At 70.8% G+C, this 56,812-nt stretch carries 50 protein-coding genes and 1 pseudogene (2 of these 51 running past the window's edge); 26 read left to right on the top strand and 25 right to left on the bottom strand.

The features are described 5' to 3' along the window. The 3 genes from EV379_RS01215 to EV379_RS01205 form a co-directional block, all read right to left on the bottom strand. Positions 1-179, bottom strand: the beginning of a protein-coding gene (locus EV379_RS01215) for a VOC family protein (RefSeq protein ID WP_130504548.1). Its footprint begins 256 nt before the window's first position; the window shows 179 of its 435 coding nt (coding positions 1-179); it begins with the start codon at positions 177-179; its stop codon lies off the left edge, out of view. Between the two features lie 100 nt (positions 180-279). Next, positions 280-765 carry an SRPBCC family protein gene (locus tag EV379_RS01210; RefSeq protein ID WP_130504547.1) on the bottom strand — a complete coding sequence of 162 codons (486 nt, stop codon included), beginning with the start codon at positions 763-765 and terminating at the stop codon, positions 280-282. Next, complete coding sequence (locus tag EV379_RS01205; protein ID WP_130504546.1) at positions 762-1,154, bottom strand: ArsR/SmtB family transcription factor; 393 nt, start codon at positions 1,152-1,154, stop codon at positions 762-764. Before EV379_RS01205 ends, EV379_RS01210 begins: the two co-directional genes overlap by 4 nt. 190 nt (positions 1,155-1,344) lie before the next feature. On the opposite strand from EV379_RS01205, the gene EV379_RS01200 reads away from it, so the two are divergent. Next, entirely contained in the window at positions 1,345-2,079 is a 735-nt protein-coding gene (locus EV379_RS01200) for an SDR family oxidoreductase (protein ID WP_130504545.1), read from the top strand. A gap of 78 nt (positions 2,080-2,157) precedes the next feature. On the opposite strand, the gene EV379_RS01195 is transcribed toward EV379_RS01200, so the two are convergent. Then, positions 2,158-3,087 carry an AEC family transporter gene (locus EV379_RS01195; protein WP_130504544.1) on the bottom strand — a complete coding sequence of 310 codons (930 nt, stop codon included), beginning with the start codon at positions 3,085-3,087 and terminating at the stop codon, positions 2,158-2,160. A gap of 164 nt (positions 3,088-3,251) precedes the next feature. After that, the gene (locus tag EV379_RS01190; protein ID WP_130504543.1) at positions 3,252-3,956 is read right to left on the bottom strand and encodes a VOC family protein; all 705 of its coding nucleotides are present in this window, start codon (positions 3,954-3,956) and stop codon (positions 3,252-3,254) included. A gap of 150 nt (positions 3,957-4,106) precedes the next feature. Between EV379_RS01190 and EV379_RS01185 the strand changes: the two genes are divergently transcribed. Next, complete coding sequence (locus EV379_RS01185) at positions 4,107-4,568, top strand: aromatic ring-opening dioxygenase LigA (protein ID WP_130504542.1); 462 nt, start codon at positions 4,107-4,109, stop codon at positions 4,566-4,568. A 190-nt stretch (positions 4,569-4,758) separates the two neighbouring features. On the opposite strand, the gene EV379_RS01180 is transcribed toward EV379_RS01185, so the two are convergent. Next, positions 4,759-5,361: a hypothetical protein gene (locus tag EV379_RS01180; protein ID WP_130504541.1), complete on the bottom strand. Its 603-nt coding sequence runs from the start codon at positions 5,359-5,361 to the stop codon at positions 4,759-4,761. Positions 5,362-5,456: 95 nt separating this feature from the next. Here EV379_RS01180 and EV379_RS01175 point away from each other — a divergent pair, with 95 nt between their 5' ends. Next, on the top strand, positions 5,457-5,735 hold the full coding sequence (locus EV379_RS01175; RefSeq protein WP_130504540.1) for a glutaredoxin family protein: 279 nt from the start codon (positions 5,457-5,459) through the stop codon (positions 5,733-5,735). A gap of 171 nt (positions 5,736-5,906) precedes the next feature. Here the strand turns inward: EV379_RS01175 and EV379_RS01170 are convergent, their stop codons facing one another. Beyond that, positions 5,907-6,866 carry an FKBP-type peptidyl-prolyl cis-trans isomerase gene (locus tag EV379_RS01170; protein WP_165397251.1) on the bottom strand — a complete coding sequence of 320 codons (960 nt, stop codon included), beginning with the start codon at positions 6,864-6,866 and terminating at the stop codon, positions 5,907-5,909. 158 nt (positions 6,867-7,024) lie between these two features. Between EV379_RS01170 and EV379_RS01165 the strand changes: the two genes are divergently transcribed. Beyond that, a complete protein-coding gene (locus EV379_RS01165) occupies positions 7,025-8,110 on the top strand; it encodes an LLM class flavin-dependent oxidoreductase (protein ID WP_130504538.1) in 1,086 nt (361 codons plus the stop codon). Between the two features lie 101 nt (positions 8,111-8,211). Here EV379_RS01165 and EV379_RS01160 read toward each other — a convergent pair whose 3' ends face one another. Beyond that, entirely contained in the window at positions 8,212-8,997 is a 786-nt protein-coding gene (locus EV379_RS01160) for an SDR family oxidoreductase (RefSeq protein WP_130504537.1), read from the bottom strand. 120 nt (positions 8,998-9,117) lie between these two features. On the opposite strand from EV379_RS01160, the gene EV379_RS01155 reads away from it, so the two are divergent. Both EV379_RS01155 and EV379_RS01150 read left to right on the top strand, forming a co-directional pair. Then, positions 9,118-10,359, top strand: coding sequence for an exonuclease SbcCD subunit D (locus tag EV379_RS01155; protein WP_130504536.1), 1,242 nt, complete (start codon positions 9,118-9,120; stop codon positions 10,357-10,359). Further along, positions 10,356-13,580: an AAA family ATPase gene (locus EV379_RS01150; RefSeq protein WP_130504535.1), complete on the top strand. Its 3,225-nt coding sequence runs from the start codon at positions 10,356-10,358 to the stop codon at positions 13,578-13,580. Before EV379_RS01155 ends, EV379_RS01150 begins: the two co-directional genes overlap by 4 nt. 272 nt (positions 13,581-13,852) lie before the next feature. Here EV379_RS01150 and EV379_RS01145 read toward each other — a convergent pair whose 3' ends face one another. The 3 genes from EV379_RS01145 to EV379_RS01135 form a co-directional block, all read right to left on the bottom strand. Next, complete coding sequence (locus EV379_RS01145) at positions 13,853-14,305, bottom strand: transferase (protein ID WP_165397250.1); 453 nt, start codon at positions 14,303-14,305, stop codon at positions 13,853-13,855. A 261-nt stretch (positions 14,306-14,566) separates the two neighbouring features. Beyond that, positions 14,567-15,256, bottom strand: a complete 690-nt coding sequence (locus EV379_RS01140; protein ID WP_130504533.1) for a collagen-like triple helix repeat-containing protein — start codon at positions 15,254-15,256, stop codon at positions 14,567-14,569. A gap of 141 nt (positions 15,257-15,397) precedes the next feature. Further along, positions 15,398-17,653 (bottom strand): DEAD/DEAH box helicase, encoded by a 2,256-nt coding sequence (locus EV379_RS01135; RefSeq protein WP_130504532.1) that lies wholly within the window; start codon positions 17,651-17,653, stop codon positions 15,398-15,400. A 331-nt stretch (positions 17,654-17,984) separates the two neighbouring features. Here EV379_RS01135 and EV379_RS01130 point away from each other — a divergent pair, with 331 nt between their 5' ends. Both EV379_RS01130 and EV379_RS01125 read left to right on the top strand, forming a co-directional pair. Then, positions 17,985-18,509 (top strand): GNAT family N-acetyltransferase, encoded by a 525-nt coding sequence (locus tag EV379_RS01130; RefSeq protein ID WP_130504531.1) that lies wholly within the window; start codon positions 17,985-17,987, stop codon positions 18,507-18,509. 95 nt (positions 18,510-18,604) lie between these two features. Continuing rightward, positions 18,605-19,762, top strand: coding sequence for an alpha/beta hydrolase (locus EV379_RS01125; protein WP_130504530.1), 1,158 nt, complete (start codon positions 18,605-18,607; stop codon positions 19,760-19,762). A gap of 133 nt (positions 19,763-19,895) precedes the next feature. Here the strand turns inward: EV379_RS01125 and EV379_RS01120 are convergent, their stop codons facing one another. Together EV379_RS01120 and EV379_RS01115 are read right to left on the bottom strand one after the other, a co-directional pair. Beyond that, positions 19,896-20,783, bottom strand: a complete 888-nt coding sequence (locus EV379_RS01120) for an aldo/keto reductase (protein ID WP_130504529.1) — start codon at positions 20,781-20,783, stop codon at positions 19,896-19,898. Between the two features lie 29 nt (positions 20,784-20,812). After that, entirely contained in the window at positions 20,813-22,048 is a 1,236-nt protein-coding gene (locus EV379_RS01115; protein ID WP_130504528.1) for an MFS transporter, read from the bottom strand. Between the two features lie 198 nt (positions 22,049-22,246). Between EV379_RS01115 and EV379_RS01110 the strand changes: the two genes are divergently transcribed. The 8 genes from EV379_RS01110 to EV379_RS17280 all read left to right on the top strand — a co-directional run bounded on the left by EV379_RS01110 (position 22,247) and on the right by EV379_RS17280 (position 31,196). Next, positions 22,247-22,723 (top strand): MarR family winged helix-turn-helix transcriptional regulator, encoded by a 477-nt coding sequence (locus EV379_RS01110; RefSeq protein WP_130504527.1) that lies wholly within the window; start codon positions 22,247-22,249, stop codon positions 22,721-22,723. A 73-nt stretch (positions 22,724-22,796) separates the two neighbouring features. Next, complete coding sequence (locus tag EV379_RS01105) at positions 22,797-23,369, top strand: antibiotic biosynthesis monooxygenase (RefSeq protein WP_130504526.1); 573 nt, start codon at positions 22,797-22,799, stop codon at positions 23,367-23,369. Positions 23,370-23,522: 153 nt separating this feature from the next. Continuing rightward, entirely contained in the window at positions 23,523-24,767 is a 1,245-nt protein-coding gene (locus EV379_RS01100) for a sensor histidine kinase (RefSeq protein WP_165397249.1), read from the top strand. After that, positions 24,764-25,459 carry a response regulator gene (locus EV379_RS01095; protein WP_130504524.1) on the top strand — a complete coding sequence of 232 codons (696 nt, stop codon included), beginning with the start codon at positions 24,764-24,766 and terminating at the stop codon, positions 25,457-25,459. The genes EV379_RS01100 and EV379_RS01095 overlap by 4 nt, the downstream gene beginning before the upstream one ends. A 120-nt stretch (positions 25,460-25,579) precedes the next feature. Continuing rightward, entirely contained in the window at positions 25,580-27,025 is a 1,446-nt protein-coding gene (locus tag EV379_RS01090) for an acyltransferase family protein (protein WP_165397248.1), read from the top strand. 53 nt (positions 27,026-27,078) lie between these two features. Next, positions 27,079-27,723, top strand: a complete 645-nt coding sequence (locus tag EV379_RS01085) for a DedA family protein (RefSeq protein ID WP_130504522.1) — start codon at positions 27,079-27,081, stop codon at positions 27,721-27,723. Positions 27,724-27,815: 92 nt separating this feature from the next. Beyond that, complete coding sequence (gene hutH, locus EV379_RS01080) at positions 27,816-29,390, top strand: histidine ammonia-lyase (RefSeq protein ID WP_130504521.1); 1,575 nt, start codon at positions 27,816-27,818, stop codon at positions 29,388-29,390. A gap of 138 nt (positions 29,391-29,528) precedes the next feature. Next, the gene (locus EV379_RS17280; RefSeq protein WP_207226174.1) at positions 29,529-31,196 is read left to right on the top strand and encodes a M23 family metallopeptidase; all 1,668 of its coding nucleotides are present in this window, start codon (positions 29,529-29,531) and stop codon (positions 31,194-31,196) included. A 131-nt stretch (positions 31,197-31,327) separates the two neighbouring features. On the opposite strand, the gene EV379_RS01065 is transcribed toward EV379_RS17280, so the two are convergent. Further along, a complete protein-coding gene (locus EV379_RS01065) occupies positions 31,328-32,134 on the bottom strand; it encodes an IclR family transcriptional regulator (RefSeq protein ID WP_242616179.1) in 807 nt (268 codons plus the stop codon). A 187-nt stretch (positions 32,135-32,321) separates the two neighbouring features. Here EV379_RS01065 and hutU point away from each other — a divergent pair, with 187 nt between their 5' ends. Then, complete coding sequence (hutU, locus tag EV379_RS01060) at positions 32,322-34,055, top strand: urocanate hydratase (protein ID WP_130504520.1); 1,734 nt, start codon at positions 32,322-32,324, stop codon at positions 34,053-34,055. A 109-nt stretch (positions 34,056-34,164) separates the two neighbouring features. Next, positions 34,165-35,379 carry an imidazolonepropionase gene (gene hutI / locus EV379_RS01055; protein WP_130504519.1) on the top strand — a complete coding sequence of 405 codons (1,215 nt, stop codon included), beginning with the start codon at positions 34,165-34,167 and terminating at the stop codon, positions 35,377-35,379. 88 nt (positions 35,380-35,467) lie between these two features. Here hutI and EV379_RS01050 read toward each other — a convergent pair whose 3' ends face one another. Continuing rightward, on the bottom strand, positions 35,468-36,010 hold the full coding sequence (locus EV379_RS01050) for a SixA phosphatase family protein (protein ID WP_207226173.1): 543 nt from the start codon (positions 36,008-36,010) through the stop codon (positions 35,468-35,470). A gap of 140 nt (positions 36,011-36,150) precedes the next feature. On the opposite strand from EV379_RS01050, the gene EV379_RS01045 reads away from it, so the two are divergent. Beyond that, positions 36,151-36,960, top strand: coding sequence for a dienelactone hydrolase family protein (locus tag EV379_RS01045; RefSeq protein ID WP_130504518.1), 810 nt, complete (start codon positions 36,151-36,153; stop codon positions 36,958-36,960). A gap of 48 nt (positions 36,961-37,008) precedes the next feature. Here the strand turns inward: EV379_RS01045 and EV379_RS01040 are convergent, their stop codons facing one another. The 7 genes from EV379_RS01040 to yczR form a co-directional block, all read right to left on the bottom strand. Then, positions 37,009-37,869 carry an arginase family protein gene (locus EV379_RS01040; protein ID WP_130507219.1) on the bottom strand — a complete coding sequence of 287 codons (861 nt, stop codon included), beginning with the start codon at positions 37,867-37,869 and terminating at the stop codon, positions 37,009-37,011. Between the two features lie 275 nt (positions 37,870-38,144). Further along, the gene (locus EV379_RS01035; RefSeq protein WP_130504517.1) at positions 38,145-39,140 is read right to left on the bottom strand and encodes an NAD-dependent epimerase/dehydratase family protein; all 996 of its coding nucleotides are present in this window, start codon (positions 39,138-39,140) and stop codon (positions 38,145-38,147) included. A gap of 227 nt (positions 39,141-39,367) precedes the next feature. Beyond that, a complete protein-coding gene (locus EV379_RS01030; RefSeq protein WP_130504516.1) occupies positions 39,368-39,886 on the bottom strand; it encodes an NUDIX hydrolase in 519 nt (172 codons plus the stop codon). 8 nt (positions 39,887-39,894) lie between these two features. Next, positions 39,895-40,845 (bottom strand): L-lactate dehydrogenase, encoded by a 951-nt coding sequence (locus tag EV379_RS01025; protein ID WP_130504515.1) that lies wholly within the window; start codon positions 40,843-40,845, stop codon positions 39,895-39,897. A 236-nt stretch (positions 40,846-41,081) separates the two neighbouring features. Then, complete coding sequence (locus EV379_RS01020; protein WP_130504514.1) at positions 41,082-44,330, bottom strand: efflux RND transporter permease subunit; 3,249 nt, start codon at positions 44,328-44,330, stop codon at positions 41,082-41,084. A 128-nt stretch (positions 44,331-44,458) separates the two neighbouring features. Beyond that, positions 44,459-47,344, bottom strand: coding sequence for an esterase-like activity of phytase family protein (locus tag EV379_RS01015; protein WP_130504513.1), 2,886 nt, complete (start codon positions 47,342-47,344; stop codon positions 44,459-44,461). Positions 47,345-47,478: 134 nt separating this feature from the next. Continuing rightward, positions 47,479-48,921 carry a MocR-like transcription factor YczR gene (gene yczR / locus EV379_RS01010; RefSeq protein WP_130504512.1) on the bottom strand — a complete coding sequence of 481 codons (1,443 nt, stop codon included), beginning with the start codon at positions 48,919-48,921 and terminating at the stop codon, positions 47,479-47,481. A 91-nt stretch (positions 48,922-49,012) separates the two neighbouring features. Between yczR and yczE the strand changes: the two genes are divergently transcribed. Beyond that, positions 49,013-49,777, top strand: coding sequence for a membrane protein YczE (gene yczE / locus EV379_RS01005; protein WP_207226172.1), 765 nt, complete (start codon positions 49,013-49,015; stop codon positions 49,775-49,777). Positions 49,778-49,836: 59 nt separating this feature from the next. After that, positions 49,837-49,959, top strand: a complete 123-nt coding sequence (locus tag EV379_RS17465; protein ID WP_278044013.1) for a hypothetical protein — start codon at positions 49,837-49,839, stop codon at positions 49,957-49,959. Between the two features lie 34 nt (positions 49,960-49,993). On the opposite strand, the gene EV379_RS01000 is transcribed toward EV379_RS17465, so the two are convergent. Continuing rightward, a complete protein-coding gene (locus tag EV379_RS01000) occupies positions 49,994-50,761 on the bottom strand; it encodes a DUF4097 family beta strand repeat-containing protein (protein WP_130504511.1) in 768 nt (255 codons plus the stop codon). A gap of 193 nt (positions 50,762-50,954) precedes the next feature. After that, positions 50,955-51,688: pseudogene (locus EV379_RS00995) on the bottom strand (MerR family transcriptional regulator). 227 nt (positions 51,689-51,915) lie between these two features. Between EV379_RS00995 and EV379_RS00990 the strand changes: the two are divergent. Together EV379_RS00990 and EV379_RS00985 are read left to right on the top strand one after the other, a co-directional pair. Beyond that, entirely contained in the window at positions 51,916-52,770 is an 855-nt protein-coding gene (locus EV379_RS00990; protein ID WP_130504510.1) for a DUF4097 family beta strand repeat-containing protein, read from the top strand. Then, entirely contained in the window at positions 52,767-53,402 is a 636-nt protein-coding gene (locus EV379_RS00985; RefSeq protein WP_130504509.1) for a PadR family transcriptional regulator, read from the top strand. The genes EV379_RS00990 and EV379_RS00985 overlap by 4 nt, the downstream gene beginning before the upstream one ends. A gap of 149 nt (positions 53,403-53,551) precedes the next feature. Here EV379_RS00985 and EV379_RS00980 read toward each other — a convergent pair whose 3' ends face one another. Then, positions 53,552-53,782 (bottom strand): hypothetical protein, encoded by a 231-nt coding sequence (locus tag EV379_RS00980; RefSeq protein WP_130504508.1) that lies wholly within the window; start codon positions 53,780-53,782, stop codon positions 53,552-53,554. 68 nt (positions 53,783-53,850) lie between these two features. Here EV379_RS00980 and EV379_RS00975 point away from each other — a divergent pair, with 68 nt between their 5' ends. The 3 genes from EV379_RS00975 to EV379_RS00965 all read left to right on the top strand — a co-directional run. Then, positions 53,851-54,435 (top strand): MarR family winged helix-turn-helix transcriptional regulator, encoded by a 585-nt coding sequence (locus EV379_RS00975; protein ID WP_341273519.1) that lies wholly within the window; start codon positions 53,851-53,853, stop codon positions 54,433-54,435. 234 nt (positions 54,436-54,669) lie between these two features. Further along, positions 54,670-56,172, top strand: coding sequence for a GH1 family beta-glucosidase (locus tag EV379_RS00970; protein WP_130504507.1), 1,503 nt, complete (start codon positions 54,670-54,672; stop codon positions 56,170-56,172). Between the two features lie 69 nt (positions 56,173-56,241). Next, a protein-coding gene (locus EV379_RS00965) for an APC family permease (protein ID WP_130504506.1) crosses the window boundary here: on the top strand, positions 56,242-56,812 show its start. The gene runs 1,571 nt beyond the window's last position; only the first 571 of its 2,142 coding nucleotides appear in the window; its start codon is at positions 56,242-56,244; the stop codon falls past the right edge of the window.

Below are 56,812 nucleotides of genomic sequence, written 5' to 3'. Positions count from 1 at the left end.
GCAGGGAGGTCGCCGATCACGATCGAGCAGCCAGAGCCCCGCGGGGTCAACTGCACGACGTGCATCTGCTCGGTCTGGGTGTCGTGGTCGAGGTGGAATCCGACCTGGTCGCGGTAGAACGCCACCGCGCGGCCGATGTCGCTGACCGGCAGAACGATGACTTCGAGTGTCCAATCCATGGTGCTTCTCCTGACTGCTGGTGGGTGTGGTTGTGAGTGCTGCGAGCGGCGGGCGGATGCCGCGCGCCAGTGCCGGCGCCATCCGCCCGCACCGCTCCGCCTAGAGCGTCGTCAGGAGCGTGTCGAGGCGGTTGTAGCCCTCGGACATGCCCCGTTCCATGCCGCTGGAGACCATGCCGTCGCGCGCCTCCTGGTTCGGGTAGACGGAGTGCCCGACGAGGCGGGTGCGCCCGTCGCCGAGGTCTTCGAAGCGCATGGACTCGACGCTGACGACATCCGGGTACCCCTCGTACTCGAAGGTCTGGATGGCGAACTCGTTCGGTCGGACGACGTGATAGACGCCGTTGAACGCGTACTCCTCGCCGTCAGGGGCGCGGTGGATGTAGCGGTAGCCGCCGCCCGTCACGAAGCTGAAGTGCTCGATTTCGACGTCGTAGCCGTCTGGTCCGAGCCACTGCTTGATCAGCTCCGGTTCCGCGTGGGCGCGGAAGACCGCGGCGACGGGGGCGTCGAACTCGCGCACGAAGTCGACGTACTGCACGCCTTCCGGAGCAGTGACGGTGAGAGCGTTGGTGGTGGTACTCATTGTTCTTTCTCCTTGGATTCGGTGGCGCCGGCGCCACTCACGCCGGTGTCGGTGCTCGTCAGTGATCCGAGCAGGGTGTCGAGCCGACGGAACTGCGCCTCGTGGATGAGCCGGTAGCCATCGATCCAGGCCGTGAGCCTCTCGAGGGCGCCGGCATCGAGGTGCACCGGGCGGCGCTGGGCGTCACGACTGCGCGTGACGAGCCCGGCATGTTCGAGCACCTGGATGTGCTTGGACACCGCCTGCTTGGAGATCTCGAATGGTGCGGCGAGCTCGTTGACCGTTGCCGGCCCGCGGCTGAGCCTGGCGATGATCTCCCGCCGCACGGGGTCGGCCAGCGCCATGAAGGCCCGGTCGAGACGCCCATCGGTGAGGAGATCAACGCTCATAATCAACCCTTTGCTTGATCAACTGATTTGTTGATCATGAATGTACGCCGCGTCGCGCGGCTCGTCAAGGCCTCGACGCAAATCGTCATCGCCCCGGATGCCGCCGGCCGGCGTGACAGCATGACATCCCCGGCCCGCGCCGCAACCAAGCCAGGCAGACCAACAGAACCACCCGAACCAGAGGAGCCCCATGCCCACCGCAGCCACCGCCGACGGACCCACTCAGCACTCGGCCGCCGGGCGCCCGGTGGCCGTCGTCACCGGCGCGACGGGCGGCATGGGGACGGCCATCGTCGCCGAGCTCTCCTCGACGCACGACGTCGTCGCGCTCGGGCGCTCGTCCGCGGCGCTCGATGCGCTGGCGGCGACGACGGGATGCCGCACGCAGCTGCTCGAGCTCACCGACTTCGCCGCGTTCGCCTCCGTCGCCACCGCTCTCCCCCGCGTGGACGTGCTCGTGCACGCGGCGGCGATCGCTCCCCGCCTGGCGGTGGCCGCGGCATCCGTCGACGACTGGGAACTCGTGCTGCGCAGCAACGTGATCGCGCCGGCGGAGCTCACCCGCGTGCTGTTGCCGCAGCTGCGCGCCGCGGAGGGCACGGTCGTCTTCATCGGTTCCGGCGCCGGGACGCGGGCGATTCCGGGCAGCGCGGTGTACACGGCGAGCAAGCACGCACTCAAGGCCATCGCCGATGTGCTGCGGATCGACGAGGCGTCGACGCGACTGCGCGTGGCCACCGTCGCGCCGGGGCAGACCGACACTCCCCTGCTGCGCTCCGGCAATGCGAGCGCCGGCGAACCATACGAACCGGAGAAGTACATCCGGCCGAGCTCGGTCGCCGACGCGGTGCGCTTCGTCGTTGACGCACCGGCCGATGTGCACATCACCGACATCGCGGTCCGCCCCCGGCGCGAGCTCGCCTAGCGCGCGGCGCCGCGGGCTGTGGGCCGCGGGGTGTGGGCCGCGGCCGGGCCTGGGGCCTGGGGCTCGGGCCGTGCCGGCCTACGCGAACAGCAGCACGATGCCGAGCAGCACCGGCACACAGCCGAGTGTCGTCACGAAGACGGTGTCGCGCGCCAGGATCTCTCCGCTGTCGTAGCGCTGCGCGTAGTTGAACACGTTCTGGGCGGTCGGCAGCGCGGCGAGCACGACAACGGCGTAGAGCGCAGCCTGGTCGAGGTGGAAGACGAAGGCACCGAACAGCCAGGCCACCACTGGCATCACGATCAGCTTGAGCGCCGAGGCCACAAGTACGAGCGTGCGCCCGCTCCCCGGGCTCAACATCCGTTGGCCGGCGAGCGAGAGCCCGAAGCTGATCAGCATCAGCGGGATCGCCGCCTCGCCGACCCTGGCGATCGGGTCGTGCACGATCGGGGGCAGTGCGATTCCGGCGAGTGCAACGAACAGGCCGGCGAGCGAGCCGATGATGATCGGATTGCGGAAAGTCTGGCCGAGGATCCGCGGCAGCGAGGTGGAGCCGGTGGCCGAGGCGTCGAGGATCGCGAGTGCGATCGGGGTGAAGACGAGCAGTTGCAGGAGAACGATCGGAGCCGCATAGGCGGCGTCGCCCAGCATGTACAGCGCGATCGGGATGCCCATGTTGTTGGCGTTGACGTAGCCGGACGCCACAGAGCCGATGACCGTCTCGGCGAGCGGGCGGCGCCGGATCCGGGCGAACAGCGCGAAAAGCGCCATCATGAGCGTCCCCGCGATCGCCGAGACCGGGAGCAGCGCGGAGAACAGTGTGTGCACATCGGCGCCGGAGAGCACGCTGAACATCAGCAGGGGCGAGAGCACGAAAAACACGAGCCGGCTGAGCACGGGGCGGGCGTGCTCGCCGAGCACGGTGCTGCGCCCGACGATGTAGCCGATCAGGATCGGCAGCATGATGACGGCGAGGGCGGTCCCGACGCCGCCGAGGCCTGCTTCCATCGCCTATTCGCCCCTCGCCGCTTCACCGTGCACGCGCCGCGGCGCACCTTCGAATACTATCGACGTCGCCGAGCGCCGAGCGCCGACTGCCGGAGCCGGACCCGCGGCGGGCCTCGACGGGCCCGACGCGCGGTGATTGGGCCTGTCGGCATCCGCTCGCGCGGTCAGCGCAGTTCGACCTCGCCGAGCGTGCCGCGCACGGTCGCGATCAGTGCCGGCGTATCGCCCAGCACGATGTCGAGCGGCACGCCGAGCTCCGCCAGCTGCGCCTGCAGCTCGGCCGGGTGCGGGTGTTCGCCGCGGAGCGCGACGAGTTCCAGCGTCGGGAGCTCGCTCAGCCCGGGGTGGGCGGTCGTTCCCCAGTCGATCAGGAACGGCACGATCGGCGAGACGTGGCCGGGCGGTGCCGTGAAACTCCACGCCAGCACGGAGCCGTCCGGCTTCGTGCGGGACTGCGCCGCGATGTCGCCGAGCGCGAGCCCTGCGGCACGGGCGCGCTCTGCGGCATCCTCGATGCTCGTCGGGGCGAGGTGCACCGCGTAGCTGCTGAGGGTTGGAGTCTGCAGCGTGTCGATGCCGAAGATCTCGATCCCGGATGCCGCGCGCTCCCCGTCCGGGTCAGGCCCGATGATCTCGAGGTAGTGCGGGCCGCGGGCGCCGGCCACCGTGAAGGCGATGAGGGCGTTGGCGGTTCCGATGGCGTGGCGCCCTCCGGGTGCTGCGGTGACGCCGGTGCGTTCGGCGATGTGCGCGACGGCGGCGGCGAGGTCAGGACCTGCGAAGACGAGGTGGTCGATGGCCGCGGCGAGCGCCTCGGCCAGTGGCGCGTCAAGTGGTGCGGGGCGGGTGTCAGCGGTGGCGTCGGTCATGGCTGACAATCTCCCACAGCGGCTGCCGCGACCGTGGCGGCCGCGACCAACACCGTAACGTTCGGCGCGCCCGGCCGTGCGCCTGCACTATCGCGCGGCCGCGGGATGCCGATACGCTGCAGACATCATTCGCTTGGGGGAGGACGATCGATGTCGACGATCAGCAGCAATCTGGACAAGTCACTGCGCCTGGCGCGCATCGCGAGCATCGGCGTCATCGTCCTCGGCATCCTCTTCATCGTCGTCGGCGTCGTGGCCTGGATCGCGGTGAGCATCAAGCTGCGCGCAGAGGGCATCACCGTGAGCGAGGGGGCACCGTTCCTGGAAGGCTGGGAGGTCGCCGGCCCGCTGACCGCGTTCGCTCAGGCCGACATCATCAACACCCACGCCCTCGCCATGACCGACGGGCTGACGTACGCGCAGCTCGCGCAGGACGACCCGATGCGCGCGACCGTGATGAACGCCTCGTTCCTGCGCGCCTCGCTCTTCACCTCGGTGATCTCCTTCGGCATCGCGCTGTTTGCGATCGGCGTCGGCGTCGTGTCGATCCTGCTCGGCTGGGTCAGCACGACGCTGCTGAAGGCGCGCGGCGCCTCGGCATCCGCCGCCTAGGCTCAGCGCTGGCGGCTCCGGCCCTGGCTCGCTTGGTGGCTCCGGCGCGCGTTCCGCGCCAGAAACCGCGTTTCGCGCCAGTAGTTTCTGCGGCAAAGCGCGGTAACTGGCGCGCGACCCGCGAGCGGAGCCGCGGCATCCGCCCGCTCCCGACGACGGTTCGGCTGGCGACTGCCGACGGCGGCGGCGGCTACCAGCGGCGGTTGGCGGCACGCACCTCGCGGCGGAGCTCCTTGCGCAGCTGCTTCACGCGCTTCTCCTGCGGGCCACCCGACTTGTCTTCGACCACGAGCGGCGGCCACACGTCGTCGAGCTTCGTCTCGATCACGGCGGAGATCTCGCTCCACGCATCGGCTCTGGCCCTGGCGACGAAGGAGTCGAGATACTCGCGATCCTCGCGCAGGCGCCACAGGCGTTCGGCGACGGCGGCGTGCACCTTCTCCCTGCGCCGCAGATTGGCGACATCGTCGGTGCGGTAGTCGTGGTGGTGCAGCGCCTTGCCCTCGCGGTTGGCGGCCGAGCCGCGCTCATCCTCGGCGATCGAGGCCGACTCGTCTTCCTGCTGCACCTCTTCATAGAGGGCGGCCCTTGCGGCCTCGCGCACGCGCTCGTCGTCGAACGCGTCCGGCTCGGTCAGCACGCCGATGATGATCTGGTTCTTCAGCGCCATCCTGGCGCCGAACTCGGCCAGCATCACGCCTTCCTCGATCTGCTCGTCGAGGGAGACCTCTTCACGCTTGGGGATCGCCTCATCGTCGAACGGCGTGAATCCCTTGCGCCTGCGACGTGCCATCTTGCCCTGCCGTACTCGTCTTCGACCTCGGTGTCGGCCGCACCGGCGGCCTGCCTCCAGCGTATCGCCCAGCCTCGAGCTTTAGCATGGGTGACATGACTGACGCTTCCGCATCCGCCGAGACCTTTGACCGCATCACGATGTTCGGCGCGACCTGGTGCAGCGACTGCCGCCGCTCCAAGTCGCTGCTCGACACCCTCGGAGTCGACTACGACTACGTCGACCTCGAGGTCGAGATCGACGGTGCCGACCGCGCCAAGGCCATCAGCGGCCGCACCAACATCCCCGTGATCGTGTTCCCGGATGCCACGCACATGGTGGAGCCGCGCGACTCGGAGCTGCACGCGAAGCTCGGCGAGCTCGCCGCGATCTAGCCGGTCCGGACAGCCCTCGCGCCCCGCCGCAGTTCCGGGCGAGATGCCACAGATGGCCCCTTCAGACGCTCTGAAGGGGCCATCTCTGACTTCTCGGGGCGGGTGCACACACCGCAGGCCCGCTCTCTCGAGCGGGCCTGCGGTGGTGGTGCTGTCTATTCGACGCGCTGTTTACGCAACGTCCAGGATCTCGATCACGAAGACGAGGGTCTGGCCGGCGAGCTCGTGCTCGCTGCTGCCCGCGACGCCGTAGCCGTACTCCGGCGGGATCGAGACGACGAGCTTGGTGCCGACCTTCTGGCCGACCAGCGCGGCGCCGAAGCCCTCGACGACGCCGGTCGTTGCGAACGTGGCCGGCTGCTTGCCGTAGCTCTGGTCGAAGATCTCGCCCGTGTTCCAGTTCGTGCCCTGGTAGTTGACGGTGACAGAGTCGCCGGGCTTGACCGTCTTGCCGTCGCCCTCCTCGATCACGTCGATCAGGAGCTTGGTGGCTGGTTCACCCTCCGGCAGCGTCAGCACGGGCGGCTCCTCGCCGTTGAACTTGACGGTCGGCGGGTTCTCGGTCCACTCCTCCGCGGCGAGCGGCGGAACGATCTTGGTGACGTCGGTCACGACGACAACGCTCTCGTTGGCCGCGATGCCGAGGCCCTCGCTGCCTGCGTCGCCGAAGAGTTCGGCGGCGGGGATCGTCGTCACGACGCGCGAGCCGACGGGCACGCAGTCGATTCCAGCCAGGAACGCCGGGAAGATCTGCGGGTCGCCGACCGTGAAGGTGGCGTCCTCGGCGATTGCCGCCTCACCGGTGGTGCCCTTGAAGACGTTGATGCGCAGGTCGACGCTGTCGCCGGCGGCCGTCACATCGCCGTCGCCCTTGTCGACGATCGTGCGCTGCAGCTCGGTCGCCTCGAACGGGGTCGTGAACTCGGCCGTGACCTCCTTGCCGAAGTCACCGCTGACCTTGACCGACTTGCTCTCGTCACCGGAGGTGTACGTCGTGCACGCATCGGCCGCCGGCGTCGCGGTGGCCTTGGAATCGGAGTCGCTGCCAGCCGCGCATCCCGTGAGAATGAGGGCGCTCGCTGCGAGGAGCGCCAACGGCGCCATGCGGCGCAACGGTGTGGTCATTTTCATGCTGGAAGGTTCTCGATTCCGTGTGGGTGCAATTCGGAGTGCCGCGAACGGCCTCGTCGAGTCTGGCAGCTCGAACTTGGGCTTGGCTGTACGCGCGCCGGACGGATGCCGAATACCGGCGCGGAATAGCCGCGCGGCCTCACGGGTTCCCCCCTGTGATGACTTCTGCAGCCGACGCCCCCGAGTCCACCCCGACCGCCACACCGTCTCCCCGCCTCTCCGTGCTCGATCTGGTGCCCGTGCGCACCGGGCAGAGCAGCGCACAGGCGGTTGCGGCATCCGTCGCACTCGCACAGACGGCCGACGCGCTCGGCTACGAGCGTTACTGGCTGGCCGAGCACCACAACATGCCGGCCGTCGCATCGACCGCGCCGCCCGTGCTGATCGCCGCGATCGCCAGCCGGACCGAGCGGATCCGCGTCGGCTCCGGCGGTGTGATGCTGCCGAACCACGCGCCGCTGATCGTGGCGGAGCAGTTCGCGGCGCTCGAGGCGATCGCGCCAGGCCGCATCGACCTCGGTCTCGGTCGTGCGCCAGGCAGCGACCCGGTGATCTCCGCGCTGCTGCGACAGAGCGGCGCGACGAGCGACGTCGAGCGTTTTCCCGAGAACATCAGCGAGATCCAGGCGCTGCTGCAGCCGGACGGCGCCGCCTTCTCGCTGACCAGCGGGCAGGAGTACACGGTGCACGCGACGCCAGCGGCATCCGGTGCCCCGACGATCTGGCTGCTCGGCTCGAGCGAGTACTCCGCGAGGCTCGCCGCGCGGCTCGGCCTGCCCTATGTGTTCGCGAACCACTTCAGCGGCGAGGGCCTCGACACCGCGATGCGCATCTACCGCGGCGAGTACCAGCCGAGCGACGGGTACCCGGCGCCGCAGTCGTTCCTCACACTCAACGCCTCGGTCGCGCCGACGCTCGAGGAGGCCCGCGCCCGCGCCCTGCCGCAGCTGCGCATGATGGCGCGCCTGCGGATGGGCCAGCGGCTGACGGCGCTCGAAACGGTGGAGGAGGCCGCGGCGGCCGAGCTGAGTGCCCCGGATGCCGCCCGCGCCTCGTTCATCGCGGCCGCAGAGGCCCGCTGGCTCATCGGCACCCCGGAGACGGCCCGCACTGAGCTCGCCGCCTTCGCCGCCCGACACGGCGTCGACGAGGTCATGGTGTCGGCGATCGGCGGCTCCTACGCGCACGAACCGGCTGACCGAACGCCGGGCCGCGAGCAGACGCTGCGCCTGCTCGCGGGGTAGCGCGCCGGACCGCTACTCGGAGATTCGTGGTGGAACAGCCACCCGCAGCGGGATTCGACCCGTAGCGACAAGAATCTCCGAGTCGCGGAACGACCGCGGTTTCAGTCCCAGATGTTGTCGCCACGCAGCGAGGCATCCGCCCCGCCGTCGGTGTAGATCGTCTGCCCGGTGGTGTGCGTGTTCTCCTCGCTCGTCAGCCAGGCCAGCAGGCGCGCGATCACGATCGGCTCGGAGTGGCCGTTCAGCGGCATCGGCACGGCGGCGTCGACCATGGCACGCCCCTCCTCGCTCGCCAGCAGCTCGCGGGTCATGGGGGTGACGACGGTGCCGGGGGCGACCGCGTTCATCGGGATGCCGGCGCCGGCCCAGCGCGGCGTGATCGACTCGCGGCGGATCCAGCGGCTGAGGGCGCGCTTGCTCGACGGGTAGTTGAGGTAGCCCGTCTCCGGACCGTCCTCCGCCAGCGCCGTGCCGATGGCGATCGCCGCAGCCTCGTCGCCGCCAAGCAGCGCCTCGACGAGCTCGGCCGAGTTCGGCTGCAGCGACGCCATCGAGCTGACGGCCGCGACGCGGGGCGCCGTGCTGCGGGCGAGGGCGGGGGCGAGAGCCTCGAGGAACTCCGTGACACCGAAAAAATTGACCGAGACGGTCAGCGCGCGCGGGGCCGAGATTCCGGCGGCGGCGATGACGGCGTCGATCTGGCCATCGGATGCCGCGAGCACGGCCTCCGCGGCCGCGACCCGACCGGCCGAGGTCGAGAGGTCTGCGACGACCTCGGCGTCCCGCAGATCGACGCCGATCACCCGGTTGCCGCGCTCCCGCAGCAGTTCGGCCGTAGCGGCGCCGATTCCCGATGCTGAGCCTGTGACGACATATGTGCGATTCATGAGATGAGCGTACGTCCGGCCCCTGAGACCGTTGCCGGTCGGCGTGCAGTTCACCCTGCTACTCACCCCGCCGCCCGCGCCGTACACGGTCGTGTCAGCGGCCACCGCTACCGTTGAAGCATGCGGATCTTGCACACCTCGGACTGGCACGTCGGGCGCACCTTTCACGGGCATTCAACGCTCGCGGCGCTCGACGAGGTGCTGCGCGAACTCGCCGCGCTCGTGCGCGAGCGGGCGATCGACGTCGTGCTCGTCGCCGGGGACGTTTTCGACTCTGCCGTGCCGTCGCGCGACAGCTACGAACTGCTTGGCCGGGCGCTCAGCGCGATCCGCGAGGCCGGCGCCACCGTCATCCTGAGCAGCGGCAACCACGACTCCGCGACCCGCCTCGGCTTCCAGTCGGAGTTCGCGGCCTTCGGCGGCGTGCACGTGCTCGCCAAGACCGAGCTGCACGACCGACCCGTCACGCTCAGCGACGAGCACGGCGCCGTGCACATATACGGCATCCCCTATCTCGAGCCGGCGCTCGTGCGCGGCATCTACCCCGGCGTCCCGCTGCGCAGCCATGCGCAGGTGCTCGACTTCGCGATGGACCGCGTGCGCGCCGACCTGGCGGCACGCGGCGGCCGCAGCGTCGTCATGTCGCACTGCTTCGCGGTGAACGTCGGCGGCGCCACCGTCGGCGCAGCGACGGGTCTGGACGCGGCGGGTGCAGCGGGCGCCGACGGCATGCCCGACTGCTCCGGCCTGGTCTCCGATGACGTCGTGCGCGACATCACCGCCGGCGGGCTCGACCTCGTTCCGCTGTCCACCTTCGACGGCCCCGACTACGTGGCCCTCGGCCACATCCACGGCCGCTCGACCCTCAGCGAGCGGGCCCGCTACTCCGGCGCCCCGCTGCACTTCTCCTTCAGCGAGGCGGGCAAGCCGCGCGGCGGCTGGCTCGTCGAGCTCGGCGCCGACGGCCTCGAGTCGGTGGAGTGGCTCGAGCTGCCGACTCCCCGCCGGCTCAGCATCCTCACCGGAACGCTCGACGAGCTGATGACGGATGCCGCGCACGAGCACGCCGAGCAGGACTGGGTGTTCGCGGTGCTCACCGACCAGTCCCGTCCGCTCGACGCCATGCGCACGCTGCAGACGCGGTTCCGCTGGTGCGCGACGCTCGACCACCGCCCGAGCGTCGTCGCGGCGGCATCCGGGGCCAGCTACTCCGAACGCATCAAGGCCAAGAGCGACGGCGAGATCGTCGGCGGCTTTCTCGAGCACGTGCGCAACGGCGTCGGTGCCAGCGACGCCGAACGCGCGCTGCTGGCCGAGGTGATCGCGCTGAACGACGCCAGACTGGCCGGCGACGCGGCATGAGGATCAACCGACTCACGGTGCAGGGCTTCGGCCCGTACAAGACCGCGCAGCACGTGGACTTCGACGCCTTCGCTGACGACGGCATCTTCCTGATGGGCGGCAAGACCGGTGCGGGCAAGTCGAGCATCCTCGACGCGATCTGCTTCGCGCTCTACGACGGCGTCCCGCGCTACGACGGCACCAAGGGTCGGCTGCGCAGCGACCACTGCGGGCCAGACGACCCCAGCCTGGTCACGCTCGAGTTCACCGCAGGCGACACCCGCTACCGGGTCGAGCGCGCGCCGGAGTACGAACGGCAGAAGGCGCGGGGCGTCGGGACCGTCACGCAGAAGCCGACCGCCGAGCTGTTCGAGCTGCGTGGCGGCGATTGGGTCGGCATCGATGCCGGCCCCCGCACCGTCGGCCCGCGCGTCGCCGAGCTCGTCGGGCTCAACCGCGACCAGTTCCTGCAGGTGATCCTGCTCGCCCAGAACCGTTTCCAGCAGTTCCTGCTGGCCAAGAGTGAGGCCCGCCAGGACGTGCTGCGCTCGCTCTTCGGCACGCGCCGCTTCCAGGACTACGAGCTCGCGATCACCGAGCAGCGCAAGGCCCTCGACGGCGAACTCGGTTCGCAGCGCACCACGCTCGCCCAGATGCTCGAACAGGCCGTGACGATCGCCCGTTCGCTCGGCCTCGGGGCGGACGACGAAGCGGCGCCGGGCGCCGCGGCCGGAGCTGAGGGCGAGCGTGCGGCGTTCGCGAGCCCCGCGTCGGGCGCGGCGGAGGGTTCCGCGGGTGTCGACGAGCCGCCCGCGCTCGGCGCCGATCTGGTGCGCATTCCGGAGCCGCCCGTGCCGGAACAGGTGACGCCGTGGCTCGCCGCGCTGAGCGATGCCGCTCACGAACGGGTATCGGGCGCCGCACGTGAGGCGGATGCCGCCGACTCCGCCTTCACGCTCGCCGACGGCGCGCACGACGCGCTCGTTGCCCGACGGAGTGCGCAGCTGCGCCGCGCGGACGCCGAGCATCGGCTGGAGGCTCTTCGCACGGCGGCCCAGGCCGTCGACGCCGACCGGGCCGCGCTCACCGCGGCCGGCCGCGCCGATGTCGCGATCGGCGCCGTCACGGCGGCGCACCGCGCGCGGGCGGCGGCCGAGCACGCCGCAGCATCACTGGCCGGGGCGCAGCGCGCCTTCGCCACGTCTGCCGCGGCGGTCCCCACGCCTGCTGCCCCTGGTGACTCTGCCGGCGCTGCCGACTCGTCTGGCTCGTCTGGCTCCACTGGTGCTGCCGCGTCCGCGGCCGCCACAGGCTCGGCGGGTTCCGCCGTCGCCACAACTCCTGCGGAGATCGACGCGGTGATCGAGCGCGCGACGCTGCAGCAGGGCGCACTCGACGATGCCCTGCAACTCGAACGCGAGATGCCCGCGCAGCGTGCAGAGGTCGAACGGTTACGGAGTGCGCACGAGACCGCGGAGACGGCACTCGCCGAGGCACTCGAACATACGGCGGCCCTGCCCGGGCTGATCGCGGCAGACAATGCTCGTCTCGGAGAGTTGGTGGCGGTCGCCGCCACGCTCGAGGGAACCGCCGCGGAGTGCAGCCGGCTGACCACGGCACGGGAGCACGCCGAGCTCGCCGCGACGCTCGAAACCCGACTCGCCGCCGCCCGAGCACTCGAACTCACCAGCGGTCAGGAGAGCACCGCGGCATCCGCCGAACTCGACCGGCTGCGCGCTGCCCGGCTGAACGGCCATGCCGCCGAGCTCGCCATCGCACTGCGCGACGGCGATGCCTGCGCCGTGTGCGGCGCGACCGAGCACCCGAATCCGGCGCAGCCCTCGGCCGACGCCGTGACCGAAGCCGACATCGAGGCGGCCGAGGCCGTGCTGGCCGTGCGGCGCGAGCGAGCGGAGGAGGCCAGGCGTGCCGCCGGCGCGCTCGCGGAGAAGCTGGCGGCGGCAACGGCCAGCGCCGGAGGTCGCACCGCTCCGGAGCTCGCCGGGTTGATCACTGCGGCGACGGCGGCCCGCGACACCGCAGCCGCAGCCGAGAGCGAGGCCGAGCTGCTGGGCTCCGTGCTCGCGGCGCGGCGCGCAGAGCACGAGAGCGCTGAGGCCCTCGTCGCCTCGCTCCGGGACGAGCTCGCCCTCGCCACGACGGCGCTGGCAACGGCGGGTGCCAGGCGAGAGTCCGCCGAGCAGCGGCTCGCCGCCCAGCGCGCCGGCTACACGACGGTCGCCGAGCGCAGCGCCGCCCTCGCGGAGCTGCTCCTGCAGGCCCGCCGGCTCGCCGAGGCGATCACCGCCGACACTGCGGCCGCCGCTGCCATCGTCGACGCGGATGCCGCCCTCGCCGGACAACTGCTTGCGCACGGATTCGACTCGGCGGAGGCGGTCAGCTCCGCCCACCTCGACGCCAACGCCCGCACCGCGATCGAGTCGCGCGTGCGGTCACACGACGATGCCGTCGCCGCGGCGACGGCGACGCTCGGCGAGCCGGAACTGGCCGAGCTTCCGGCCGAACTGGTCGAACTGGACGCCTCGGCGGCCGCGCTGGCCACCGCCCGCGACGCCCGTGACGACGCGCTCGCCCGGCACGCCACGGTGCACGGGCAGGCGGGCGCGCTCGACGAGCTCATCGCTCGCGCCAGCCGACTGCTCGCGGCATCCGCCGAACTGCTCGACCGCTACGAGGTGGTCGCCCGCCTCGCGGCCACGCTCAAGGGCGACGCCCCGAACGAGAGGCGGATGCGCCTCGAGAGCTTCGTGCTGGCGGCCGAGCTGGAGGAGATCGTGGCGGCGGCGAACGCCCGGCTGCGCCAGATGAGCGGCGGGCGGTACACGCTCGAACACGACGACGGCATCGCCCACCGCGGCGCCCAGTCCGGGCTCGGGCTGGCCATCCTCGACGGGCACACCGGCCAGCAACGGGCGACGCACTCCCTCTCGGGTGGCGAGACCTTCCTGGCCTCGCTGGCGCTCGCGCTCGGGCTCGCCGAGGTGGTGACCGGGCGGGCCGGCGGCATCACGCTCGACACGCTGTTCATCGACGAGGGCTTCGGCTCGCTGGATGCCGACACCCTCGAGATCGCAATGGCGACGCTCGACAGCCTCCGCACCGGCGGCCGCACGATTGGCCTGATCAGCCACGTCGAGGCCATGAAGGAGCAGATCCACGCCTCGCTGCAGGTGAGCGTCGGCGAGCACGGCTGGAGCACGATCACGCAGGAGGCGGCGTAGTCGCGGCTCGCGACACGCGGCGCGCGGCGTGACCGTCACATGCCCGCGGGCGCGGTCGAGGGCGCGCGGCGACGGTGCTCGGCAGCATCCGTCTCGGTTCGTGGCCCGGGCAAAGTGCGCCGGCCCGGTGAATACACCGGGCCCCGACACTTTTCGCGGGCCCGAGCGCGACGCCCGACGGAGACGCGCGTCAGAAACCCACGTTGCGCGGCAGACGTTTCTGGCGCGGAACGCGGGTTTCTGGCGCGAATCGGTTCGGTACGAGAGGGTGGCTACGCGGCCAGGCCGAGGTGCTCGGCGCGAGCGCCGCTCGGGGCCCCGGGGGCCCCTGGCGCGGCCGGGCTCAGGCCGGGGATGACGGCTCCCGCCGGAACGGTCTCATCGTCACCGAGGCGAGCGCCGGCCCCGACGCGGGCGGCGACACCGATCGTGACGCGGTTGCCGAGGCGTGAGCCGACGCCGACGACGGCGCGCTGCGCCAGGTGCGCACGGGAGCCGAGCGTCGCGCCCGCACCGACGATCGCGCCGGGCTCGATCCAACTGTCCGGGCCGATCTGCGCCTCAGCGTGCACCTCGGCGCCCGGGTCGACGTAGCTTCCGCGCGCGATGAATGCGCTGCGGTGCACGGTCGCCTCGGCCGAGACGAAGCCGCGCCCGTTGGCGTGGTGGCGGTATCGCCGCGTCACTCCGGCCGCGTCTTCAATGTCCACGTAGTTGGTGCTCATCGCTCCCCCTCTGCTCCCGCGGCCTCTGCGTCGAAACTCTGTCGAGAGGCCGGTGTCGAGAACTCTGTGTTGTGCCGAGCACATCACTCCACGCTGCATTCTCGCTGCATGTGCGCTGAGACTACGCTGGACGCACTCAGATGCCCGACTATTGACATAACACTGCCGGTCGCGCGGGAATTCCCCGACCGCGCAGGCCCGTCGACCGGGTCGCCGACAGCGCGCCGCCGGCACTCCCACCGCGAGCGCTGACGGGCCGGATCACTGCTCCTGCGGAGTCCACACCCCCGCCGCACAGGTGTAGAAGGCCATGTTGCTGGTGTCGAGGTAGATGTCCCCGTCCGCGCCGCAGTCGGCCGCCGGGTCCGGGCTCCCCGTCCCGAGCGAGACCTGCGTGCCTGCGACGCCGGGTTCGCCTGGCTTCCCTGGCTTGCCCGGTTCGCCCTGCGCCCCCGTCGCTCCGGTTTCGCCCTGCTCGCCCTGCTCGCCGGTGAGGTTCTCCGCGGCGTTCTGCCTGATGTTGCCAACCGACACCCACACCCCGTCCTGGCGGAGGTAGACGTTGGCGCTCTCGAGGTCGATGTAGAGGTCACCGTCCAGCCCGGCGTCGACCGACGGCGCCCCGACGCCGGCCCGCACGACCGAGCCGGTCGGCATGAGTTCGGCGATCATCGCTTCGAGCTCCGCCTGGTCCAGCGGCTCCTCGCTCGGCCCCGGCGTCACGTAGACGGTTGGAACGGGCGTTGGCGTGGGCGCCGGGGCGGCCGCCCCGGCCATGCTGGCACCGAGGAACGACGCGACGAAGGCCAGCAGGACGACGCCGGCACCGACCCAGAGCAGCATGCCCCGTGTCACCGTCGCGGCCGGCTTCCCGCCGTCCGGGGCGGGCGCCGAAACACCGGCGGACGCGGGCGGGGCGGCGGGTTCTGCTTGCTCGTTCGCTTCGGTCACGGTTGGCTCCTTCGCAGCGCGGTTGTCGGCGAGCATAGCGGTGCGCCAGACGCAGGGCGAGAGTTCCGCCCAGATCCGCGGGGCGGCATGCAGAAGGCCCGCCCGACCGGAAGGTCGAGCGGGCCCAGAGGCGCTGCGTGGTTAGGCGTTGACCGGCGTGTGCCCGGCGATCTCGGAGACGAGCTCGTCGCCAGGGAAGGAGACGACGAAGTCGGCCTCGATCTCGGCGCGCTCGAGCAGCTCGGCCATGCGGCGCTGACGCTGCTTGGGGATGAGCGTCACGACGATGCCCTGCTTGCCGGCGCGACCGGTGCGGCCGGAGCGGTGCAGGTACGTCTTGTACTCGTCGGGGGCGTCGGCCTGGATCACCAGGTCGATGTCGTCGACGTGGATGCCGCGGGCTGCGACATCCGTGGCAACGAGCACGCTGACGCGACCAGAGGTCAACTGCGCCAGGTTGCGCGTGCGGCGGGCCTGGTTGAGGTCACCGTGCAGCGAGACGGCCGGGATGCCGGCGTCGTCGAGCTGGTCGGCGAGCTGCTCGGCGAAGGCGCGGGTGCGGGCGAAGACCAGGGTCTTGCCGTTGCGGTCGGCGAGCTGCTCGATGATGCGGCCCTTGTCGCGCTGCTCGATGACGAGCACGCGGTGGTCGATCGTCGAGGAGGCCTGGTCTTCACCGGCGACCTCGTGCACGGAGGGCTCAGGCAGGAATTCCTTGACCAGCTGGGCGACACCCTTGTCGAGGGTCGCGGAGAAGAGCAGCTTCTGTCCGTCGTCGGCGGTCTCGCGCAGGATGCGCTGCACCGGCTCGAGGAAGCCGAGGTCGCACATGTGGTCGGCCTCGTCGAGGACCGTGATGGTGACCTGGCTGAGGTCGAGGCGACCCTGCTCGATCAGGTCTTCGATGCGGCCGGGCGTGCCGACGATGATGTCGACGCCGCGCTGCAACGCACCAACCTGACGGTGCTGGGGGACGCCGCCGTAGATCTGCGTGGTGAACAGGCCGACGGAGCGGGCGATGGGCTGCACGGTGCGGTCGATCTGCAGTGCGAGCTCGCGGGTCGGGGCGAGGATCAGGGCGCGGGGCTTGCGGCCCATCGCGCGCTTCTTGCCTCCGCCGTTCTCCATCAGCTTCTCCACGAGGGGAGCGCCGAAGGCGATGGTCTTGCCCGAGCCGGTCTTGCCGCGGCCGAGGACATCCTTGCCGGCGAGAACGTCGGGGATGGTTGCGGCCTGGATCGGGAACGGCGACGCCGCGCCGAGCTCGGCGAGGGCTGCGACGATGTTGCCGCCGAGGCCCAGGTCGCCGAAGCTCATGCCGACGACATCCGAGGCCTGAATCGCCTCGGCCTCGAGGCGCTCGAGCACGACGTCGTCCTGCGGGGTGAAGTGGCCCTTGCCCTCACGGGACGGGTAGAAGCTCGAGTCGCTGCGCTCGGACTTCTGGAATCCTGGGCGGTCGAAGTTGTCGCGGCGCGGCGGGCGCTCGTCGAAGTTGCGACGCGGACGGTCTGCACGGTCGGCGAAGTCGCGACGCGGCGCGCGGTCCGCGTTGTACGCGGGGCGCTCGCTGCCTGCGCCGTATGCCGGGCGCTCGCCGCGCTGGGGGCGGTCGCCGTAGGAGGGGCGCTCGCTGCGCTGGGGGCGGTCGCCGTAGGAGGGGCGCTCGCTGCGCTGGCCGTAGGCCGGACGCTCGCCACGGTCGCTGTTGTACGACGGACGGTCGTTGCCACGCTGCGGGCGGTCACCGTAGGAGGGACGCTCGCTGCGCTGGCCGTCGGCCGGACGCTCGCCACGGTCGCTGTTGTACGACGGACGGTCGTTGCCACGCTGCGGGCGGTCACCGTAGGAGGGACGCTCGCTGCGCTGGCCGTAAGCCGGACGCTCGGAGCGGTCGTTGTTGTATGCCGGACGGTCGTTGCCGCGGGCCGGACGGTCACCGTAGGAGGGACGGTCGTTGCCACGCTGCGGGCGGTCGCCGTAGGAGGGACGCTCGCTGCGCTGTCCGTAGGAGGGACGCTCGCCACGCTGGCCACCGGCCGCGCGGTCGCCGTAGGCGGGGCGGTCGTTGCCACGGGCCGGGCGGTCGCCGCGGTCGTTGCTGTAGGACGGGCGGTCGTTGCCGCGCGCCGGACGGTCACCGTAGGAGGGACGGTCGTTGCTGCGCTGCGGGCGGTCACCGTAGGCGGGGCGCTCGGAGCCGCCGGCCGCGCGAGCGGCACGCTCGTCGGCGTTCCAGCGGTTCTTCTTGGGGGCGGCGCCGGCCTCGTCGGCGCGGTAGCCGCGGTGTCCCGGGCTGCGGGCACCCTGCTTGGGGCCGCCCTTCGCGCCGCCCTTTGCGTAGGACGGGTCGTAGTTCTTGGCCGTGCGGCCGGAAGAATTGTGGTTCTTGGGCATCGAAGATGTTCCTGGGTTGTGTTCGAGTACATGGCAGAACGACGCTGCGCCAGAATGAGCGCATCGCAACTGAGAACCCGGGGAAGTCTTGACCGGGGCCGTTCACATACATTGTGATTTTTCGCCAACAGAATTGTTGCGAAACCGGCCCACCAGACTTACAAACCCATCCGCATTACACATGCGGTGCCTAGAGCCGACTTGTCTACGTTACAGTACGCCGCCTGAGAAGTCGCCATGAAAGGCGAGGCACGATCGACGGATGCCGCGGAGGCCGGCCGTGCTCGCTCCACGTAACGGCCTCGAAACCTGCGCGCCCTAGGCTCACGGCATGAGCCCAGCCGCACCGATCATCGGCGTAGAAGCGCCCCGCCAGCCGCAGTTGATCGCGCTGCTCGAGCAGAGCAGCGCATACGCCCGCAGCCTCGGCTACCCGCCGGAGAGCAACTTCCTGCTCGACGTCGAGGACCTCGAGAAGACGAACGTCGACGTCTATGTCGCCAGGGACAGCTCCGGTGCGCCCCTCGGCATCGCCGCGCTCGTGCTGCTCGACCCGCAGGCCAACGGCAGCAGTCCGGGTGACGCCGAGCTGAAGCGCATGTTCGTGAGCGATTTTGCGCGCGGGCAGGGCGTCGCAGGCGCGCTGCTGCGACGGCTCGAGAGTGATGCGCGTGCCAGCGGCATCCGTCGGATCGTGCTGGAGACCGGGCCGCTGCACGCACCAGCCCTCGCCCTGTACGCCAGGCACGGCTACACCGAGATCGCGCAGTTCGGGCAGTACATCGGCGAGCGGTACAGCGTCTGCATGGCGAAGCCGCTCGATGCCGTGATGCCTGCACGAACGGCCGTTGTGTGACGCGATTCGCTGGGCCATTCGACCGGGGATTCGTGCGGCGCTTCAGCCATGGCCTACGCTCAGTTCACTCGCTCTGACCCGAACTCGGAGAACAAGTGAATTCGAAGCCTGCCGTGCTCGGCCGTTCGCGCCGCACTCGGGTGTTCACCGTGCTCGCCGCGCTCAGCGCCGGAGTGGTCACGACGTTGCTGCTCAGCGGCTTCCACATTGGCGTGCGCGAGCTCGGCGATCCGGGTGACATCGCGGTCTCGGAACTCACGACGCCGGAGGTCATCGGCATCCGCACCTTCACCGCGCCGAGCGGCATCCGGGTGACCGAAGACGTGACGTACGGCACCCGCGACGACGGAACCCTGCTGACCCTGGATGTCTGCCGCCCGGAAGAGACCGCGACGGAGACGACCGCGGCGGAGGCGGCGCAGGCCGATGCGATCACGGCGGATGCGCCGTTGCCGGACGCACCGCTGCCGGACACAGCCGTGCCGGGCGCACCGCTGCCAGAACCGGCCGCGACGCTGCCGAGCGCCGATGGCGCGGCCGTCATCCCGGCACAGGCGGGGCTGCCCGCGGTCGTCTCCATCCACGGCGGGAGCTGGGCCCGCGGCGACAAGGCCAACGACGACTGGCGCAACGTCTGCCGGTGGCTGGCCAGCGAGGGCTTCGTTGCCTACTCGCTGAACTACCGGCTCGTTCCCGAGGCGCTCTTCCCGGCGGCGATCGACGACGTGGCGCTGGCCGTCGAGTGGATGCGCACGCCGGCCAACGCCTCGCGCTTCGGCATCGATCCGGCGCGGATCGGTGCGTTCGGCGGATCGGCCGGCGGCAACCTGGCCGCGCTGCTCGGCACGCGTGGAACAGGGCCGCTCGACGAGGGCAGCCGTGTCGCCGCCGTCGCCGAGCTCTCGGCGCCGACGGACCTGCGCCGGGAGGCGGTGCTCCGCGACGGCGGCAACGAGCTGCTGCAGACGATCATCACGCGCTACCTCGGTTGCGAGGAGTGGACGCTCTGCCCGCAGGCCGAGGACGCCTCGCCGTCGACCTTCGTCGACCGGAGCGACCCGCCCTTCTTCATCGGGCATGCCGCGAGCGAGTTCATCCCGCTGGCGCAGGCCCAGAATTTCGCGGGGGTGCTGGATGCCGCCGGCATCGGCGTCGAGTACGCCGTCGTGCCAGGCGACGACCACTCCATCGGCATCCTGGACGAGGCGATGCGCGCCCGCGTCGCCGCCTTCCTGCACACCGAGCTCGGCTAGCCGGCCCCCGCAGCTCCCACTCCCCGCGAGTTGCCACAGATGGCCCCTTCGTCTGGCACGAAGGGGCCATCTGTGGCTTCTCGCCGCGGCCGCGCGGCGAGCGCGGGAGCTGCGGGGCGAGCGGGCGGGGCGCTCAGCCGATGAACTCGGCGGGGTGCGGGCCGACGCGGCCGGCGCCGTCGGCCGGCTCGAGTGCGTCGATCGCGGCGAGCGCCGCGGCATCCAGCTCGAAGTCGAACGCGGCGAGGTTCTCGGCGATCCGCGTCGGCGTCACCGACTTGGGGATGACGATGCGGCCCTGCTGCAGGTGCCAGTTCAGAATCACCTGGGCCGGCGTGCGCCCGATCGCCTCGGCCAGCGCTGCGATCACCGGGTTGCTCAGCATCGCGCCCTGCGCGAGCGGGCTCCACGCCTCGGTGGCGATGCCGTGCGCCGCGTTGAACGCGACGGTTTCCGTCTGCCGCAGTGCGGGGTGCAGCTCGATCTGGTTGACGGCCGGGACGGTTCCGCCGAGCGCGATCACCCGCTCGAGGTGCTCCGGCAGGAAGTTCGAGACGCCGATCGCCCGGGTGCGCCCGGCGGCCGCGAGCTCCTCGAGCGCCGTCCAGCTCTGCAGGTAGCGCTCGTTCGCCGGGGCCGGCCAGTGGATCAGGTAGAGGTCGAGGGCATCGAGGCCGAGCTTGTCGAGGCTGGCTTCTGCCGCGGCGCTTGTGCCTGCACCCTGATCGCTGTTCCACAGTTTGCTCGTGATGAAGAGCTCCTCGCGGGGAATGCCGGATGCCGCGAGCGCCCGCCCGACACCCCGCTCGTTGCCGTAGATCGCCGCGGTGTCGATGCTGCGGTAGCCCGCCTCGAGCGCGGCACTCACGGCGGCCTCGGTCTCGGCGTCCGGCACCTGGAAGACGCCGAAGCCGAGCTGCGGAATCGTGACGCCGTTGTTCAGTGTGACGGTCGGGATGGTCTGTGCCAGAGAGGAGTGGGCCAGAGAGGAGTGTGCCAGAGAGGAATGGTTCAGAGACATGGGGTTCCTTGCTTGTTGGGGTGGAGGGGTCAGGACTGGGCGGCGACGACGGCCGTCGGCGACGTGGGGCCGGCGGCTGCAGCGGCGGCCGGGCGGGGCTCCCTGGCGAATTCGCCGCCCCGAGAGAACACCGCGATGAGCAGCACGAGCAGGCCGCCGAGCGTGACGGCCGCGCCGGCCCAGAGCGGCGAGGTGTAGCCGAGCCCGGCGGCGAGGGTGAGGCCGCCGATCCAGGCGCCGAGCGCGTTGCCGATGTTGAACGCGGCGATGTTGGCCCCCGATGCCAGGGTCGGCGCGGCCTCTGCGTGCGCCATCACGCGCATCTGGAGCCCCGGCACCGTGGCGAAGCCGAAGCCGCCCATGAGCACGAGGCTGATCATCGCCATGAGCTGGTTGCCCGCGGTCAGCGCGAAGACGACGAGCACGGCGGTCAGCACGAGAAGGAGCACGATGAGGGTGACGCCGAGATTCCGGTCGGCCGCCCGGCCGCCGAGGACGTTGCCGACGAAGAGCCCGGCGCCGAAGAGGATGAGGAGCCACGGCACGGCGGAGGAGGCGAAGCCGCCGACCTCGGTGAGGGTGAAGGCGATGTAGGTGAATCCGCCGAACATGCCGCCGTAGCCGAGAACGGTGATCGCGATGGAGAGCCACACCTGCGGGCTACGGAATGCGCGGAACTCGTGCAGCAGCGATCCGGGGCTGCCCGCGGCATCCGCCCCGGTGCGCGCTGGCACGAGCGCGGCGATGCCGATGAGCGCGAACACGCCGATGACGGTGATCGCCCAGAAGGTCGAGCGCCACCCGGCGGCCTGGCCGAGCAGAGTGCCGAGGGGCACCCCGAGCACGTTCGAGATGGTCAGGCCGGCGAACATCACCGAGATCGCGGCGGCCCGCTTGGTCGGCGCGACGAGCTGGGCGGCGACGACCGCGCCGATGCCGAAGAACGCGCCGTGGCAGAGCGCCGCGATCACGCGGCCGATCATCATCGTGGAGTAGTCGGGCGCGAGCGCCGACACGAGGTTGCCCACGATGAACAGCACCATCAGGCCGAGCAGGGCCTTCTTGCGGTCGACCCGGGTGAGTGCGGCGGTGAGCGCGATGGCGCCGACGGCCACGCTCAGCGCGTACCCGGAGATGAGGTAGCCGGCCGCGGTCTCGGAGACCGCGAAGTCGGCCGCCACCTCGGGCAGCAGCCCCATGATGACGAATTCGGTGAGGCCGATGCCGAAGCCACCGATGGCGAGGGCGTAGAGGGCGATGGGCATGCAATTTCTCCAAGACGTGGCGGGAGTGTGCGTCGGATGACGCTGCGATGGGTGCGACGCGCCCAGCGGGTGACGCGTGCAATTAGCCGCGTGCGCAGTAATTGCACGCGCTGCATAAATAGTTGCACACGCTTTCTATCGGCGCAAGCTGCTATAGTTGCCGCAGGCAGTACGAACGGACACGGAGGGAGCACGCCCATGGGAATCGCCGACGACGCAGTAGAGATCCGCGCCCAGGGTTGGCGCGCGCTCGCCGCCGTGCACGGGATCATCGAGTCAGCGCTGGAGAAGGCGCTGCAGAATGAGCACGGGCTCTCCGTCGTCGAGTACACCGTTCTCGACGCGCTCAGCCGCCAACACGGCTGGCACATGCGCATGCAGCAGCTCGCGCGCGCGACCGCACTCTCCAGCAGCGCGACCACCCGCCTCGTCACCCGACTCGAGGACCGCGGCCTGCTCACCCGCATCCTGTGCGTCGACGACCGCCGCGGCATCTACACGGAGCTCACGGCCGCCGGCGACGCCGTGCTCGAGCAGGCCCGCCCCACTCACGACGCGACGCTGCACGAGGCCATCGAGCAGGCGAAGCAGGTGCCGGAGCTCGCTCCGCTCGTCGACGCCCTCGACGCGCTCTACCCCGCACTCGCACCCGCGGCGGAGCCCGTCCCCGCCTGACGCGCGCCGCCGCACGCATCACCACGACCACCACGACACATCACCGAAAGCTCGGTGCGCTTGGCTTAGAACTATGGACAACACCCCCATCACCGTCTCGATCGAGCGCACCGTCGACCCGGCGCGCATCACCGAGGCAACGGCCTGGATGCAGACCGGCATCAACCTCGCCACGACCTACCCCGGCTTCCTCGGATCCGGCTGGGTCCGCTCCGGTTCCGACCGCACCCGCTGGCACATCCTCTACCGATTCGCGGATGCCGCTGCCCTGCTGCACTGGGAGCAATCACCGGAGCGCGCCTGGTGGCTCGAGACCGGCAGCGGCTTCGTGCACGAGCAGAAGACCGAGCGCCGCACCGGGATCGAGGGCTGGTTCGACGAGCCGACCGCCATCACGGTCGAGCACGCCGGCACCGGCTCCCCCGTTCCGCCGCGCTGGAAGCAGGCGGTCACCATCTGGCTCGGCTTCTTCCCCCTCAACGTCGCCTTCGCCTACCTCGTCGCGTGGCTGGTGCCCGGCTGGGACGGCTTGCCGACCGTGCTCCGCGTGCTCATCACGACGCTCTGCCTGACGCCGATCATGACGTACGTCATGCTGCCGACCGTGACGAGGCTGCTGCGCCGCTGGCTGGCCCCGCGCAGCTGACGGTCCGCAGACAGTACGCCGGTACGGGGCGGAACCACTCCGCCGGGTGATGCGGGCCCCGCCACGCCGTGTCAGAGTTGCAGCACGATGATGGCACGACACCCACGACAGCCGGCGACGCCGCGCGCACCGCGGCCGCTGAGAGCGCCGCGAATGCCGCGAACCCCCGAGCAAGAACGATTCCTGCTCTGGGTGGCCTCCTGCGCGCTCGCGATCGTGCTCTTCTGCGTCGGTGTTCCGCTCTCGGCCACGATCTACAAGCTTCCGGTTCTCGCCGCTTTCGCAGTCGGCATCCTGCAGAGCGGCAGCATCCCGCTGGCCATCATCGCGCCGCAGTGGTCGATCGCGAGCTGGGTCGCCGGCACGTCGCTGTTCATCGCGTTCGGCACCGTCGCTCCCGGCGTGCCGTGGCCCCTCGCCGTGCCCGGGTTGCTCACGCTCTGCGGCATGCTTGTGGTGCTCGGGCTGCTCCGCCCGATCGTGATCGGCGTCGCCGCCTGGGCCATCGCCGCCGCGACCTCCCTGCAGATTCTGCTGTACTCCGGCGCAGGCGAGAGCAAGGTCGCCACGGTCGAGGGAATCGTGGCCAACGTGGTCACGACGACGGCGATCAGCGCCTTCGCGCTGCTCCTGGCCCGACTCCTCGCCCAGAGCATGCGGATGCGCGGGGAGCTCGCCATCGAGCGACAGCAGAGCGCCGCGGAGCAGCAGCGCCGGGTACTCGTCGAGGAGCGCAACCGCATCGCTCGCGAGCTGCACGACGTCGTCGCCCACAGCATGTCGGTGATCCAGGTGCAGGCGTCCAGTGCCCCGTACCGGCTGCCGGAGCTCGACGATGCGGCCAGGACCGAGTTCGGCGAGATCGCCGCATCGGCCCGTGCGGCCATGCAGGAGATGCGCCAGCTCCTCGGCGTGCTGCGCAGCGAGGACACCCAGCGCGAGGCGATGCCGCAGCCAGGAATCCGGCAGATCGCCGAGCTCCTGCCCTCGATCGAGCGCGCGGGCGTCGCGGTCGCGATCGACATCGCGCCGGAGCTGCCGGACGACGGGCTCGCCGGCACCGCGGCCTACCGCATCGCGCAGGAGTCGCTCAGCAACGTCGTGCGGCACGCCCCAGGCGCCCCCGCCGTCGTGCGCGCCGAGTTGATCGACGGCGCCATCGTGCTCAGCGTCGAGAACGCCGCACCGCCCGCCGGCGCTCGAGGGGGTTCCCGGCCACCGAGCGGTGGGCATGGCCTGATCGGCATGCGCGAACGGTGCACCATGCTGGGTGGGGAGCTGCACGCCGGCCCGACGGCCGATGGCGGATACCGCGTGCTCGCGACGCTGCCGATCGCGGCATCCGCACCCAACGGGGCAGCGGTGAGTGACGACAGGAAAGGGGCGGCGCGGCCGTGACGATCACAGTTCTCGTCGTCGATGACCAGGCGATGGTGCGCGCCGGCTTCGCCGCAGTGCTCGACTCCCAGCCGGACATCACCGTGCTCGGCCAGGCCGCCAACGGCCGCGAGGCCGTTGACCTCGCCCACGAGCTGCGCCCCGACGTGGTCGTGATGGACGTGCGGATGCCGGTCATGAACGGTCTCGAAGCCACCAGGGCGTTGCAGACTCCGCCGCGCAGCAGCGACTATGTTCCGCACGTGCTCATGCTGACGACCTTCGACATCGACGACTACGTCTACGAGGCGCTGCGTGCCGGCGCGAGCGGATTCCTGCTGAAGGATGCGCTGCCGGAGGACCTCATCGCGGCCGTGCGCATCGTGGCCGGCGGAGACGCCCTGCTGGCCCCCAGTGTGACCAGGCGCCTGATCGAGGACTTCGCCCGCTCCGGCCCTCCGCCGCGCACCGACGCCGCCCTGCTCTCCGGGCTCACCGAGCGCGAGATCGAGGTGTTGACCTTCGTCGGCCGCGGACTCTCGAACACCGAGATCGCGGCGGCGCTGTTCATCGCGGAGCAGACCGTCAAGACCCACGTCAGCAAGGTGCTCGGCAAGCTGAACCTGCGCGACCGGGTGCAGGCCGTGGTCTTCGCCTACGACGTCGCCCTGGTGCAGCCGGGCGGCGGCTCCCCCTCCGCGCCTGGCGCCTAGCCGCCCGACCCCTACCGCGGTAGGGGCAACGAACGGCTCCGCGGGGTGATGCCGGCGCGCACACCGTCTCCTTAGCCTGCCGTCACGGGCGGAAGCGCCGCCCTGACAAGGGGATTCATCGTGACGATCGCGCCAGAACGACCGAGCGGCACAACGCCGCAGCCGCGGGCCGGGGGCGCCGCGGCATCCGGCCCCAACGGCGCCGTGCTCGCCGGGCGCGACGTCACCGCACGAGTTCGAAGTGGCCGAGACGCGAGCGTCGATGCGGTGCGGGCGGTGCTGCTCGTGGCCGTCGTCGCCCTGCACGCGATGATGGTCGGCGTCAGCGTCGGCGCCGGCGGCCCCGTTCTGCAGAACGCGCTCGAGCACCAGGCCTGGTTCGCTCCGGTCAGCTGGATCGTGCAGGTCATGCCGCTCTTCTTCGTCATCGGCGGCTTCGCGAGCATCACCCAGTGGCGCGGGCTGCGCGCCCGTGGGGTCTCCCCGGCGTCGTATGTGCGCGGCCGGATCGATCGCCTGGTGCGGCCGGCACTCGCACTCGTCGCGGTCGTCGGCGCTGTGCTGCTCGGCCTGGCCATGGTCGGCATGCCGGCCGAGCTCGTGGCGACCGCCGGGTTCCGCATCGGGCAGCCGCTCTGGTTCCTCGGTGTCTACATCCTCTGCTCCGCGCTCGTCCCGCTCATGGTCGCCGCACACGAACGCGCCAGGGTCGCCGCCCCGGGGCTCCTGCTGGCCGCCGTCGTGGCCGTTGACGTCGCGCGCATGAGCAGCGGCGTCGAGGCGATCGGCTTCCTCAACCTGCTGTTCGTCTGGCTGCTGGTGCAGCAGTTCGGATTCTGGCTCGCAGACGGCCTCGTCGATACGCTCGCGCCTCGCGCCAAGGCCGGGGTGATCGTCGCCGCCATCACCGCGCTGCTCGCCCTCACGGCCGGGCCGTACCCGGCGGACATGTTCGTGAACCTCAACCCGCCGACCGTCTGCCTGGTGCTGCTCGGCGCCGCCCAGCTGATGGTGTTCTCGCTGCTGCGCGGCCGCATCTCCGTTCTGGCCGAGCGCGAACGCGTGCGGCGCGCGATCGACGGGCTCGGCAAGCGGGGCATGACCGTCTACATCTGGCACATGCCGGTGCTCATTGCCCTGGCGGCGGCTCTGCTGATCGTCAACGCGGCAACGGGGATCGCCCTGCCAGAGCCGCTCAGCGCCGAGTGGTGGAGCAGCAGGGCGATGTGGCTGCTCCTCGTCGGCGTCGCGGTGGCCCCTGCTGTCTCGCTCTTCGCCCGCTTCGAGCGTGGCCGGCGCAGCGGCAGCGCCGCCCTGCCGACGTCCCGTTCCGTCGCGCTCGACGCGCTGCTCGGGGCCGGCGGTGTCGCGGTCGTGCTGATCGCCGGGTTCGGACCGCTGCCGGCCACCGCGGCCCTGACGATGCTGGGCATTGCGCTGCTCGGCAGCGGCCGCATCGGCGCTGCGCTCCGAGCCGGGTGGGCCGCTCGGCCTACGACAACGTCATCCACACGGATGACGCAGGCACGACCTGCGGGCGATGCCCGCGCACTGGCCGATTCCTAGCCTGAGAATGCCCCGATTTCCCCTCCGTCATCCGACTCGAATTGATGTCACCCATGGACCTGCTCACAGACTTCCTGCTCGCGACGGTGAGCTCGCCTTTCGTCTACCTGGTGGTCTTCGCGATCGTCGTGATCGACGGCTTCTTCCCTCCCGTGCCCAGCGAGAGCATCGTCGTCGTCGCGGCCGCCGTCGGTGTGAGCACCGGCGCCCCGAACCCGGTTCTGATCGTCGTGCTTGCCGCCATCGGCGCGGCGGTCGGCGACAACATCGCGTACTGGCTCGGCCGCAGGGTCGGCACGAACCGGTTCAGGTGGATGCGGCACGCCAGGGCCGTCTCCGCGCTCGACTGGGCGGACAGGGGGCTCAGCCGCAGCGCCGCCAGCATGCTGCTCGTCGCCCGCTACATCCCGGTCGGCCGCATTGCGGTGAACATGACGGCGGGGGCGACCGGGTTCTCCCACCGCCGATTCTGGCCGCTGACCGTGCTGGCCGGGACGTGCTGGGCCGTCTACTCCGTGCTGATCGGAGTGCTCGCCGGGCACTGGGTGAAGGAGCAGCCGCTCCTCGGGGCCGCCATCGGCGTCGTCATCGCCCTCGGGCTCGGCCTGGTCATCGACCGGCTGACGACGGCCGTTGCCCGGAGGCGCGAAGCGGCAGCCGCGCAGCACGCAGCACCGTGCGAGCAACCCGTCGCCTGAGCTCGCCAGCATCCGCCCCGTCGTCTGGCATTCCAGACGGCAACGGGGCGCCGTGGATTGCCGATCGCCCTCGCGTGCTGTGCACTGGACTCATGAGCATTTCAGCGCCATCCGCAGCAGTCGGCACGACCACAGCACCCGTCACCGTCGGCCAGGGGCCGCTCAGCATCGCCGAGGTCGTGGCCGTCGCCCGCCACGACGCACACATCGTGCTCGACCCGGCCGCGCTGGATGCCGTCGCGGCCAGCCGCACCATCATCGACGGTCTCGCCGCCGACCCCGCAGCGCACTACGGCATCTCCACCGGGTTCGGGGCGCTCGCCACCACGTACATCGAGTCGGACCGCCGCGCCCAGCTGCAGGCCAGCCTCGTGCGCTCCCACGCCGCCGGATCCGGCGCGGAGGTCGAGCGCGAGGTCGTGCGCTCCCTCATGCTGCTGCGCCTCAGCACCCTGATGACGGGGCGCACCGGCGTGCGCCGCGAGACGGCGGAGACCTACGCGGCAATCCTGAACGCCGGCATCACCCCGGTCGTGCGGGAGTACGGCTCGCTCGGCTGCTCCGGCGACCTCGCCCCGCTTGCGCACTGCGCGCTCGTGGCGATGGGCGAGGGCGAGGTGCGGGTCGACGGCGACAAGCTGAGCGCGGCATCCGCCCTGGCCGCCGCCGGCATCACCCCGCTGCAGCTCGGCGAGAAGGAGGGCCTCGCCCTCATCAACGGCACCGACGGCATGCTCGGAATGCTCTCGCTCGCCATCCACGACCTCACCGCGCTGCTGCGGACGGCCGACATCGCCGCCTCGATGAGCGTCGAGGGCCTGATGGGCACGGATGCCGTGTTCGCCGCCGACCTGCACAAGCTCCGGCCTCAGGCCGGGCAGGCTCTGGCCGCCGCGAACTTCCGCGCGATCCTCGCCGGCTCCCCGATCGTGGCCAGCCACGCCGGGCCGGAGGACCAGCGCGTGCAGGACGCCTACTCGCTGCGCTGCGCCCCGATCGTGCACGGCGCAGCCCGTGACACCGTCGCGCACGCCACGAACGTCGCGCTCGCCGAGCTGGCCAGCGCCGTCGACAACCCGGTGCTCACGCTCGACGGTCGCGTCGAGTCCAACGGCAACTTCCACGGCGCACCGGTCGGCTACGTGCTCGACTTCCTCGCCATCGCCGCCGCCGATGTCGCGAGCATGAGCGAGCGCCGCACCGACCGCTTCCTCGACCGTTCGCGCAACCAGGGCCTGCCGCCGTTCCTCGCGCACGAGGTCGGCGTCGACTCGGGGCTGATGATCGCCCAGTACACCGCCGCGGGCATCGTGAGCGAGATGAAGCGACTGGCGGCCCCGGCATCCGTCGACTCCATCCCGAGCTCGGCCATGCAGGAGGACCACGTGTCGATGGGCTGGGCCGCCGCCAGGAAGCTGCGCCGCTCGATCGACGGCCTCGGCCGGGTGCTCGCGATTGAGCTGCTCACGGCGGCCCGCGGGCTCGCCCTGCGCGCGCCACTGCAGCCGGGCGTTGCGACGGGCGCCGTGATGCGGATGGTGAACGAGGCGTCGGGCGGCCCGGGCCAGGACCGCTACCTCTCCCCCGAGATCGAGGCGGTCGTGGAGCTCGTGCAGAGCGGTCGCGTGCTGGCCGCGGCGAGCGCCGAAACAGGCCAACTGGCCTGAGTTCGCGGCGCCTCCTGGCGCCATCGCCCTGCGGGAATCCGCGCGCAAAGCATTGTGCGCGCCCGGGCAGAGTGACAGACTGGCGGGGCTGACCCACTGGCCGGCTATCCATAACCCGAATGTGGATGGTTACTCGTCATGACCCTGCGATTCTCGAACGACCCTGGATTGGATCGGCGCCGCCCCCTGCGGTGGCACCGACCCCCTCTGGCGCTCTCGATCGCGGTCACGGCCACTCTCGCCTTCTCCGGCATCCCCTCGGCGGCCACGGCCGTCGATGTCGCCGTGGATGCCGCCCCCTCCTCGGATTCGACGCCGAGCCCCGTCGCGCCCGAACTGTTGGGGCCCGGCGACGCGACGAGCGATGCGACGACTCCGGTAGACGAGCCGGAGGCAACACCAACGCCGACGCCGACGCCGACGCCGACGCCCACTCCGACCCCGACGCCAACACCGGCACCGGTGCCGCCGCTCGTCCCCCCGGCCACGCCGGTACCGACCCCCGTCCCGACGCCGACCCCCACTCCGACGCCGAGTCCCGATCCGACTCCGACGCCGACGACGACGCCGGAACCGACCCCGGAGCCGACTCCGAGCCCTTCGCCGACGCCGAGTCCCACGGCCACGCCAACTCCCACTCCGACGCCCACTCCGACGCCATCGCCGACACCCAGCGCGAGCCCGACACCGACCGCCAGCCCGACGCCCGCACCGCCGACGGTGGTCCCGCCTCGGCCGGGCGGCCCGCGCGTCACGGGGACGCAGTGGCTGACCGCGCGGACATTCGGCTACTCCTCACTCTCCGCCGCCCGTGTGGAGGCGACCGGTCGGTCGGCAGCCCTGTCGAAGGCCGCGAGCGCGCTGCGTGAGAGCAGGGCCGCCCTCGCCACAGCGGAGGACCGCTACACCTTTGTGAAGACGCAGTACGACGACGAGATGCTGACGGCATCCGTCCTGGCCGACGCCGCGACCGCAGCGGAAGCCGAGGCGGCGGCATCCACGCGGGTGCTCGTGCAGGCGATGCGGCCGAGCGGATCACCGAGCCAGGGGGTGAGCCCGATCGACGTCTACTTCGGCAAGGGCTCGGACGGAGCGCTGCTGGACGAGCTCTCCACCGTCGACCGCCTGAACAACATCAGCTCCGATCTCGATACCCTCGCCGATCGCGCCGACCGCGACAACCTCCGGGCCGATGCCGCCCGCAGCCATGCCGAGCAGGCGCTGGCGGCCGCAGCGGAACTCCCCCTCGACGAGGCGCGGGAGGAACTCGCCGCGGCGCAGCAGGCCGTGAGCGCGGCATCCGCTGTGCTCGATTCGCTCCGCGTGGCCAGTGCCGCCGCAACGTCGATCGTGGCGCTCCCCCTCGTGCCGACGGATGACGGCCGGCTCAGCGATCAGGCCTGGACGGCACCGGGAATCGGCCCGATCACCGATGGATTCGGTCTGCGCCCCGACCGGCCGGCCGGGGCGGGGCCATTCCACTACGCGATCGACATCGGCACAGGGTGCAACGCCTGGATCGTGGCGGCTGCGGCCGGAACGGTCAGCGCGAGCGGGCCGTACGGCGGCCTCGGCAACCGCGTCGTCATCGACCACGGTGACGGCATCACGACGACGTACGCCCACATCGCCGACGGCGGGCTGGCGGTGACGCCCGGACAGGTCGTCGCGGCCGGCGAGGCGATCGCGCTCTCGGGCAGCACGGGCGTCTCCACCGGATGCCACCTGCACTTCGAGGTCGCCCTCGACGGCGTGCGCACCGACCCGCTGCCGTTCCTCGCGGCCCGCGGCGTCTCCGTCGGCTAGCCCGCCTCACAACGGCCGCCCGCTCGCCTGCTCGCCTCAAGCGAGCCCGAACTCGACGTAACGGCGGTATCAGCGCCAGCTAATGCGCCGATCCTTCGAGTTCGGGAGCGGCTGAGCCACGGGGAGGTAACTCAGAGGGCGGAGCCGCGGATGCGGCGGGCGAGCTCGGCGGCCACCTCGCCGATTTGCGCGGCGAGCTCCGGCCAGCGCTCAGGCGCGACCGAGTCCCGCGGGAAGGTGAGCGCGATGCCGGCGGCCGGCCAGCCGACGTGGTCGCGCACCGCGACGGCGAGCGAGGCGAAGTCGGCCGTCACGGCGCTGTCCTCCGTCGCGTAGCCGCGCTCGCGGACGGTCTGCAACACCGCCTTCAGCTGCGAGTAGTTGTGCGGCGGCTGACCGTTCCGGTCGACGAAGGCCGCGGCATCCGGGTAGAGCGCACGGAGCTGGGCCGGGGGCAGCGTCGCGAGCATCGCGCGGCCGCTCGCGGTGAGGTGGGCGGGCAGCCGGATGCCGACATCGGTGACCAGGCGCGGCCGGCGCGGGGCCCGCTCCTCGGCGATGTAGAGCACATCGCGGCCGTGCAGCACGACGAGGTGGCCGCTCTCGCCGACCCGGTCGACGAGCCCGGCGAGCAGTGGCTGGCCGATGCGGCTGAGCGGCTCCTGCCGCGAGAAGCCACCGCTCAGCTCAAAGGCGGCCGGGCCGAGCCCGTAGCGCTTGGCCTCAGGCAGGTGCAGCACGAAGCCATGCTGGGCAAGCACGACGAGCAGGTGGTAGACCGTCGAGCGCGGGATGCCGAGGGCACTCGCGATGGTCGCGGCCGGCACCGGTCCGCGCTGGGTCGAGAGGAACGAGAGGATCCGCAGCGTGTGTTCGGCCGCAGGAACCTTGCTCGACACCGTCGCCCCTGGGGTCACGTCACCGTTGGACGCCATCATCTCTCCGATCCCCGCGTGCGATCCTGCCGGCTGCTGCGATCATCGCGTCTGTGATTCCAGACAAAGGATACGGGACGCGCGTTGCCCGCGGCATCCGTTCGCGCTGAAATCGAAGAAGCGAAGTTTCGCGAGTGCCGCGCCGCAATCCAGGCGCCGCACACCGCATCTCCAGCACAAGGAAGTCATGATGACGCCAGCACAGCCACAGACAGACACCGTCGACACCGCCGCGGGCCCCCGCCCGGTGCGCGCAGCGCGCGGAACGACCCTCAGCGCCAAGAGCTGGCAGACGGAGGGACCGCTGCGCATGCTCATGAACAACCTCGATCCGGAGGTCGCGGAGCACCCGGACGAGCTCGTGGTCTACGGCGGAACGGGCAAGGCCGCCCGCAGCTGGGAGGCCTACGACGCGATCGTGCGCACGCTCGAGACCCTCGAGAGCGACGAGACCCTGCTCGTGCAGTCGGGCAAGCCGGTCGGCGTGTTCCGCACCCACGAGTGGGCTCCCCGCGTGCTCATCGCCAACTCGAACCTCGTCGGTGACTGGGCGAACTGGCCGGAGTTCCGCCGGCTCGAGGCGCTCGGCCTCACCATGTACGGCCAGATGACGGCCGGCAGCTGGATCTACATCGGCACCCAGGGCATCCTGCAGGGAACCTATGAGACCTTCGCCGCGATCGGCGTCAAGCTTGCAACGGCCCGCGGGCTGAGCGCAGCGGATGCCGCAAACGCCAGCCTCGCCGGGACCCTCACCCTCACCGGCGGCTGCGGCGGCATGGGCGGCGCGCAGCCGCTGGCCGTGACCATGAATGAGGGCGTCGTGCTCATCGTCGACGTGGACGCGACCCGCCTGGCCCGCCGTGTCTCCAAGGGCTACCTCGACGAGATGACCGACGACATCGACGACGCCATCGCCCGCGTGCTCGCCGCCAAGGCGGAGGGCCGTGCACTCTCCGTCGGCCTCGTCGGCAACGCGGCAACGGTCTTCCCCGAGCTGCTGGCCCGCCAGGTGCCGATCGACATCGTCACCGACCAGACCAGCGCCCACGACCCGCTCTCCTACCTGCCCGAGGGCGTCTCCGTCGAAGAGTGGCGTGAGCTCGCGGCATCCGACCCGGAGGGCTTCACTGAGCGCGCCCGTGCCTCGATGGCCAAGCAGGTGAAGGCCATGGTCGAGTTCCAGGATGCCGGGGCCGAGGTCTTCGACTACGGCAACTCCATCCGCGCCGAGGCCAAGCTCGGCGGCTACGAGCGCGCATTCGAGTTCCCCGGATTCGTGCCGGCCTACATCCGGCCACTGTTCGCCGAGGGCAAGGGCCCGTTCCGCTGGGCGGCGCTCTCCGGCGACCCGGCCGACATCGCCGCGACCGACAGGGCGATCCTCGAGCTGTTCCCGGAGGACGAGCACCTGCGCCGCTGGATCACCGCGGCCGGCGAGAAGGTGCACTTCGAGGGGCTGCCGGCCCGCATCTGCTGGCTCGGCTACAAGGAGCGCCACCTCGCCGGGCTCAAGTTCAACGAGATGGTCGCATCGGGTGAGCTCAGCGCGCCGCTCGCGATCGGGCGCGACCACCTCGACTCCGGCTCCGTCGCCTCGCCGTACCGCGAGACCGAGGCCATGGCCGACGGCTCGGACGCCATCGCCGACTGGCCGCTGCTGAACGCACTGCTGAACACGGCATCCGGGGCCACCTGGGTCTCGATCCACCACGGCGGCGGCGTCGGCATCGGCCGCTCCATCCACGCCGGCCAGGTGATCGTGGCCGACGGCACCCCGCTCGCGGCCGAGAAGATCGCCCGCGTGCTGGTGAACGACCCGGGAACCGGCGTCATGCGCCACGTGGATGCCGGCTACCCGCGCGCCGTCGAGGTCGCCCGCGAGCGCGGGCTCCGCGTGCCGATGCTCCCCGACGCCGACTGAGGAAGCCGGCGAGCGAGGCCCTGGCACCGCTCGGGGCTTCGGTCGTTCCTCCCTCAGCCGGCGGGAGGAAACCTCAGCCGGCGGGAGGAAACAACGAGAGGATTGCACCATGACGACGACGCTGCTCACCGACATCGGACTGCTGGTCACCAACGACCCGACACTGGGCACCGGGCCGACCGGTGAACTGACGGATGCCGCCGTCATCATCGACGGCGGCCGCGTGGCGTGGATCGGCGCGGCCGTCGACGCCGCGACCGCCATCGCCGAGCTCGGCCTCGGCCCGCTCTCCGACATCGACAAGCAGAGCGCGGGCGGCGCCTGCGTCATCCCCGGCTTCGTCGACAGCCACAGCCACGTCGTGTTCGGCGGCGATCGCGCCGCCGAGTTCGAGGCGCGCATGGCCGGCCGCACGTACGAGGCCGGCGGCATCCGCTCGACCGTTGCGGCGACCCGCGCGGCGAGCGACGAGGAACTGCGCGCGCGGCTCTACGGTTTCGTCGACGAGATGCTCGCGCAGGGCACGACCACGCTCGAGATCAAGAGCGGCTACGGCCTCTCGGTCGAGAGCGAGGAACGCCTCGTGCGGCTCGCGTCGGAGGTCACCGACGAGGTCACCTTCCTCGGCGCTCACGTCGTCCCGGCCGAGTTCGCCTCACGGGAGGGCGGCGCCGACGAGTACGTCGAGCTGGTCACCGGTCCGATGCTCGAGGCCTGCGCCCCGCACGCCAAGTGGATCGACGTGTTCTGCGAGACGGGTGCCTTCAGCGTGGAGCAGAGCCGACGAGTGCTCGAGGCCGGCATCACGGCCGGCCTGAAGCCGCGCGTGCACGCGAGTCAGCTGGGCCCTGGCGACGGTGTGCGGCTCGCGATCGAGCTGGGGGCGGCATCCGTGGATCACTGCACCTACCTCAGCGATGAGGATGTCGCGGCCCTCGCCGCATCGAGCACCGTGGCCACGCTGCTGCCCGGCGTCGAGTTCTCGACCAGGCAGCCGTACCCGAGCGGGCGGCGTCTGCTCGACGCCGGCGTGACGGTGGCGATCGCCTGCGACACGAACCCCGGCTCGAGCTTCACCTCGTCGATGCCGTTCTGCATCGCCGTCGCCGTGCGCGACATGGGCATGACCCCGGCCGAGGCGCTGTGGGCGGCGACCGCCGGTGGCGCCGTCGCCCTCGAGCGCGCGGATGTCGGCCGACTCATGCCCGGCACCCGCGCCGACCTCGTGCAGCTGAAGACCCCCGGCTACGTGCACCTGGCCTACCGGCCGGGCGTTCCGCTGGTGCAGCGCGTCTGGAAGGACGGCACGCTCGTCGTCGGCTGAGTTCCGGAGAAAACGCAGGAGCTGAGCGCCGCCGGGCCTCTCAGGGGACCCGGCGCGGCTCTGCTCCTGTACGTGGAGCGCGAACCGCTCAGACCTCGGCGAGCTTCGGGGCGTCGTAGCGTTTGTTGAGCAGCGCGCCGGCCCGGATGGCCGGCCAGGAATTCACGTCGAAGTGCAGCTCGAGCACCGCGCAGGTGGACATCGGCGGGGTCAACGGCGAGAACCGCCTGGCCAGGGTGTCCATCTCGGGGTTGTGACCGACCACGAGAAGGCAGCCGACGCTGTCATCCTGCGCACGGATCACCTCGAGCAGCCCGTCGGCGCTCGTCGCATACAGCCGATGGTCGACGACCAGCGTCTCGTCCGCGTCGAGTTCACGCGCGATGAGCTCCGCCGTTGTGCGGGCCCGCACGGCGGGGCTGCTCAGGATGGCATCCGGCTCGATGCCGCGCCGCGCCAGGCGCCTCCCCATTTCCGGTGCGTCGCGTTTCCCGCGCTCGTTCAGCGGACGGGCCTCGTCGACGAGGCTGGGGATGTCCCAGCTGGATTTCGCGTGCCGGATGAGGAGGAGCGTCTTCATGATGACCCCGCTTTCACCGCCGAGAATACACATCGAGTCGCGCTCCGTCACCCCCACTCCTCTCATCGGCTCGGGTGGACACAGACACGGATGTGCCGGCCTCGACCGATCGGAGCGGCAAGACTGTGAAGCAACGGCGGCGCAACTTCAGTGCAGCGGGCCGGACGATCCACCCACAGTCGAGGAGACCAATGACACCGCACGGCCCACCCTCGGCCACCGTGGACGGCTGGACACGCTCACCGTTCACCGGCGCCGGCATCACCCACGACTGCTTCGAGAAGGGCAGCGGGCCCGGTGTCGTGCTGATCCCCGAGATCCCCGGCATCACCCCGGAGGTCCTCGGCCTCGCCGAGCACCTCGTCGGGCAGGGCTTCACCGTTGTCGTGCCGTCGCCGTTCGGCGAACCGGGGCGCGCGGCATCCACCGGCTACGTGCTCCCCGTCGTCGCGCGGCTCTGCGTCTCGGCCGAGTTCCGCGCGTTCGCCCTCGACTCGAAGCGACCCGTCACGGCCTACCTGCGTGCGGTTGCCGCTGACCTCGCCGCGCGGACGCCGGGAGCCGGCGTCGGAGTGATCGGCATGTGCTTCAGCGGTGGTTTCGCCTTGGCGACCGCCGTCGATGAGTCCGTCCTGGCCGCGGTGGCGAGCCAGCCATCCGCACCCTTCCCTATCGGGGCCCGGCGCCGCGCCGACCCCGGGATGAGCGCGGCGGAATTCGACCGGGTCGCCGAGCGCGCGGCATCCGGAGAGCTCTGCGCGATCGGCCTGCGCTTCAGCCAGGACATGGCCTCGCCCGTCGCCCGCTTCCGCACGCTGAAGGACCGCCTCGGCGACGCCTTCGAGGTGATCACGCTCGATTCCTCCGCCGGCAATCCGACCGGTTTCCGGCCGCGCGCGCATTCGGTGCTCACCACCGAGCTGCGCGAGACACCAGGCCACCCCGCCCTGCTCGCCAGGGAGCGGGTCGTCGAGTTCCTGCGCCGGCGGCTCGGCGGCTGACGCGGGCCTGCCGGTGGACGGAGCGCTCGGCGATCCGGGCGCTCGGACTCAGCGCAGCGCGAGCCCGGCCGCCACCTCGAGCACGCAGAGCGCGGCGAGGCGGACCGTGCGGCCGTCCTCGGCATCCGCGGTGGAGTCGACCTCGGCGATGTCGACGGAGCGCACGCGCCGGTCGGCGCCGGCGGCGCGGGCGGCCAGTCGCAGCTCGTAGGCGGAGATGCCGCCGGGAACCGATGCGGGGCAGCCGGGGGCGACGGAACGATCGCAGACGTCGACGTCGAGGTCGACGTGCACCGGCCCACCGCCTGAGCCGGCGATGTCGAGTGCCTCGGCCATCACGTCGCTCATCGGACGGCGGTGCAGCTCATCGCGGTGCACGACGGTGATGCCGTAGTCGCGGGCGCGCTCGGCGTAGCGACGCGAGTTCGCGAAGTCGGCGATGCCGATCTGCACGATCCGGGTTCCGGCGAGGCCCGCCTCGACGAGGCGGCGCACCGGGGAGCCGTTGTTGACCCCGTCGCGCAGGTCGTAGTGCGCGTCGAGCGTCACCAGCCCGGCGCTCGGCAGTGCGCCGCCCCAGGTGCCGAGCGCGGAGGCGACGGTCACGGAGTTGTCTCCACCGAGTGCGACGACCATGTCGGCGAGCCCTGCGGCCCGCGCCACCGCGGCGAGCGCGCGCTTCTCGCCCTCGGGCCCGTCCGGCTCGTGCACATTGCCGCAGTCGACGATGGTGAGGTCGGCGATCGAACGGATCCCATCGCGCACACCGCGGTCGCCGATGATCGCGTCGGAGTAGCGCGGCAGCACCGCACGAATGGCGTCAGGCGTCTCGCCCGCGTTGGTGGTGGAGAGAGAGGTGCGCCAGGCGGGGAGGCCGATCATGGCCAGGTCGACGTGCGCGCCGGGCATGAGCGCGTCCGGTGCGGGCCAGCCGCCCGTTCGCGGCCAGAGCGGGTCGTGCGGGAGGGTGGGCGAGTGGGGCGTCTGCGTCGTCACAGCTCGACGTTAGCAACGCGGATGCCGCAACAACAGGCATCCGCGACGCTGCCTGTCTGCTCCCCCAGACGCCCCGTCGCCCGCACACGCTCGGCTCGCTCCGGCGCCAGCGAGTTGGCGCAAACTGCCCCTTCGCGCCCGCCCATGGGGCCGTTCGCGCCAACTCGCCGAAGCGGGGCGGTTGGTTCTCAGTCGGACGCGGCGTGGCGCTGCAGCAGCTCCGCCTCCCGCTCGGCGCTCAGGCCCGCTCGCCGCGGGCGGTCAAGGCCACGGCTCCGTTCCCACTCGAGCACATCCCCGAGCAGCTCGGAGCGCGGCCTGTGCGTGAGCCCTTCGGCCTCCGCGGCCCGCCCCGACCGGGCCGAGAACCCGAGGTAATCCGGGTCGGGAAGCCAGAGCGCCAGCGACTCTTCCCCCATGAACTCCTCGACGCCATTGGCCAGGAGCCAGGCCGAGGACGCGACGACGAGCTCCCCGCCGTGGCCGCCGATCCTGCGGCTCTCCTCGATCCATTCCCCGAGCGGCACAACCGGGCCGACGGCGTTCACGATGCCGTGCAGCCGGCGTTCGGCGGAGTCGACGACGAAGGCAACGAGGTCGCGCACGTCGACGACTTGGGTCGGCATCGACGGCTCGTCCGGCACCAGGAGCGGAGCGCCCGGCGCACGCGCTGCACGTGCGACCCAGGCGCCACTGCGCCCGGTCTCGTCACCGGGGCCGCCGATCAACCCCGGGCGCACGATGAGCAACTTCTCGTCGACCGCCGCCCGGGAGGCCTGCTCGACCGCCGCCTTGGCCTCGCCGTACTCCGCCCTCTCCGCCCGGTCGCCCTGCAGCGGGGCGAACGTCGCGGCCGACTCATCGGCGCCGATCTCGGCCGCCGAGGCGTAGACACTGGTCGAGGAGATCAGCGTCCAGTGCGCGGCCCTGTCCCCGAGCGCCGCCAGCGCGTCCCGCACGAAGGCCGGCTGCCACGAGATCTCCACGACGGCGTCCCAGTCACGGTCGGCGACCTCCGCGTAGGCGCCGGGACGGCTGCGGTCGGCGACGACGTGCGTCACGGCATCCGGAACCGACCCGGACTCCCCTCTCGCAAGGGCCGTGACAGCATGCCCGCGGGCCAGAGCCTCGCGGGCGATCTCTCGGCCGAGCCAGGCGGTTCCCCCCAGAATCAGAATCTTCATGCGCCCATCTCAGCAGAGGCGCCCACGAATCGGCAGTCCTGTTCTCTGCGGGCGTGTGCGCGGATCGGGCGGGCGGGGTCGGCAACTCAGGCAGAACCGTCCGGGCGCCTGCGAAGGGCGCGGCACTCCGGGAACTGCACCCGCCGCCTGCTCGAACTGCCTGAGTTACTGACGGGGCAGGTGCCGGCAGCGGAACGGCAGACCGGCCGGCGGATCGGCTGGCGGGCTCAGCTTCCGCGCTGGAAGCGGGCCTCGCCGGCGGGGCTGAGCGCCGCGCGCACCCGCTCGAGCATGTTCTCGGACATCGGCGGCAGGGCGTCGAGTGCGAACCACCCGGCTGCCGTGTTTTCGCCGTCGGCCGGGTGCGGCTCGCCGCTCACCCAGCGGCAGCGGAAGACGAGGTCGAGGTAGGCGGCCCTGTCGCCGTTGGCGTACGCGCGCTCCGGCAGCGTCTGCACCCAGGCGAGGCGTTCGACCGCGGCGACGATGTCGGCCTCCTCGAGCACCTCGCGTGCCGCGGCATCCGCCGGCTCTTCGCCGGGGTCGATGATGCCGGTCACGGGCGTCCACGCTCCGGTGTCTGCTCGCCGAACGAGCAGCACCTCGGGTCCGGATGCCGCCGGCTGCCCGGCCCCGGCATCCGTTGGCGCCGCTTCACGCAGCACGACCGCCGTCACACCGCTCAGCCAGAGCGCATCGGTGCCGATCTTCTCGCGCAGCGCGAGCACGAAGTCCGGGGTCGCCATGCCCGTGCCTAGAACAGTGCGATCGAGGAACGGAGCGCCTCGGCGGAGCGCTGCAGCAGCTCCTCCTCGCGTGCGTCCAGGGAGATGTCGAGCACCCGCTGCACACCGCCGGCCCCGACGATGGACGGCACGCTGAGCGCGACGCCGTCGATGCCGCGGTAGCCGCGCAGCACGCTGGAGACGGGCAGGATGCTGCGCTCGTCCTGCAGCACCGCCTCGACGATCCGCGCACCGGAGAGGCCGATCGCGTAGTTGGTCGCCCCCTTGCCCAGGATGATCTTGTACGCCGCGTTGACGACGTCGTGGGTGAGCGTCTCGAGCCGCTCGCGCGGGAACAGCACGCGGCCCGCGTCATCGATCCAGGCGCCCAGCGGCGTCTGCCCGATCGTCGCCGACGACCAGAGCGGGAACTCGCTGTCGCCGTGCTCGCCGACGATGAGCGCGTGCACGCTCTGCGGGGCGACCTGCGCGGCCTCGGCCACGAGCCACCGCAGCCGTGCGGAATCGAGCACGGTGCCGGAGCTGAAGATGCGCCCAGGCGGCAGGTCGGTGATGCGTTCCGCGACGGCGGTGAGCACGTCGCAGGGGTTCGTCACCAGGATGAAGACCGCGTGCGGCGCGAGTGCGACGAGCTGCGGCAGCATCGCTTCGAGGATGCGCACATTGACGCCGGCCAGCTCGAGGCGGGTCTGGCCCGGCTGCTGCTTGGCGCCGGCCGTGATGACGACGACATCCGAATCGGCGACCAGCTCGATGTCGCTGCCGCCCGTGATGCGGGACGCCCCGGTGAACGGCGTGCCGTGGGCGAGGTCGAGCACCTCCGCCTCCGCCTTGGCGGTGTCGATGTCGTAGAGCACGACCTCCCTGGCCGAACCGCGGATGAGCGCGGCGTAGGCGAGGGAGGAGCCGACACTTCCGGCGCCGACGATGGTGAGCTTGGTGCTGCGAGCGAGCGTCATACTCTCAGTATTGCAGCGCGCCTTGGGCGGCGCCCGCGTCGCGCGGTGTCAGGGCTTCGGTCGCTGGCGCTCCCTCAAGCCAGCGGGATGCGGAGCATCCCGAGAGGCGGCAGCCAGTACCCAGGCAATCTCAGGAACCGTCACCGCTGCTTGCCGGGTTTCGACAGGCTCAACCAACGGGAATCCCCGCTGATTGAGCCTGGCTCCCCTGAGCCTGTCGAAGGGTCGAAACGGGATCAGGCGGTTTCGACGAGCTCGGCGGGCGGAGCCTCTGGCTCCTGTTCCGCGGCCGCGGCCGCCTTGCGGAGCTTGCGCTTCTCGCGGCCTCCCTCGACAAGCGAGTACAGCACCGGCAGCACGATCAGGGTGAGCACGGTCGACGACACGAGTCCGCCGATCACAACGACCGCGAGCGGCTGCGAGATGAAGCCGCCGTGACCGGTGATGCCGAGCGCCATCGGCAGCAGCGCGAAGATCGTGGCCAGCGCCGTCATCAGGATCGGACGCAGACGCCTCGACGAACCGTGCACGAGAGCGTCGCGCACCTTCATGCCGCGGTCGCGGTACTGGTTCACCAGGTCGACGAGCACGATCGCGTTCGTCACGACGATTCCGATGAGCATGAGCACGCCGATGAGCGATGCGACGCCGAGCGGGATGCCGGTGATCACCTGCAGTGCGATGGCGCCGGTGGCCGCAAACGGCACCGAGACGAGCAGCAGCAACGGCTGCAGCAGCGAGCGGAACGTCGCGACCATCACGATGTACACGATCAGGATGGCGACGAGCAGCGCGAGCCCGAGCTGCGAGAACGCGTCGCTCTGGTCGGCCGTGACGCCGCCGAGCGTCGCCGTCGTGCCGTCGGGGATGTCGGCCGTCGCGATCGCCGCGGAGACCTCGCTGCTGGCCGTTCCGAGGTCGTCGCTGTTCGGCGTCGCGGTGACGGTCGCGCTGCGGAGCCCGCGCACGGTGGTGATGGATGCCGGGCCGTCGAGCTCGGCCACGGTCGCCAGGGTGTCGAGGCGCACCGGCCCCGTGACCGTGGGGATCTCGAGCGCGGAGAGCGCCTCGATGGTGGTCGGCGGGTTGGCCGAGGCGATGTAGATCGTGAGCGTCGTCTCGTCGATCACGATCGAGCCGGCCTGCTTCGGCTGCATCGCCTGGGAGACGATGCTGCCGAGTGCGACCTCGCTGTAGCCGGCCGCGGCCGCCTCGTCACGGTTCACCTCGACGCCGATGTATGCCCGCGACTCTGAGAGGTTCGTGCTGGTCTGCGAGACCGAGTCCAGGTCATCGAGAGCGGTCTTGATCTCGTCGGTCGCCTGCTGCAGATCGGCGGCGTTCGATGCGGTGATGTCGACCTCGATGTCGCTGGAGGCGCCGAAACCGCTCGACGCGGCGATCGTGATCTCGCCGACATCCGAGAGCCCGTCGAGCTCCGTGCGCACCTCGGCCTGGATGGCCTCCTGGTCTGCGCCGTCCTCCGTGGTGATCGAGTAGGTGATCGTCGAGCCGCCACCGCCGCCGAACGCCGCCGAGAGGCTGCTGCCGCCACCGATCGAGGTCTGCACGATCTCGACGCCCTCGGTCTCGCGCAGCACCTTTTCGACCTCGGTGGATGCCGTGTCGAGCGCGGCCAGGCTGGTGCCGATCGGCAGCTCCTGGCTCACCTGGAAGGTGTTCTGGCCGGAGGAGCCGAGGAAGTTCGTCTTCATCAACGGCACCATGGCGATCGTCGCGCCGAGGACGAGCACGGCGACGAGCAGGGTCGCGACACCGTGGTTCAGCGTCCAGCGGATCACCGGCAGGTATCCCTGCTGCAGGCGAGAGGGGTGCTCGAGCTCATCGATGCCGGTCTCGTCGGCCAGCGCCTCGGTCGAGAGATCCGCGTGCTTGTGCGCCTGCGAGGGCTTGAGGAACCAGTAGGCGAGCACGGGCACGATCGTGAGCGAGACGAGCAGCGAGGCCAGCAGCGCGATCGTGACGGTGAGCGAGAACGGCCGGAACAGCTCACCGGTCACGCCCTCGACCAGGGCGATCGGCACGAACACGGCCACCGTGGTGATGGTCGAGGCGGTGATCGCGCCTGCCACCTCCTTGACGGCCTTGACGATCGTCGCCGCCTTGTCCTGCCCGGCGACGAGGTGTCTCTTGATGTTCTCGATCACGACGATGGAGTCGTCGACAACGCGACCGATCGAGATCGTGAGCGCACCGAGGGTGAGGATGTTGAGCGTGTAGTCGGCGGCCTGCAGCCCGATGAAGGTGATCATCACCGAGGTGGGGATCGAGATCGCGGTGACGAGGGTCGCGCGCACCGAGAGCAGGAACAGCAGGATGACGATGATGGCGAAGAACAGGCCGAGCACGCCCTCGACGGCGAGCGACTCGATCGACTGCTCGATGAACGGGGCCTGGTCGAAGACGACGGTGAAGGTGGCACCGGGGTTCGTCGAGTCGAGCGAGCTCTGCAGCGACGGCAGCATGTCGCGGACTGCCTTCGAGACGTCGACGGTGTTGGCGGCCGGCAGCTTCGTGATGGCGATGGTGAGGGCCGGCTCGCCGTCGACGCGGGAGATGCTGGCTGCCGGGTTGTCCTCGAGCGCGACGGTTGCCACGTCGGCGATCGTCGTCGGCAGCGGGACGCGCGGGGCGGCGGCCGCGGCGCCGAGGCCGTTCGCGCCGGCGAAGCCCTCGGCTGCGGCATCCGACAGCGCGTCGGGCTCGACCGGGGCCGCCTCGGTCGCGCCCAGCACGGGCAGCGCGGTGAGCTCCTCCAGTGTGGTGATGCGCGAACCGGTCTGCACGGAGAAGGTCTTGTCGTTCTCGGTGATCGTGCCGGCTGGCAGCAGCACGCCGTTCTGCTGCAGCGCATCGGTGATGGCGCTCACGCTGATGCCGCGCGCGGCGAGCTCCTCGGCGTTCGGCGTGATGGTGACGCGCTGACCGACCTTGCCGACGATGCTCGCCTCGCGGACGCCGTCGATGTCCTGCAGCTCGCCGAGCGTGGTGCGTGAGATCTCATCGGAGAGCGCGCTGACGTCGTCGACACCGGTGACGGCCACCTGGATCACGGGGAAGTCATCGAGGCTGAGCGCGAGCACCTGCGGGTCGACGCCGCTCGGCAGCGTGCCCGAGATGCGGTTGACCGAGCTCAGCAGCTTCTGCTCGGCGAAGGCCATGTCGGTGCCGTAGGTGAAGGACGCGCTGACGACCGAGACGCCGGTCGAGCTCGAGGTCGATGTGGACTCGAGTCCCGTGATGCCCTGGATCGCAGTCTCGATCGGGGTCGACACGTCGTCGTTGACGACGTCGGGCGATGCACCGGGGTACTGCGTCATGATCGCCAGCTGCGGGAAGGCGATCGACGGCGCGAGCTCCTGCTTGAGGCTGGTCAGCGCGATGCCGCCGAAGATCATCACGACGACGGTGACGAGGGCGATCAGCGCGCGGTTCTTCATGGAGAGCGCAGCAAGAAGGTGCATTGCGCCATTCTCTCAGTGCAACGAGGCGTTGCGTTTCACTCAGCTGTGAATCTGGTCACGGATGTCGGAAGGGGCGGGGTTCGCTGGCTGCGCCGCAGCCATCGAGCCCCGCCCGTCTCCGCCTCCGGCTAGTTCGCGCCCTCGGAGCGACGCGCACCGCGGCGGCGGATTGCGAGCGCTCCGGCGCCGCCGCCAAGCAGCGCGAGCGCGGCGAGCGCCGGTGCGAGCATCTCGACGCCGGTGCTGGCGAGGGACGCACCCGTGTTCGTCGTTGCGCCGTTGCCCGCGGTGCCACTGCCGGAACCGGGATCGGTGCCGGCTCCGTCCTCATCGGCTGCGGTGATCGTCACGGCACTGCGCGCAAGCTCGGTCGAGCCCTGCAGAACGACGATGCTGTGCTCGCCGGCAGCGGTCGCCGCGGGAATCGTGGCCAGCAGGCTGATCGCGCCAGCAGCATCGGCGGTGACCGAGCCGAGAACGACAGGCGCCGAGTGGAGTTCAAGCGACACGGACGTTCCCGGCGTGAAGCCCGTTCCTGAGATGGCGAGCGTGCTGCCGGCCTTGACGGTGCTCGCCCCCAGGCTCAGAACGGGCTTCGCCGGGGTGATCGGAACCTCCGGCTCGGTGGGCCCAGAGCCGAAGATCGTGCTCGCGGCGCCGAGGCGGAGGAACACCGTCTCGCCCGTCGCGTCCTTCAGGCCGTCGTTGTCGGTGATGGCGTACACATTGCCGTCGGCGCCGATGGTGAGGCCCTCGAGCTTCTCCTGCGTCCACCCGGCCGTCTCGCGCAGTGCGGGCAGCACGTCGAGGGCCAGCGTCTTCTTCGCGATGACGAGACTCGGCGCCGCGGCGACCGCCGCGGCATCCGGAACCTCGATCGTGTAGATGCGCTTGTTGGCGGCGGCCGGGCCGTTGAGCTTGTCGCGCTCGATCACCGCGAGGGTGTCGGCGTCGACGGCCACGATCTCGCTCAGCCCGACCCAGTCGGCGCCACCGGTCGCCGGGGATTCGAGTTCGTAGCCGAACCAGCTCCAGCTCTTGGCCGCAACGTCGTAGCGACCGATACGGGTGACGTTCTCGCCGTCGACCGTGGCGGCGGTGCTGGCCGGGTCTGTCCACAACGGGCGCTGCAGCGCGACGTAGACGATCTCCGTGCCTGCGGTGTCTGTCGTGGCTGTGACACCCTCGAGACCCCACTTGTTGATGTGCGCGGTGACATCGGCCGGCAATGCGACGGTCTCAACGACCGCTCCGGCGGCGTCGGTGCGGTAGATCGTGTTCTCCGCGCCGGTTGCACCCTCGGAGGCGAGCCAGAAGCCGCCCTGCGGCCGGGAGAAGAGGCCCTCGATGTCGAACTCGGCCGGGGTTCCGGCGGTGGTCACGACGAGTGCGTCGCGGATGACGGCCGGCTCGGATGCCACGTCGACGGTGAAGATCGTGCTGGGCTTGAGCGCCGAGTCACTGGCCGCGTAGAGCTTGTCCGGCGCACCCGGAACGGCGCTCAGTGCGCCGAGTGCCGCCCAGCCGATCGGACCGTCCGTCGTCGTTGCGGACACGATGCTCGGCTGGCCGGCGGCGCGGCTGCCCGCGCCCCCGCCCAGCGCATAGAGGTTCACCGCTGCACGCACGCCGGCGGCGGCGTCATCCGTCTCACTCGACACGGCGAGCAGGCCACGCGATGGGATCGGCAGGATGCCCTCTGGGCCGTTCGTGGCGAAGAGGAGCTGGGTGAACACCGGGTTCACCGGGTCTTCCAGCGAGTACACGGCGACGTAGTTGCTGCGCTCGCTGGCGACGAAGGCGTGCGTGACACCGTCGATCTCGGCGATCGCGAGACCCTCGGGCTCCGAGCCCTTCTTCGCGGCGCGGGCGTCGTTGTAGAGACCGTGCTGCACCGCGAGGTGCTCGAAGCTGTTGCCTGCATCCCAGGCCACCGCACCGGTGGTGGTGTCGAAGATCGTCCAGCCGCGGCTGCCGCCCTTCCAATCACCCTCGTTCGCCGTGGCCACGTGGCTGGCGTCGACCCACGCGATGGAGTCGGGCTCGCGCGGGGTGGCCGGGATCGAGCCGCTGAGGTCGATGACCTTGTCCTTCTTGACGTCGATGCCGCTCACCGCGACGGAGCCCGCGCTGAAGACCGTGTCGATCGCGCGCGTCGGGAGGTCGATCACGACGATGCCGTTGTTCTCCTGCAGGGTGACGGCGAGCTTGTTGTCCGCGTTGATCGTGACGTACTCGGGCTCGGGGTCGACGGGGCTGTCGATGCCGGCGGCCGTGAAGCCGGCCAGCGCGCTGCCGTCGGGGTTCACGAACGGGATCGGGGTCGGGGACCAGTCGGCCGGAGTGTCGTCGAGCTCGATCACCTGCACGAATCCGGCCGGCAGCTGCGGGAGGTCGCCCTCGCCGCCGCCCGCAGGCGTGAACGCCTCATCACGCTGGTTCTCGATCGCGATGGCCGCGTACACCCCGTCCTGGCTGATGGCGATGGAGTCGGGCTGGCCGGCGAGGTCGATGCTGGCCACGCGGCTGCGGTCGCTGAGGCGCAGCACGTCGAGCCGCCCGCGCGGTGCCGTGAAGTCGCCGCCGGTCTCGTCGATGACGACGAGCACGTACTCGCCCGACACTGCGACGGAAGTGGGCTGATCGTCGACGTGCCCGAGTTCGGCGAGCGAGACACTGCCGAGCCCGCTCGGCGCGGCCGGGTCGCTGATGTCGAGGAAGCCGATGCGCTTGCCGAGTGCATCGGTGTAGATGAGCGTCGTGCCGTCTGCGCTCACCGCGGAGATCTCGGCCACCGTCGCGGCGGCAGGATCAACGCCGGCCGGCACATTCTGGAACACGGGATAGGTGGCTGTGCGGGTGAAGCCGGCCGGGGCGGACAGCTCGTCTGCCTGGGCCGCGGCAACCGCGCCCAGTGGGCCCGCGGCAGGGCCGACGGCGCCTGTGGCGACGGCACTCGCGCCGAACGCGAGAGTCGCGGCCAGGGCACAGCAAAGAAGACGGGTGGGTTTCATGGGAGGCTCCTGGGTGCGTGACGCGCCGCGCTCGAAGCGGCAGGCGCTTTCGCTCAGGCTGTCGGCCCCCGGAGGCCACGGGGTGATCAGCAGGCGACACCGTGGGGTCGCGCGGGTGAACGGGAGGTGCCGAGCTACACGACGTCGGCGAGGTAGCCCGTGTCCGGCACCGGATGCCGCAGCAGCGAGCCCCAGGCGAGCGCGAGCGCGTCGACGGCGCGCGTCGTCTCCTCTGCCGAGTAGCTGATCGGCAGGCGCAGGAAGCGTTCGAACGCGCCGTCGATGCCGAAGCGCGGGCCGGCCGCGATGAGCAGGCCGTGGTTGCGGGCTGCGAGGGCGAGCTGCGAGCTGACGGGCGACCCGAGGTTGATCCAGGTGGCGAGGCCGCCGTGCACGTGCGGCACGTCCCACTCGGGGAAGCGGCTGGCGAGCAGCTGCTCGATGTGGTCGCGCCCGGCGCGCAGCTGCTCCCTGCGGAGCTCGAGGATGCGCGGCATCTCCGGGAGCAGCTCTGTCACGATCAGCTGCTCGAGGATCGGCGTGCCGAGGTCGCCGGGGGCGCGCAGCCCGACGAGCTTGCGGATCAGGGGGCGCTCGGCCCGGATCCAGCCGACGCGGAGGCCACCCCACACCGTCTTGCCGACGGAGCCGACGAGCACCGCGTCGCCGTACGCCGCCATCGGCAGCACACTGCCGACGCGGTCGATGTCGAGCTCCGCGGTCGTCTCGTCGGCCACGATCACGGTGCCCTGCCTGGCCGCGGCGGCGAGGATGCGCTCCCGCTGCTCCGGGGCGAGCGAGCGCCCGGTCGGGTTGTGGAAGTCGGGCATGAGGTAGCCCATCGCCGGATTGGCCTGCCGGATCGCCTGCTCGAACGCCGCGGTCTCGACCGCGGAGTCCGCGGCATCCGCTCGCTGTGAATCGGGGATGGCGCTCACAGGAACGAGCCGGGCGCCTGCCGCGCGCAGGGCCTCGTAGGCGTGCGGGTAGGTCGGCTGCTCGATCAGGGCGCGGTCGCCGCGGCCGATGAGGGCGCGGGAGAGCAGGGCGATCGCGTGCTGGGCCCCGATCGTGACCATGATCTGCTCCGGCGCGGTCGGCAGGCCGCGAGCCGTGTAGCGCTCGGCGATGGCCGCGCGAAGCTCCGGCGTTCCGATCGGGTCGAAGCCGGCACCACCGAGGTGGCGGGGCAGCTCCTCGACACCGCGTCGGCTGGCCTCGACGAGCCACGGCAGCGCCGGCATGGCCGCCTTGCTGAGATCGAGGTAGCCGCGGTCGCCCGGCACCGAGAGCATGGCCGGGGTGCCCTGCAGCCGCGTGACACTGCCCGAACCGCGCACGCTCTGCAGGAAGCCGAGCTCACGCAGCTGCCGATAGGCCGCCGTGACCGTGGTGCGGCTGAGGCCGAGGTGCTCGGCGAGCTCGCGCTCCGCGGGCAGGCGGGTGTCGACGGGGATGCGCCCGTCGATGGTGAGCAGGCGGATCCGGTCGGCGAGCGCCGTGTAGGCGGAGCCGCCCTCGCGCCACTCGCCGAGGAGGGCCGTGAGGGTGCGGGCGCTGAGCTGGGCATCAACCATGAGGCCACTTTAGGTGAATTGGCTATTGGATGGAAGGCCAATTGTGCAATTGGATATGAGGGTGGCTTCTTCGACTACTTCCCTCGCCCCCGTGACCGGGCGTCTCCCCCGACGCTTCGCGCAGCTCTTCCTCGGCCTCTTCCTCTACGGCATCGGCATCGCGCTGATCGTGCGCGGTGAGATCGGCGCCGCGCCCTGGGACGTCCTGACGCAGGGCATCGGCATCCACACCGGGCTCAGCTTCGGCCTCATCACGGTGCTCACCAGCGCCATGGTGCTGCTGATCTGGATCCCGCTGCGGCAGAAGCCCGGCATCGGAACCGTTCTGAACGCCCTGCTCGTCGGACCATCGGCCGACGTCGGCCTGGCGCTGATCCCCGCGGGCCTCGACCTCTGGGTGCGCATCCTGCTCTTCATCGCCGGCCTGCTCGTGCTCGCCGTCGCCACGGGCCTCTACATCGGTGCCCACTTCGGGCCCGGCCCGCGCGACGGCCTGATGACGGGCCTGAACGCCCGCACCGGCTGGGCGATCTGGAAGGTGCGCACCGGCATCGAGCTCACGGTCGTCACCCTCGGCTGGATCCTCGGCGGCAACGTCGGGATCGGCACCGCCGCCTTCGCGTTGCTCGTCGGCCCGCTCTGCCAGTGGGCGATCCCGTTCTTCGCCGTGAAGCCGCGGGCAACGGATGCCGCGGCGACCCCATCCGACCCGGCCGCGTCCGAGCCAGAGCAGCTCGACGCAGAGCAGTTCGACGCAGAGCGGCTCGAGGCAGCGCAGCTCGAGGCCGAGCTCGAGACCGAGCTCGAGGGCACCGCCACCCCGTCGAGTCCGCAGCTGGACTCGCCGGCGAACTGACACCGGCGTCGGCCTGACCGCTCGGCGACCGTCATCCGCATTCGGAAAGGAGGCACCCCATGATCGTCTTTCTCAGCCTGATCGCGCTTCTCGCCGCGTGGGGAATCGTCGCCACTGTGCAGATCGCGCGGCGCGACGGCTACCGCGCCGTGCCCGACCGCCCGCGCGGGCCGCAGGGCTAGCACCACGCGGTGCCAGCGCCGTGGCCCGTGCGGGTCAGTCGTCGCTGCTCGCGCTGTCCCGCACGGTGATCGACCCGTTCGAGGTGCCGAGGTCGAGCAGAAACTCGCCGTTCGGGTCGCTCGCGATGTCGATGTTCTTGCCGCCGTTCGACGTCTCGGCGACGACCTCGTACCCGCCGGTCGGAACCCTCAGCGTGATCGAACCATTCGAGGTGTTCGCCTTCACATCCTGCGGGGTGGCGAGCTCCAGCTCGATGGAGCCATTCGACGTCTTGGCGATGATGCCGTCTCCGCTGAGCTCGCTGCCCTCGATGCGACCATTGCTCGTGCCGACCTCGATGCGCCCGGTCACGTCCTCGAGCGAGATGCGCCCGTTGCTTGTGCTCACGTCGACGTTGTTCACGTCGCTGAGCTCGATCTCGCCGTTCTCGGTCTGGCCGCTCACGTCGACGCCGGCCGGAAGTTCGATCGTGTAGTTGACCGTGCAGCGTTGACCGCATCCGCTGAGCACCAGCTCATCGCCGTTGACCTCGAATGTCGTCCCGATGTCGCGCTTGGCGCCCCAGTACTGGATGTCGCGCTCGATGCGGATGTCGGTGGCGCCCGTCTCCCCGCTCACGCTGACACTCCCGCTGGGATCGTCGATGCGCACACTGGTGATGCCGGCGGTGTCGCTGAGCGTCGTCTCGTCGCCCATGCCGTGCGCCGGCAGCAGCGCGCATCCGCTCAGGATCGTCGCGCCGATCGCGAGGCCGGCCACGGCCCCACTGATGCGAGTTGCGGTTCGAATGGTGGTGCGCATGAGTATTCTCCCTGTCGTGGCCACCCGATCGGGCACCCAAGTTCTACTCCTTCGACGCTAGTAACCTCGGCCGCGCCTGTCACGGGGGATTCCCCCCGAAGCACGGTCGGGCTGCCCACACGGCCGTCGGGTGCCGGATGCCGCGGCCTGCGGCATCCGGACCCGACCGCCTTCCCGCGAGCGGCTCGCCGCCCTAGAGCTCGCGCTCCGCGAACGCGGTGAGCGCGTCGCGCACGAACTCCGCTCCGGCCTGCCCGCCGTAGTTGGCGCCGAAGCGCTCGTCGGCCACGTACATCTCGGCCAGGCCGAGGAGATAGGCCTTGGGCGGGCCGCTTGAGCCGCCGCCCGGGGTGCCGGGGATGCCGCTCAGCCACTCGACGTGTCGGCGGGCCAGTGCCTGCGCCTCCGCGCTGTCCGCGGCGATGCCGCTCGTGGCGGCCGCGCTCCAGTCGGCGGCGAGCTGTTGCTGCCGCTGCTGCCACCCGGCCTTCTCCTCGGCCGACATCGAGCGCCACCAGGTGTCGCTCTTCGCATAGGCGTCCGCGCCCCAGCGCTGCTCGACCTCCTCCTTGTACTGCGTGTGGTCGAAACCATCGAACATGTTCTCTGCCATCAGTTGTTCACCTCCCTCCAGGGTGTTGATCGTCAGCTCGACCGACGCGATCTGCCGCGCCAGCCGGTCTTGTTCCTGCCGCAGCCAGTCGAGGTGGCCGTGCAGGGCTTGCTTCTCGTCGCGCTCGTTGGCGAGGACCTCGGCGATCGCCGGCAGTCCCAGTCCGAGTTGGCGCAGCAGCAGGATGCGCTGCAGTCGAACGAGCGCGGCCTCGTCGTAGTGGCGATAGCCGTTAGAGCCGACGCTGCTCGGTCGCAGCAGGCCCGTCTCGTCGTTCCGGCGAGCTTCGCGATCTCCTGAATCGACCAGTGCATGTCTCCCTCTCCCGCGCGTCCGCGCCGTCACTGACAACCGTAGAAGTTGACGCTACGTCAATGTCAAGCCCCGGTTCACCGCGGCGGCGCGCCCGCGCGGCTGCGCCATCCGGCACTTTCGCAGCCACAAATCTTGACGCGCGCCCAAACGCGATATATCGTGAGCATAAGCACAACGCGATATATCGCGTATGCATCGGCATCCGCCACCACGCAAGGAGACAACAATGGCAATCGAGAAGTGGCTCATCCAGCCCGGCCAGAGCAAGGTCATCGACCTGGAGTTCGTGCGCAGCCTCAAGGTGGGCATGATCGGCGGCAAGATCGACATCATCGCCCACGACGAGACGAGCGCGCGCGTCGAGGTGCACTCCGTCACCGGCAAGGAGCTCAAGGTGGAGATCGACGGCGACCGCCTCGAGATCGACCACCCACAGCTGCGCTGGGACAACTTCCTCGACGTGTTCAAGGGCTTCACCGGCAGCGCGAAGGCCGAGGTGAGCGTGCTCGTGCCGCGCGATGTCGCGATCAAGCTCGGCGTCGTCTCGGCCGAGGCCCTCGTCTCCGGATTCGCCTGCGACGCGAAACTCAGCACCGTGACCGGCGACGTCGTCGTCGACCACGTGATCGGCGACCTCGACGTGAACACGGTCAACGGCGAGGTCTCGGTCGGCAACCACACCGGCCGCGTCAACGTCAACACGGTCTCTGGCGACATCGTCGCCAGCGGCGCGATCACGCGCTTCAGCGCAGACGGCGTCTCGGGGAACATGATCCTCGACATCGTCGGGACGCCGTCGGAGATCAACACGAACACCGTCTCGGGCGACCTCACGGTGCGCCTGGACGCCGGCCTCGGCGAGCGCTACCGCGTCAACACGGTCGCCGGCACGGTCTTCCTCGACGACACGACCTTCAAGGGCACCCTCGGCAAGGGCTTCGAGCGCGTCATCGGCGAGCTCGCGGGCAGCTGGCTCGACCTGCAGGCCAACTCGGTCTCGGGCAACATCTCGATCGTGCGGCGCGGAACCCCCGCCCCCGTCGACTTCACGGTCTCGAGCGACGGCGAGGCCACGGCATGACCCCGCCGGTTTTCGCCCACGGCAGCCTCCGGCTCTACCTGCTCTCCCTGCTGGCCGAGCAGCCGCGGCACGGCTACGAGTTGATCCAGGCTCTGAGCGACCGCTTCGGCGGCAGCTACATCCCGAGCGCAGGCACGATCTACCCGCGCCTGTCCAAGCTCGAGGAGGAGGGGCTGGTGACCAAGGAGAGCGACGGTCGCAAGACCACCTACTCGATCACGGATGCCGGCCGGGCCGAGCTCGAGGCGAGGCGCGGTGAGCTCGATTCGATCGAGGACGCGATGACCGACTCCGTGCGGCGCATCGCCGACGAGGTGCGCGCCGGCGTCAACGACGCCATGCGCAGCCTGCGCGCCGATCTGGCGAGCGCCGCGCGTGACGCCAAGCGCGGCGGCAAGACCGAGTCGGCGAAGGCGGCGTATGCAGCCGGATCGAGCCAGCAGCAGCACATCGACTCGAACCGCGCGGTGCACGACGCCGAGATGGCGATCACGCAGTTCCGCCAGGTGCTCCGCACCGAGCTGCGCACGCAGGCGGCCCGGTCTCGAGTGTCGCCGGAGGCCGCGATCCTGCTGCGCCAGCGGCTCGACGCGGTGCAGGCCGAGGTGCTCAGCCTGTTGCGCGCGAACTGAGCCGCGGCCTCGCGGCCTCCGGCCTGGCCGCCGCGTCCGGCTCCGCACACGTAGCGCGCCAGTAACCGCGTTATGCGCCAGAAACAACTCCGGCGTGAGCGGCGCGGAACGGCGCCGGGCGGATACCGGGTGCGCCGGGCGAGCGAGGGTCAGCTGGGGCGCGGGCAGTAGAGCTGCGTGCGCTCGCCGGAGCGGTCGATCTCGTGCTCGGCCATCGGAACTCCGCAGAGTGGGCAGAGCTTGGGCGCCGGAACGGCCGGCGGCGTCTCGTTGTACGGACCGAGCGGGGGCGGGCCGATGTACGGCACGAGCTTCCGGTTGAGCTTGTCGAAGAGACCCGAGAGCTTGCCGCCCGTACCTTCATCTTTACTTCGTGCCATAATGATTAGTGTACTAAGTAAATCGTCACCACTCAAACCGGGCGGCGATGAGGCAGAGGCGGGCTCCGATGAACGGCACGGCGAACGAGACAATGAACGGCATGATGGACGACATGACGAACGAGGCCGAGAGCGGCACGCGCGCACAGCGTGCGGCGGGCGCCGCGTCATCCGTCGACAGGGAATCGGTCGTGCTCGACATCGAATCGGCCGATGCGGGAGCCGTCGACCTGCTCGCGCTCGAGAGCCAGGTGTGTTTCGGCCTGGCCGTGGCTGCCCGCGGCGTGATCGGCGCCTACCGTCCGATCCTCGAGCCGCTCGGGCTCACCCACCCGCAGTACCTCGTGATGCTCGCCCTCTGGCAGTCCAGCCCGCGCACCGTGCGCGACATCGGCGCCGCGCTGCAGCTCGAGCCCGCCACCCTCTCCCCCCTGCTCAAGCGACTCGAGGCCGCCGGGTACATCACGCGCGCCCGCAACGCCCACGACGAACGGGCCCTCGACATCACGTTGACGGATGCCGGCCGCGCACTGCGTGAGCAGGCGCTCGCGATCCCCCCGCAGGTGATCAGGCGCCTCGGCATGAGCCTCGACGAGCTCGCCACCCTGCGCGCAACCTTGGCCAGGGTGATCGAGGCCGTCGGCACCGAGTAGCCGCGCCGCGGTCCGTCACGCCGCCGCATCTGCCCGCACTGTGAATCGATCCAGAGTGCAGAAACTGCTCCCCGCTGGCCGATTTCAGCGCAATTTCTGCACTCTCGGTGCGCCGCGGGCGCCTGTGGTTCACGGGCGCCCGGTCCAAGGCTGAGGCCCGGGGCCGCGCACGAATTCCGAGGCAATCTGCGGATGACGGTGTACGAAACGCGCCCGCTGGCGAACAATGGGCTCATGAGCACGATCTCTGGCGACGAGCGCCGTGCGGATGCGGCCGCATCATCGGCAGCCGCGAGGACGCGCGCAGCCGGCGCGGGCGCCGCGGCATCCGCCCGCCCGTTCCCGCCCGGATTCCTCTTCGGCGCGGCGACGGCCGCCTACCAGATCGAGGGCGCCGCCCACCGGGACGGCCGCACCGACTCGATCTGGGACGCGTTCTGCCGCGTTCCTGGCGCCGTGATCAACGGCGACTCCGGCGAGACCGCCTGTGAACACTACGACCGCTATCGCGACGACGTGGCCCTGATGAAAGACCTCGGGCTGCAGACCTACCGCTTCTCCAGCTCGTGGGCACGGGTGCGACCGGACGGCGGCGCCGTGAACCCGCTGGGCGTCGACTTCTACTCGCGGCTGACCGACGAGCTGCTCGGCGCCGGCATCCGTCCATGGCTCACGCTCTACCACTGGGACCTGCCGCAGGCGCTCGAAGAGGATGGCGGGTGGACGAACCGCGACACCGCGTACCGCTTCCGCGACTACGCGCTCAGCATGCACGATGCCCTGGGCGACAGGGTGCCGGTGTGGACGACGCTCAACGAGCCGTGGTGCTCCAGCTTCCTCAGCTACACCGCCGGCGCCCACGCCCCCGGCAGACAGAGCGCGGAGCTGGGCCTCGCCGCCGCCCACCATCTGCTGCTCGCACACGGCCTCGCGATCGAGGCGCTGCGGGAGCGCGACGCCGCCCTCGAGCTCGGCATCACACTCAATCTCACGGTGGCCAAGCCGGTCGACCCGGCGAGCGCCGGCGATCTCGACGCCGCCCGCCGCATCGACGCCCAGTTCAACCGGGTCTTCCTCGACCCCGTCTTCCGCGGCAGCTACCCGGAGGACTTCCTCGAGGACGTCACCGGGCTCGGCCTGGAGAAGTACGTCAAGGACGGCGACCTCGCCCAGATCGCACAGCCGATCGACTCGCTCGGCGTCAACTACTACCACGGCGAGTTCGTCAGCGACCGGCCGGCCGCGCACCCGCTCGTCGGCGATGCCCCGACGACGAGGCAGACCCGCTCGCCGTTCCCCGCCGCCGACGGCGTCTTCAACCACCCGCAGGGGCTGCCGCTCACCGCCATGGACTGGGAGGTGCAGCCGGACGGCCTGCGCGAACTCCTCGTCGAGGTCGAGGCGGAGTACAGCGGCCCCGCCCGCGTCAAGCTCTACGTCACCGAGAACGGTGCGGCCTACGACGACACGGTGGCGGATGACGGCACCGTGCCCGACCCGGAGCGCACCGCGTTCCTGCGCGAGCACCTCGGCGCCGTGCTCGACGCCATCGACGACGGCGTCGACGTGCACGGCTACTTCTACTGGTCGCTGCTCGACAACTTCGAGTGGGCGTGGGGTTACGAGAAGCGCTTCGGGATCGTGCGCGTCGACTACGAGACCCAGCAGCGCACCGTGAAACAGAGCGGTCTGGAGTACCGCCGGATCATCGCCGCGAGGGCATTGGGGGCCGCGTGAACATGCCGGGTGTTAGGAAACCGTTAGGGGCCGCCGTACGCGGCATTCTCGGGCGTAGGCTCTCCAGCCGTGACAAACGACACGCCTGAGGCACCGGCCGAGCTGCGCTCAGCAAAACACTGGATTATCGGGGGACCGCTGCCCAGCGAGAAGCTCGAGGGGCAGCTGCTGCCCAAGCACCTCGCCCTCCCGATTTTCGCGAGCGACCCGCTCTCCTCCGTGGCGTATGCCCCACAGGAGTTGCTGATGATCCTGATGATCGGCGGGCTCGCGTTCCTCAGCTTCGCCCCGTGGGTGGCTCTGGCCGTGATCGTGCTGCTCGTCACCGTCGTCGCGAGCTACCGGCAGCTGATCAAGGCCTACCCCTCCGGCGGCGGCGACTACGAGGTGGCGCACCGCAACCTCGGCGAGAAGGCCGGTCTCGTCGTGGCATCCGCCCTGCTCGTCGACTACGTGATGACGGTCGTCGTCTCGGTCGCTTCCGGCGTCGACAACATCATCTCGGCCATTCCGGAGCTGAACCCCTTCCGGGTCGAGCTCGCGATCGTCTTCGTCATCATCCTCGCCGCGATCAACCTGCGCGGGGTCAGCGAGTCGAGCAAGGCCTTCGCGATTCCGACGTACCTCTTCATCAGCAGCG

It is taken from the genome of Microterricola gilva, assembly GCF_004217495.1.
Lineage (GTDB): Bacteria > Actinomycetota > Actinomycetes > Actinomycetales > Microbacteriaceae > Microterricola > Microterricola gilva.
The sequence above is the reverse complement of the archived record's forward strand: the minus strand, read 5'-3'. Positions and strand labels throughout refer to the sequence as shown.

Coding starts and splice junctions, on each gene's coding strand:
- EV379_RS01025 (WP_130504515.1), bottom strand. CDS start 40,845: ATGACGCTCGCTCGCAGCACCAAGCTCACCATCGTCGGCGCCGGAAGT.
- EV379_RS01185 (WP_130504542.1), top strand. CDS start 4,107: ATGTCGACGATCAGCAGCAATCTGGACAAGTCACTGCGCCTGGCGCGC.
- hutU (WP_130504520.1), top strand. CDS start 32,322: ATGACGCCAGCACAGCCACAGACAGACACCGTCGACACCGCCGCGGGC.
- EV379_RS01160 (WP_130504537.1), bottom strand. CDS start 8,997: ATGAATCGCACATATGTCGTCACAGGCTCAGCATCGGGAATCGGCGCC.
- EV379_RS00990 (WP_130504510.1), top strand. CDS start 51,916: ATGGCAATCGAGAAGTGGCTCATCCAGCCCGGCCAGAGCAAGGTCATC.
- EV379_RS01135 (WP_130504532.1), bottom strand. CDS start 17,653: ATGCCCAAGAACCACAATTCTTCCGGCCGCACGGCCAAGAACTACGAC.
- EV379_RS01130 (WP_130504531.1), top strand. CDS start 17,985: ATGAGCCCAGCCGCACCGATCATCGGCGTAGAAGCGCCCCGCCAGCCG.
- EV379_RS01105 (WP_130504526.1), top strand. CDS start 22,797: ATGGACAACACCCCCATCACCGTCTCGATCGAGCGCACCGTCGACCCG.
- yczR (WP_130504512.1), bottom strand. CDS start 48,921: ATGGTTGATGCCCAGCTCAGCGCCCGCACCCTCACGGCCCTCCTCGGC.
- EV379_RS01115 (WP_130504528.1), bottom strand. CDS start 22,048: ATGCCCATCGCCCTCTACGCCCTCGCCATCGGTGGCTTCGGCATCGGC.
- EV379_RS01200 (WP_130504545.1), top strand. CDS start 1,345: ATGCCCACCGCAGCCACCGCCGACGGACCCACTCAGCACTCGGCCGCC.
- EV379_RS01110 (WP_130504527.1), top strand. CDS start 22,247: ATGGGAATCGCCGACGACGCAGTAGAGATCCGCGCCCAGGGTTGGCGC.
- EV379_RS01195 (WP_130504544.1), bottom strand. CDS start 3,087: ATGGAAGCAGGCCTCGGCGGCGTCGGGACCGCCCTCGCCGTCATCATG.
- EV379_RS01100 (WP_165397249.1), top strand. CDS start 23,523: ATGCCGCGAACCCCCGAGCAAGAACGATTCCTGCTCTGGGTGGCCTCC.
- EV379_RS01020 (WP_130504514.1), bottom strand. CDS start 44,330: ATGCACCTTCTTGCTGCGCTCTCCATGAAGAACCGCGCGCTGATCGCC.
- EV379_RS01145 (WP_165397250.1), bottom strand. CDS start 14,305: ATGAGCACCAACTACGTGGACATTGAAGACGCGGCCGGAGTGACGCGG.
- EV379_RS01000 (WP_130504511.1), bottom strand. CDS start 50,761: ATGCGCACCACCATTCGAACCGCAACTCGCATCAGTGGGGCCGTGGCC.
- EV379_RS01150 (WP_130504535.1), top strand. CDS start 10,356: ATGAGGATCAACCGACTCACGGTGCAGGGCTTCGGCCCGTACAAGACC.
- EV379_RS01065 (WP_242616179.1), bottom strand. CDS start 32,134: ATGATGGCGTCCAACGGTGACGTGACCCCAGGGGCGACGGTGTCGAGC.
- EV379_RS01180 (WP_130504541.1), bottom strand. CDS start 5,361: ATGGCACGTCGCAGGCGCAAGGGATTCACGCCGTTCGACGATGAGGCG.
- EV379_RS01030 (WP_130504516.1), bottom strand. CDS start 39,886: ATGGCGACCCCGGACTTCGTGCTCGCGCTGCGCGAGAAGATCGGCACC.
- EV379_RS01205 (WP_130504546.1), bottom strand. CDS start 1,154: ATGAGCGTTGATCTCCTCACCGATGGGCGTCTCGACCGGGCCTTCATG.
- EV379_RS01035 (WP_130504517.1), bottom strand. CDS start 39,140: ATGAAGATTCTGATTCTGGGGGGAACCGCCTGGCTCGGCCGAGAGATC.
- hutI (WP_130504519.1), top strand. CDS start 34,165: ATGACGACGACGCTGCTCACCGACATCGGACTGCTGGTCACCAACGAC.
- EV379_RS01085 (WP_130504522.1), top strand. CDS start 27,079: ATGGACCTGCTCACAGACTTCCTGCTCGCGACGGTGAGCTCGCCTTTC.
- EV379_RS01015 (WP_130504513.1), bottom strand. CDS start 47,344: ATGAAACCCACCCGTCTTCTTTGCTGTGCCCTGGCCGCGACTCTCGCG.
- EV379_RS01170 (WP_165397251.1), bottom strand. CDS start 6,866: ATGAAAATGACCACACCGTTGCGCCGCATGGCGCCGTTGGCGCTCCTC.
- EV379_RS01175 (WP_130504540.1), top strand. CDS start 5,457: ATGACTGACGCTTCCGCATCCGCCGAGACCTTTGACCGCATCACGATG.
- EV379_RS00985 (WP_130504509.1), top strand. CDS start 52,767: ATGACCCCGCCGGTTTTCGCCCACGGCAGCCTCCGGCTCTACCTGCTC.
- EV379_RS00980 (WP_130504508.1), bottom strand. CDS start 53,782: ATGGCACGAAGTAAAGATGAAGGTACGGGCGGCAAGCTCTCGGGTCTC.
- EV379_RS00970 (WP_130504507.1), top strand. CDS start 54,670: ATGAGCACGATCTCTGGCGACGAGCGCCGTGCGGATGCGGCCGCATCA.
- EV379_RS01190 (WP_130504543.1), bottom strand. CDS start 3,956: ATGACCGACGCCACCGCTGACACCCGCCCCGCACCACTTGACGCGCCA.
- hutH (WP_130504521.1), top strand. CDS start 27,816: ATGAGCATTTCAGCGCCATCCGCAGCAGTCGGCACGACCACAGCACCC.
- EV379_RS01120 (WP_130504529.1), bottom strand. CDS start 20,783: ATGTCTCTGAACCATTCCTCTCTGGCACACTCCTCTCTGGCCCACTCC.
- EV379_RS01040 (WP_130507219.1), bottom strand. CDS start 37,869: ATGCCCGGCGCGCACGTCGACCTGGCCATGATCGGCCTCCCCGCCTGG.
- EV379_RS01165 (WP_130504538.1), top strand. CDS start 7,025: ATGACTTCTGCAGCCGACGCCCCCGAGTCCACCCCGACCGCCACACCG.
- EV379_RS17280 (WP_207226174.1), top strand. CDS start 29,529: ATGACCCTGCGATTCTCGAACGACCCTGGATTGGATCGGCGCCGCCCC.
- EV379_RS00975 (WP_341273519.1), top strand. CDS start 53,851: ATGAACGGCACGGCGAACGAGACAATGAACGGCATGATGGACGACATG.
- EV379_RS01155 (WP_130504536.1), top strand. CDS start 9,118: ATGCGGATCTTGCACACCTCGGACTGGCACGTCGGGCGCACCTTTCAC.
- EV379_RS17465 (WP_278044013.1), top strand. CDS start 49,837: ATGATCGTCTTTCTCAGCCTGATCGCGCTTCTCGCCGCGTGGGGAATC.
- EV379_RS01045 (WP_130504518.1), top strand. CDS start 36,151: ATGACACCGCACGGCCCACCCTCGGCCACCGTGGACGGCTGGACACGC.
- EV379_RS01210 (WP_130504547.1), bottom strand. CDS start 765: ATGAGTACCACCACCAACGCTCTCACCGTCACTGCTCCGGAAGGCGTG.